The following is a 57,671-nucleotide window of genomic DNA, read 5'->3' as shown; positions in this document are numbered from 1 at the left end:
AAAAATATGCATTATTAATTTTTACATGCATGTTAGGCAACTGGTTTAATAAGTCTACTTTTGTCTTTAAACCTGAAAAGGAACGTTTAAAATACAACAATGAAAAAGGAACAAAATTTTTTAATTTTGAGGATTATATAACTTCATTGTTAGATAACTATCAAAATATTAAACAAGAATTTCCTTATATGTTTGAGATTATTGTTGTGTATTTAATTTTGATAGAAAAGGATAAACATATGATTTATGAAGAATGGTTTCCAGAAATTAATCCGGAAATATTTCAAGAACTTAGGGAGAAAATTTTAATTCCCAACAAAAATCTGGTCGATGATTGTCATCCAATAAAATATTTATTTAGAGAAGTTGGAATTAAACCTTTTTTCAAAGGTGATTTTTTTGATGAATAAATACTAAAACCACATTTCAAATGTACAGCACCCCCTAAGTTAGGCCAAAAATCTAACTTTTAGCCTGTAGACCTCGAGGACTTTGAACAAACACAAGAAAAATGGCATTGTCGTGGCTGTAATTTTAGGGAGTTATGTGCATCAAGGTGAAAAAGAAGCGAGTGCTAATATAGCCTCTCGCTTCTTTTTAAGTGATTTTCGTAAAGTGAGCTTTTGTGCTTTTTTTAATAAAGTAAAGAAAAATTAATTGCACAAGTAAAACGATTAGAAACATGATGCCCAAAATAATGAATGAAACCATTTTCACTTCAGGTGTTTGCACAACACCTGCACCATCAACATTTCTTGCCCCAATAAATACGGCGATGCCAGAAAAGATCAATAACCATACAATATTTACAGCCCACCAGAATATTTTCATACCCAATATGAACCCTCTTTCTTCTTGTAATTCCCCTCGGAGCTTAATTATAACAATTTACCTTAAATTTGGAAATGTCCGATAGAAGGTGCTACATCTCAGCCTACAGACGGATTGACTATTTTAAAAATAGAAGTTTTTAATAGGCTTCATTCCTTGTTTATAGTATATATGGTAAATTTGGTATGTGCATATTGTGTATTACCTTAGAAAGGAGGCAGCATATGGTTAACAATAAAAAGGCGTTTATCGGGTCAATCGTTATGTTGGGTATTTGTATGTGTCTGTTTTTTCCTTATCCTTACAATGTAGCAAGTATGGCACATACTACATTCATGTCAATTCCTATCGAAACACAAGATGGATACGTGTTACTTGGCATCTTTGGCTCGATTTTATTTATAATTGCTATGATTTTACTACTTAGGAGCATCAACAAATATCATTTTCGAACATTTGTTATTGTAGTATTACTTTATTCATTTTTACCTCATTTGCTTATCGTGGCGTATCAAGAAACCTTTGCTAGTGGCATTATGGCCATTTCATACAAAGGGGATGGAGAATGTCGGTTTGATATGGTGGAAAAAGACTTAATGAATGGGGAATGTACCATTGTCTTACATAATCGAAGCAATGAAGCTGTGTCCTTTGATTTACAATTTATCGATACGAATTTTTTTAAAGGCGATAAGCGGATGAATTCACTTATGAATATAGCGGGGCCATATCATGTGACCATCGAGGCCAATCGTGAAAAAGCTATTCATCTAAAGGAATTACTCCATTTAACAAATGTTCCTAATCATATAGAGGGAGGTGGCTCCTCCAAGGTGCATGTTCAATTAATAGACGGTGACAAGGAAAGAACTTTATAAATAGTCCATGCGTGGAAAATATGTTGCGTCTTATACATAGTTTCAACATTGTATTTGCTTTTGTGGTAAACTTGTATTAAATTATAGTAAGCTATGAATTGATCTTGAGAGAGGAGGCAAAAAGTCATGGAAACTATTTTCAGAAGAACGGCGATTGAGGTAAAGACATTTTTACAATTAGATGATTTAGGCTCAAAGGGACCAGTCTGTGGTTTTTTAAGAAAACAGCATAGTGAAAGTAGTAACCGGAAGCTTTTTGCTTTTGTCAGTCATGTGTGAAAAATGACTTTTTAACCATACAAAGTAATTGGTAGACGCCGGTTTTATGGCGTCTTTTTTGTTGTGATAAAACGGAGAGAGGGTGAGTGAATTGCTAAAAAAACTAAGACAATTAAGGAATGTTGCAGTGTTCCCAGCGCTTCTAATTTAGAAAAATAATTAGAAGCGAGGAATTTACTATGAAAAAACAACCAATTTTTACTTCATCATTTCTTTTTCTATTCATAAGTAATTTTTTTATTTTTATAGGATTTGAAATGTTATTGCCTATTTTACCAGCCTATTTATTAAGCATAAACGCCAATCCGATGCAAGTAGGCTTGGTGACGACGGTATTTACACTAGGTGCCATCACGATAAGACCTTTTGTAGGGTACTATTTAATGGATCATATGCGGAAAAAACTAGCGATTGTGGCAAGTATAGCCTTACTCATAATTACAATGCTGTATCCATTGCTTAACACGATTTGGATTTTCCTATTACTCCGACTTTTCCATGGAACAGCGTGGGGTGTATCCACGACAGCCAATAGTACAATGGCTGTAGATAGTATCCCTAAAGCTCGATTAGGAGAGGGAATGGGCTATTTCTCGGTATCCACAACCGTGGGAGCGATTGTTGCACCAAGTCTCGGTATCCTTATTTACAGTACCTTTTCTTTTCACACGCTGATTTGGTCGTCAGCCTTCCTAAGCCTATTTGCGATCATAATGCTTTCCTTTGTGCATGCAACAACACCTATTCAAAATGACAAGCAGCCATTTCGGTTTATGGAAGCGATATTTGAAAAAGAAGTAAGGTTTCAAGCAGTATTGACTGTTGTGACGACGCTTGGTTTTGGCGCTATTATTACATTCTTAGTTCTTTTTGGTGAACAAAAGGGATTAAAGCATATTTTTCTATTCTTTCTTATCAACGCAATTGTTTCCACTTTAATACGTCCTTTTACAGGGAAATGGTTTGATAAGCATGGACCATGGTCGATCATTATTGTGTCAGCGATTTTCGGTTTTCTATCTTTAATCGTGTTATCCTATACTACAAATAATTTCACATTGATTATCGCCGCGATTTTATTTGGTGGAGGCTATGGCACCGTTATGCCGTGCCTACAAACCTGGGCTGTTCAAAAAGTAAGTGAAGCCAAAAGTGGTGCAGCCAATGCCACTTTTCTTTCCAGTTTTGATGTTGGAGTAGGTATGAGCGCATTTATCTTAGGAATTTTAGCTGAATGGATAAGTATAGAAATGATTTTCCGACTTGTTAGCCTTAGCTTTCTTCTTGTCGCTCTGTTAGTCTATCGGGATTACATTCTTAATAAGAAAACAAACCATTAATATAGGAAGAAGGACCAGTCTCAAGTGTCTGGTCCTTTTTTCTTTGACTTATAACGCAAGGGTAAACTATTTTTCCCAAAGCTCAATCAGTCGACCTTCTGGATCTTTAATCCAAATAAACTTTCCAAATTCGTTACACTCTAGAGGTTTTGCGAGTGGGACATCAAGATGTTCAAGATGCTTTATCATCTCGTTTACATCATGAACTTGGAAATTTAACATCACTTGCTGTTCTGCTGGAAAATAATTGTCCTGTTCAGTGAAAAAAGAAAAGATCGTTTCATTGCCTTCTTGGGGTTTAATGATTGTCCCATTCCAATCGTTTATTTCTAGCATCAAGGTTTCGCTATACCACTTTTTTACAGAATCTAGATTCTTTGTTCGCCAAAATATACCTCCAAAGCCTTTTATCATCGTCTCGATCTCCTGTCTGTTTAACGTTTCCTCATCTTTTCCATTACTATAGCATGACAAGATGGCCATAAGAAAGAGACCATGCCATTTTGGATGGTCTCTACCTATTATTCGGTAATCGTTTCTGCAAATGTTTTACGGCCAGGGCTTACTTTATTAATATGAATATCGATTTTACTGATGGAATCTTTGCTTAAAGGAATTTTGCCATCCTTCTCTAATCTCTTCCAAGCCTTTACATTACTACGATAGAGATATTCGGATAGACGAAAGACATCCGCATCCATTTTTAGTCCTTCCTCAAAGGTAGTTAGGATTTCTTCCTTGACGGCTTTTTCTACTTTTTTTCTTACCTGATTGGGTGTTAGCCTCCCTTTAAAACCATTTAAAATCGTATCGAATTTTAAATTTACCTCAAACTTTACATCATTACCTTTCACAATTGGCTTGACTTTAACATCTAGCTTTTTAATATCGACGGTTAAGTAATCACTTTTTTCATTATTTTCTAATTCGACGGTGATTTCTCCTTGCTTTGTTTCATCATTCATCCACTCTATTCCACGTGCAGATTTGCCTTTAATATAGCCTTTAAAACTATCCTTTGAAAGAATACCAACGCCAGCAAAAAAGGTTTCTGTTTTGGGGCCATCCATTGTCTCCCAGTTTTCGTTGACGGTTACATAAGGAATTTTCATTTCGTGGTTGGGCTCATTTAAGCCAATGACGAGCTGTCTTAAATTAACAGGCTCTACAAATGACTCCTGCTTCGCTGTATTTTTAGGATTACTTAATTTGGTGGCAGTTGGTGATTTCTCTAACAATGGAGAAACTAATAAAACATCCTCGATAGGATCTTGGGTACAGTAAACCCAAATATGATATCTTGTCTCTCGAAAGCGTAGAAAAGTATCAATAACCGCAATCGCATGTTCAGCTTTCATGGCACTCTCTGAGAAGAGAAGAAAGGTCATATGTCCCCAAAATACTTCTTGGTCCATTGAACGATACAATTTGTAAATGGCTTCTTCTATTGTCTTACCCTTCGCTTGACCAATTTCGGTAGGCGCTGCTTAGGGATTAGCTGATTCTGTTTTCGCTACGTTAGCAAAGTTGATAATTTGTAAGTATGCTGTATATTCATTATCCTTGTAGTCAACCCCCACACCTTGTACGTAATACATGCGTTGCGGCTCTGTTACATCCCAACAGCCTGATAGCAGTAGTGTAGTCGTCAGCATTAAAATAACAATCGCAATTTGTTTTTGGCTCATATATCTCCCTACTTTTTGAAGTTCGTGTATATTAGTTTGTACAAGAACGCAAGGTATTATAAGTAGAGACCATTTGTATGTAGGAAAGTGCTGCTCTCGTCAAAATGACGTAGAGACAGCACTAATGATTTTAGTGGAAATATTTTTGGACGCGTTCAACGACCTCGTTTGCCGATAGTCCATTCGCATCAATCACAGGACCTTCCATAACTGGATCACTAATTCCCATGACATCGCGATCCTGACCTGTAATAATACAAGCATCACATTTTTTCGCATCCTCTTCATTGCGAAGCTGGATGACTTCAAAGCCTTGTGCTTTTAAAGCATCTTCGATATTCGTTAATGATTGTTCCACACCAATAATTCTAGACATTTCTTGTCCACCTCCTACAAATAATGTGCCATTTCAGGTTGCTCATTATTCATACTATTTTTTAGTGGGGAGAGATAATTTCTAGAGATCCGTGCGTAATAGGGGTTGTGTACTACATCTAAAAGAACCGCCAAAGCTTCGAGAAATCGTAAAATCAACATATTCTACGGTGATACCTCTCTTCGCTAGTTGCTCGCCAATCCATGTAAATTCTTTGTCTGTAATATAGACTTCTTCATTAATAGGTAAGCCGTTAGTAGCAAGTTTTGCGGCATCTTCTAGGGAAACGTGAATTTTATCCCAATCTTTTAGCTGTTTGGGAATACCATCAATGAGTGCTTCCTCGCAGACAATCATTAGACCCTCTCTAACGAGGCTAAGCGCACAGTCGAGATGAAGAATGGTTGGATGAAGCGGCACTTCGACCACCGTATAATCAAAGTTACTTGCTAAATTACGCAGCCACTGCACACCATTTTTATTGGAGGCTAGTCCTGAATTCCCGACAAAAATCGTTTTATTTAACACTAACACATCGCCGCCCTCTAAAAACGGGCCAGCTTCAGAATCTAAACCATCTGCCATATCAGGCTTTGGAATGGAGACATAGAAGCATTGATTTTCATTTGCTTCCTGTGCTAAAAGATTACGTACGGGCAAAACTTCGTTGCGTCTATGTGGGAATCGAAGGGAGCCCTCGATTAAAAAATGGCCGATAGTGAAAAAGGGATCGCGAACGAAGAAATTGCTATAGCCATCTTCTTTTCCTACTTCTTTTTCATAGTCTGTTAAACGTCTTGGTACTTGTACTTCTACCCCGTATTTTTCTAATACTTTTTTTAAATTTGCTCGTTCCAATTCCCATTGCTGCTGTCTTTCTGGAAAGACATCTTTAAAATTTTTACCGAGTGTATCTACGCTTGCATAAAGTGCTAGTGTTTCTTCTGTTAAAAATTCATCATCTGTTGGAGCCTCCTTAGCTGGAAAAGCAAATTCCGATTGCGCCATGACAACTCGTTTTAAAGGAGCAAACTCACTTTTTACAAAAATATTCGTCATCTTACTGCCTCCTGTTGTATGATTTAGAAAAAGTAGTGAAAATTTTTCCTGTGATGTTTCTTATCGTAAGATATATAGTTACTATATAGTCAAGGATGGGCTGTAAGGTGGTGAAATGATGGGCATTGCAGAAGTGTTGACCATTGTCTTTGTCGTATTAAAGCTAACAAATGTCATTACATGGTCGTGGTGGCTGGTATTATTACCAGCGATCCTTTCATTTAGTCTGTATGCCATTATTGGTCTGGTGAAGCTTGGGATGGTATTGATTGCTGTGGTAGCAGTGAAAAGGCGGGAAAAGAAAGCAGAATTATGAAATCATAGTAGCCAAATTCTAGTAATCAGAACAATCAGGTCCTTCTTTTGTTTCGCATAGTCATGTAGGATCGTATTGGAGATTAGAGCATGAAAAAGGTGAGKTTAGTCCAATTAGGTCCACCCTCACCATTTTATTATTTGCTTAATTCATAAGTTTTCACAGCTGGAGGAACAAAGCTTTCACATTTATCTAATAGTGCTGCTGCGTCCTCATCAACAATAAGTGCCTCACGATATTGTGCTTTTAAAAATTGTTCATTTTGCATATGGTCAAAGAATGATATTAATAAATCAAAATAGTTTTCCATATTGAAAATAGCACAAGGTTTTTGAAGCAGCCCGATTTGATTCCACGTAAATACTTCAAAAAATTCCTCTAATGTTCCAGGTCCACCAGGAAGGGCAATAAAGCCATCTGCTAATTCCATCATTTTACTTTTACGTTCATGCATTGTCTTTACAACAATCAGCTCTGTCAGCTGTTGATGCGCAATTTCACGTTCTTCTAATAATGTCGGAATCACCCCAATGACCTTGCCGCCTTCTTCTAGCACTGTATTCGCTACTGTTGCCATGATGCCTACAGAAGCACCACCATAAATAAGAGTAATTTGTCTTTTGGCTAATTCTTTTCCTAGTAAAATCGCTCCTTGACGATAAGCATCGGAAGCGCCTAGACTGGATCCGCAAAATACGGCAATACTTTTCATAGCTGATTTCCTCCATATCTGATCGAATTCCTTTATAGTATAATTTATTTTGAAGAGGAAGGAAATGGAGGAAACTGAATTGGAACTAAATGAATTTCAACGCTGGGTAAAGGATTACTATGAAGCACGTGGCTGGTCAGAGCTTAATATTTTTACACGTATTGGCTTCTTGGCAGAAGAAACAGGTGAGGTAGCCAGGGCGATTCGAGCAATCGAGATTGGTAGAGATCGACCAGATGAAAAAACACCATCCTTTGAAGAAAATAAGCAGGAGCTAATTGAAGAGCTAGGGGATGTCTTAGGAAATCTTATAGTGATTGCCAATCAGTACGATATTCCATTAGAAGAAATATTTGCAGCTCATCAAGACAAGCTGTTAAAGCGTTACCAGGAATAGGAGGATCGAGATGGAATATCAAGTAGAGGTTTTACGGGGACAGCATGAGGATTTTACAAATTTTTTAAGCGAAAAAATTCGTGCCTATAATAATGAGCAATCTCCTTATCATCGCGAAAGTAGAAAGAAGGGTGCGGTTCTTCCTTTACAGTTAATCGTCACAGATCAACAGCAGCAATGGATAGGTGGTATAACAGCTGAAGTCTACTGGGGATGGATCGAAATRCATAAATTTTGGTTCAGGGAAGAATATCGTGGAAAGGGAATTGGCACAAAGCTCTTAGCACAGGCAGAGTTAGTAGCCAAGGACATGGGGGCAACAAAAGCCCTACTGACAACCTACGAGTTTCAAGCGCGTACCTTTTATGAGGCACATGGCTATCAAGTAGTGGGAGAAATTAAAGATTATCCACCAGGCAGTAGCTACTATACGATGGTGAAAGTGCTTCATTAAGAATAGGCTGTCTAAGGAGATAGACAGCCTGTTTTAATTGACATCGCCCAAATAGATTGTTGTTTGTTGTCCTCGTATAAATTTCTGTAATGGTTGGGTAAGCGCTTTGGGGTAAAGTCTATATGTATGAAGCTTTTCAATCGGTATCCATTGTGTCCCAATTTGAAGACTATCAGGATTCGTTGGTTGATAAGTTTGCGCATTTAGCTGACAGAGAAAATAATATTCTACCTGATGTACATCAGCGTCAAAGGCGGCATGCTCATGATTTTGTCCGATGTATTCACGGATAAATAACAGCTCTCCAATGTGAACGGAGGAGCCAATTTCCTCCAGGCATTCCCTTTGCAACGTCTTGTGAAAGGTCTCTCCATGCTCCTGTCCACCACCTGGACAAAGGTAAAAGTAGCCCTCTATATCTTGATTTATTGTTAGCAATAGTTTCCCATCCACGATGATGATGGCTTTGACAGAATTTCTAATCATGGACTTCTCCTTTAAATTGTTATTTTTCGTGATCATGACTAAAACGCTTCATGAATGTCTACCTTAGTAAAAAGGGGAGATGAAGCGTGTATTCAATGTCCAATTTTAAATTACTTGTCGAAAAACAGACCGAAATTGATACCATTTATCAGAAATGTAATGATTTAATTCAATCAACTGTTACACCAAAGCTAGATGCAGAGGTCGAGCAGTTTTTAATGCTAGTTGAACAGCATTTGACACAGCAAGGCTTTACAATTACGAATACATCAACAGGGTTAATCGCCAATTATCAAGAGGCTGTCATTAATGTAGATAAACATTCAAAGCATTTGGAAGAATGCTTTTTTATCAATTTAAATAGTTATGCTGAGGATCAAGTCTCTATTGTACTCGATATCTCACCAACGATGCTACCGAAAATTTCAAACCAGCTCGATGGCTACACAGATATTATAGAGCAAATGACGGATAAGCTAAAGCAAGCAAAAAGTCTAGAGAAAGCCTGTACGAATCCCAAATTTCTTTATAAAACGCAAAGCAACAAAGTTTTTCATACCCCTCAGGAAGTGTTGGATTATTATTTTCAAGGATAGGAGAAGCAGCTAGAAAAAACTAGTAGGTGTATAAAAAGTGGAAAATTGATGTTGAGGACTGACCTCAACAGTATAGACAAATAAAAAAATACACCTTCGATTGAATATGGGGTTAAAAACTAAATTTCAATTAGGAGGTGATTTTTCTAAGAGTAATAGGTTTTAAATGAATTAATTGATCCCTATTGCGAAATATATATAAAAAGGATGATGATTCAATTACAAATCACCATCCTTTTTAGCGTATTAAATAAGTAAAACATACTTAATCTGTAAATAAATCATTCCTTAATCCGTTTCAAAGGGCTTTTCTTTATACTTGGAAACATCATAACGCCCAATTACTTGATAATTAGACGTTTCATCGTCAGCCTTGAATTTATTGAAATCAGCTACATCCAGAGCATCTGTCATCATCTTCAATAAATATTGTGGTTCCGGAGCTTCTTCTACTGCTGCAAGAACTAGTGCATTTCGTAAATATCCTGCATACTGTGAGAGCAATTGAGCATTGAAGTCTAGCCTATTTGCTTCAGCAAAAAGCTTCATGAAAATCGATACCGTTCGTGTATTTCCTTCTCGGAAAGGATGAACACGCCAAAGTTTTGTCATAAATGAAGAAAAGTCCTCAACAAGGAGAGGATTAGAATACTTCCATTGCTTAGATTTAGACCAACTGAAAATAGTTTTTAAATCAGATACAATGTGATCTTTATCACTATAAGCAACAGATAATCCACTTAAAACATGTTCGCTTTTATAAATATTGACTGTGCGGAATTCTCCTGCCCATAAATATAGCTCATGAAAAAGGAAGTGATGAATCTTTTGGAGACTTTTATATTTTTGGAAGTCAATCTCATGCGTGATAGAAGAAATATCTATAATCCCAGCGATTAACAGTTGTGCTTCAACGTCAATCAATTGTTGTTCATCTCGAATATTTAATTTGTTGATTAAGACATTTGTATTAGGATAAATATATGGGTCCATAAACTACTGTGAAGCCCTTGTATATTTTTCAACAATCGCTTGTTTCAATTGGCTGGATGATACTTGACCATTTTCATATTGGTTTAAGAGGTTCTGTGTAAATGCGCTCGGTTTTCCACCGTCAATGGCAGCCAAACCAACTGCGAATTGCACTTGCTTTTTACGTTCTAAGGATGAATTTTCTTTCATAAATAACACCCCTCACTTTAATGGTATATCTATTATATCAGTTTTATGCATCAGGAGATAGTTAGATCACTGCACGATGCCTACTGACATAGTTCAATCTTTGTCATTAAGTATTTACACTTTGAGTGAGAAAATTCAATAGGTGCCAGTGGGGAAAATTTAGAGCTAGGCTATCCTATAATCAAAGTGGGTGAAATTTTACGAAGAGTAAAATTTCACCCACTTTTTCTATTCGGAGGAGAGGTTTTGTTCTAGTCTTTCATCTATCTAAAAGCGATAGCGATTGGAAGCCCGCTTTCTTCCATTATCGAATAAACTTTCTCCCGCAAAGCCACATTATCAAGGATAGACCTAAGAAATAAAGTGGCATTGTCAGTAAAGAACCGTTATGCAGTAAGCTCATACCAGATGTGATGGCACTGACGAGTAAGTAATAGCCGAGACTAAAGATAGCGCCTGCTGTGCCAATCACATCCTGAAAATCTACTAACGCTAAACTTAAGCAATTAGGAAGTGCGATGCCCGAGCCTAGCAGTGTGATAAAAATAGTAATCAGCATACCAATGGCCATCATGCTCGCGTGCAATGGCAGGGTACAAACGATGGTCAAAAGCAAAGTGCCACCAAGCATTACCAAACAGCCAACATGGATGATTTTTTGTGGCGAATGGCTGATGACGAGTCGCTTTGAAATCATAGCCCCAATTATGGAAGCAAGGGCAACGATAATGCCAAGAAATCCGTACAGGCCAGGTGACAGCTGGAAATGCTCGATGAATATAAAGGGTGCTTCGGCATAGTAGCTAAATAGAACACCATTAATGCCTCCTATTAGTAGCCCATAGACAAGCACGATGGGTGAAGCAAAAATGCGTTTGACGACAGGCCAAATCGCTGTTCTTTGTCTTGTTGCAGGATTGGTTGTTTCTGGAAGTCTGCAATAAGCATAGATAAACAACAGGATACTCATGATGACAAGGACACAAAACACGGCTCGAAAGCCTAGTGCTTGATCCACCCAACCACCAATTAACGGCCCTATAGCTGGGGTAAAGGCAATGACGGCTGAAATTTGAGCAAACATAGCATGGCGTTGGCTTCCCGTCACACTTTCACGCAATATGGTTTGCGTAATAATGGAGCCAGTTGCAGCGCCGAATGCTTGTAGCAATCGACTTGCTAATAGAAAAGGGATTGTCTCTGCGTAAAAGCAGAGTAGGCTACCTATTCCATAAAAAATTAAACCACCTAGCATGGCAGGTCTACGGCCAATAAAATCAGAAATCCATCCCCAGCAGAAAACGCCGAACGCAAAGCCAATAAAATAGATGCTTAATGATAATTGGACAGAGCTATTGGCTACATCAAGTGCAGCGGCAATATCCGGGAGTGATGGTGTGTATATTGTTTCACTAATTTGTGGAAAAGCCACAAGAACAATCATTAATAATAAAGATGGTACTGCCTGTTTTTTCAACATATTGCCCTCCTACAAGCAAAATTCTACTTTGTTAGTTACAAGTAGATTGCGTAGCTAGGGAAACGGCGGGACCATTATAAGAATACGTTCATAGGATGTCATGTTGAAATCACCTTTATATGCTTGAAGTAGGAGTGCATAGTCTAGCAACTATTATAGGCTATTTTACAATAATTATATAGTAATAATTGCTAAAGCTAAGAGATATTGCTTGTATATGGAAGGGGAATTTTGTAAAATGGAACATATGTTCTTTTAAATTTGAATGACAGAGGGTGTATCTAATTGAATTTTGAGCTAACTTTATTTACTTCTAGTGATATTCAGGGATTAATCGAGCTATCAGCTTCCGTTGGATGGGATTACGATGCCTACGAAATTGAAACGATTATGGCAGCAGGTAGAATAGTTGGACATAAAAATATGGAAGGAAAAATTGTTTCCAGTGCAGCCATTATTCCCTACGACACAAATGTAGCTTCCATTGGCATGGTGATTGTACATGAGCAATGCAGAGGTTTTGGCTTAGGTAGAATCGTTACACAAGCCTGTATCGATAGTGTTTCAGCGGAAACAGCGATTATGCTCGTAGCTACAAAAGAAGGACAACCTTTATATCAAAAAATGGGCTTCACGACTGCTGAGCATGTACATAAATATTTGGCAGACAAATATGTTGAGACGACCAGCAAAGCCGATTTTTTAGGCACCATCAAAGAATTTCAAGAACAGGATTTTGAACAGCTGGCCAAACTTGACGCAGCAGCCTTTGGGGATAGTAGAAGAATCTTTTTGCGTAAAAGAATACAGCAGTCACAGCGCTGTGTTGTTGTCAAAAATCAAGACAACCAAATGATTGGCTATGGCTTAACGATCGCGGGGCCAATTTATCTACTTTTAGGACCAATCGTCGCGCCAAGTAAAGAAATAGCACATCATATTATCAATGAATTGGCTAAGGGCTATCAGGGAAAATTACGTATCGACTGTCCATCTGTTCAAAAGGAGCTTGGTCCAATTTTACAACAAAGTGGTTTTACGATGGCTGCCACGCCACCTGTCATGATCCGTAATGCCAAAAAAATACCTCCAAGAAATCAAACATTATATGCTCTAGCAGCACAAGCTTTCGGGTAATCAAACGTGCAAGCCTACTCTGGGGTTTGCACGTTTGTATTGTCAAAAAAGGATTTTGAAGGAAGAGTAGAGAATGATATGGATGGTAGAGGAGGGGAACAGCATGTTTCCAGAATTAGAAACAGCAAGACTTAGGTTAAGAGAACTCACAGAGGAGGATGTTCCTGCGATTTTTCGTTGCTTTTCCAATGAGGCTTTAACACGCTATTATGGGCAGGAGCCTTTTGCTGACACACAGCAGGCTGAGCAGTTAATTAAGCAATTTGCTAAAAATTTTGAGGAAAAGCGTGGGATTCGTTGGGGAATTGAACGAAAAGATTCGAGTGAAGTGATTGGTACAGTTGGCTTCCATTTATGGTCGGCGGCACATCAACGAGCAGAAATTGGCTATGAAATTCATCCTGATTACTGGCGGCAGGGTTATACAAAAGAAGCTGTGCAGAAAGTAATTGCATATGGTTTTGGGGATATGAACTTAAACCGGATTGGAGCCGTTGTTTTTTTAGAGAATGAGGCATCTTCCAAGCTTTTAATTCAGCTTGGATTCCAACAGGAAGGCATATTGAGGGACTATATGTATCAAAAGGGACAAGCACATGATACATTTATCTATTCTTTGTTAAAAAAAGATGAATAACATAGCTTTAGCGCTTTTATAGAATAATCATTTACTTGGAAATGGATAATAAATAATAATTTAGATGGAGTTTTGAGGCTGCTTTTTTCGGTTATAGTTCTTATATGAACAACAATTCATAAGTTCGTGTAAAAAAGTAACAGATGAGGGGCTGGGTGTTATGGAGCAATATAGCACAGCTTATTTTCAAAAGCTAGATTTACTGTCAAGCTTATACGCGGGACAGGCTGVTTTAAAGGATTCCCTTCCAACAGAGAAGGTCAAGCGGATGGAGCGCTATCAACAAATTGAAGCGGCGATTACAAAACTAAATAACGAAATTAGAATAATTGAACGGACCATATTAAAGTCCTCCCATCCTACTAGAAATAGTTAATGGTAGCTCAACCCATGCATATCCCAGCATGGGTTTTTCGTTTGATAAGGTAAGCTTATGTATTTTTATAATAATTATAGATTTTTCTTATGGGTGATCTACTAGTACACTAAAATAAAAGGGGAGGGTGAAGAGAATGGGGATTGATTTCCATAATCAGCAACATCGTACGTCTTATACAACTAGACAGGCAGATAGCTCATGGAAGGCAGCGTTAGCGAAACATATTCCTTTTCATAGTATGGGAAAGGCAGTAGATATCGGCTGTGGCGGAGGGATTTATGCCAAGGCACTTGTCGATATGGGGGTGGCATCTGTAACAGGTGTAGACTTTTCACTAGCCATGCTAGACGGAGCGAAAGAAAATTGTCGAGCATATCCGCAAATCACATTTGTGCAAGGAAATGCTTTCAATACAGGGCTTGCAGGGGATACTTTTGATATCGTGCTTGAACGAGCCTTAATTCATCATATGCAAGATGTCAAAGCATGCTTTCAAGAGGCATTTCGGCTTTTACAGCAAGGCGGTTATTTTATCGTACAGGATCGCACCCCAGAGGATTGCTTACTTCCAGGGGATGCTCATCATATAAGGGGCTATTTCTTTGAAAGTTTTCCTTCGCTTATTCAAAAGGAAGTAGAGCGCAGACACACTAGTCAGTTGGTGACAGAAAGCTTACAAGAAGTAGGCTTTCAAGAAATTAGTGGACTCAAACTATGGGAGACGAGACAGGTCTATGCTAATAAGGAGCAATTATTGGCTGATTTACAAGGTAGAGTGGGGCGTAGTCTATTGCATGAATTGAATGACAACCAATTATCGACCCTTCTTGAGGATATAAGGAATGCGATCACCACTGAAGGTTCCATCATTGAAAAGGATCGATGGACAATTTGGATCGCCAAGAAAAAATAATAACCACCTTCTGGAGAGGATCAAACCTCTCCATTTTTATTCGATTGCAGCATCAAAATCTTACTCCGCTTTCTCAGAGCTATCCGTCAATTCACAGGATCTATCCGCCACTTTTAACTTTCTATCCATCACTTTAGGATTGCTATCCACTACTTTGCACATTTTATCCGCTTTCCCAGAGAAAACTCTTATGGCATCACTATAAGGGATTATTTAGCAAGTGCTAGCAAAAATTCATCGCGGTCTGCTTCTTCCTGCATTTTACTATCGACAAGCATTGCACCTGATTGAACACTTGTGATGTCGTTGTCTACCAGAAACTGTACATTGACCTTGGCTACTTCATTGTTCACCGTGCAATCACCCTCAAACTCTACAACATCCTGTCCCTTTTGTGTTTCAAAATAGACCCAATATGGATTTTCACAGGCAGAGGCAAAGGCACTCTCCAAAGTTTTTGCGCTATTTTCATAGGAATAGTTTTTTACGTATGTAATATATTCATTGTCTGTAATATCCTTTTGTGGACCATAGAAGTACCAAAATACCGCTAAGATACCGATTGGCACAATCCACAGTATATTTCTTTTACTTAATTTCCCCATGTGTTATATCCCCCTTTATGTGAATATTTTAACATCTTCTTTTGCATTTTTGCTAGCTTACGATAATATTTTCTATTGAAGGCTGCGATTCTGTTCACAGCGTGAGCTTTGAATTCAGGTGGCAGTTATGATAACGTTAGTTGATAGATTTGTTTCGATGTCGCCAAATGGCTTGGTGAAGGAGGTTTTTACATGCATAAAAGAAGACGTGGTGTGCTGCTAGTTCTTGTGCTGATGTTAATGGGTCTAGCCTTTTTTATCGGCATGAAAGTGAGGCCAGTCACACTACCGACTAGAAATCCTGAGACAACGCCCGTTCAAGAGGATGCGTCCGAACAGGAAGGTGGTTCAGACAATATAGAGGTCCTCATTCAGGATATTGCTCAATTCGCGCGAGAAGGAAAAGTACCTGATGTGCCATTTGCAGCAGGAGATACAGAACAACAAGCGGTTCGTGAGCAATGGGGAGAACCGCAGCAGGTCACGGAATCCGCCAATGGACAATATGAGGATTATGAGGATGTGACGATTGGTTATCGAGGTTCACTGGCCTTCGATATCCGTTCATCGAAAGAGAATATCAAAAGCATTCGTTTAGCAGATATTAAAAATAAGTTGGGTGAACCTGATGAAGTTCGTTACTATCAGGATCCTTCAACCGATCAAATTATTCTTGTCTACCAAGTAAATGCCAGCTATCAATTAAAGTGGATTTTACCGAAACCGATTGACAGTGATGCCAATCCTACTGTTCATCATATTTCGGTCTATACGGAACTGAAGCCACAAGCGCCAGATACGGTGGAACAAATGACATTGGACGAGAAAATCGGTCAAATGATGTTTGCAGGTGTTTCAGGTACGACGCTTCAGCAGGAGACAATAAGCCTTATTCAAAAGGCTAAAGTAGGTGGTTTAATTCTTTATGGCAATAATCTTGAAACACCCCAGCAAACGGTCACATTGATGAATGACTTAATGGCTGCCAATTCGAATAATCAGCTACCACTTTTCCTTGGCACTGACCAAGAGGGTGGCAAAGTAGTCAGATTACCAGGCGCTTTAAAAAATTTCCCAACAAACCGAAAAATTGGGGACATTAACCAATCCAAGTTTTCATTTGAAGTAGGCCAATTATTAGGGGAGCAATTAAAGGCATTTGGCTTCAATCTGGACTTTGCGCCTGTATTAGATGTCAATAGCAATCCGAATAATCCAATTATCGGGGATCGTTCGTTTTCCAATGATCCAGCTATCGTCAGCAAATTGGGTATTCAAACAATGAAGGGTCTGGAGTCGGAGCAGGTTATTCCTGTCGTGAAGCATTTCCCTGGGCATGGTGACACATCTGTGGATTCCCACTTAGAATTGCCAAAGGTGACAAAAAGCTTGAACGATTTGAATCAGCTAGAGCTTGTCCCATTTAAAGAGGCCATTAACAATGGTGCAGATGTCGTCATGGTCGCACATATTTTATTGCCAAAGATCGATCCCCAGTATCCTTCCTCCATGTCGAAGGAAATTATCACGGGTACGCTAAGAAAGCAACTGGGCTTTGACGGTGTTGTGATGACTGATGATATGACGATGAAGGCCATCACGAATCATTATGCGATCGGGCAAGCAGCTGTCGATTCAATCAAGGCTGGTAGTGATATTATTTTAATCGCTCATGAATATGCCAATATTACAGCAGCTATAGAAGCGGTGAAGGTAGCCGTCAGCAATGGGGAAATAACAGAGGAACGCATCAATGAAAGTGTCCAAAGAATCCTAAAACTAAAAGAAAAATATCAGCTTGTCAATCAGCCCGTGCCAGCAGTTGATATCAACAAGCTTAATACGGACATCGAAAAAGTTTTGAATACGTATATGAAATAAACGCAAAAAGGGACATACAGCTACCAGTGTATGTTCCTTTTTGTGAATGATGGATAGGGTGAGAACGTGGATAAGGAATTCAAATTAGCTAGTCAATTATTACTGTTACTAGATTCTGAACAAAGATGGTTTACTTTAGGGGAGGTTGAAAAAAGCTTACATATTTCAGATAAGACCATACGGAAGCTCGTAGAAGAGATCAATCGGCAATTACCAGCAACAATGACGATTGACGTATCTAGAGGAAAGGGAATTTTTCTACAACGAGATGGGCGAAGTACAACCGTTAGTGAAGTGCTTTCGAGCATGTTCAGGCAAACCATCTTCTATCGCTTCATGCACTTATTGTTTATCAATGGGCAACCTTATTCGATGGAGGAGCTAGCAGAGGCGATGTTTATGAGCACCTCCTCGTTGAAGAAGTTGATTACGCAACTAAATAATCATGATTTGAAGCCGTATAAGCTACGCATTACATACTCGACGCCCGCCGTAAAGGGAAATGAATTGAATATCCGCTACTTTTATTGGAAATTATATGGTGATGCCTATGAGTATACAGGATGGCCATTTACCAATAGTGACTTTGATTTTATCAATCAATGCATCACGCAAATAGAGCATGAGCAAAGCATTGTTTATTTTATTAACTCCAAGAGGAAATTATCCTTTTTAGTGGCGATTGTCTTGGAAAGAGTACGAAAGGGGAACTATGTCAAAATTACGGAGGATGATTACGCCTGGGAAAGAGGAATGTTCTATTTGCCAGTAAAAGACTTTGCACAGGCACTGGAAGAAAAATTTTCGATTGAATTACCAAAGCGTGAATTGTTTTTTATGCAATCTCTATTTAGTCTAAGCCAATATCATTATTATGAAGGATCAGACATGACGCCAATGAAGGAAATCGAATTATATAAAAATAAAGAAATTGATCAAATGGCGCAGCAGTTGTTCACCTTATTGGCAAAGGTTTACCCTAATCTACATATGAATGAGCGGTTTAGCTTGGAGGTATATGAGTTTTTAGACAAGCTTTTAATCGATAATGCCATCCCTGAATGGCTGATGATTTCAAAAAGTAATTTAACAAACTATGTTCAAATTGAATGTCAGCAAATTTACCAAGATATGCAGGTCTGTATGCAAACATGGAAAAAAGCGTACCCTTCTATCCTGTATAATGACTTTCATTTAACCAAGCTTACCTTGCTTGTTCGTTCAGGGCTACGTTATAAAAGTAAACGAGCCTTCTTGGTTATTGGAGAGGAATTTTCAATCCGCCATTATATCGCCAATTTAATCAAGAATGAAATTGGGGACCAGCTGATTATTAATACCTCTATTATGAAGGGATTAACGGATGAGATGGTACAGCAGCATCACATTGATTTTGTCATAAGTAATTTTCCCGTTGCCTTAACGACAGTGCCGGTTGTTATTATATCTACGATTCCTACCAAAAGGGACTTAGATAATATTCGTCAAGAATTACTTCGGTAATTTGGTCAATTATTTCCCGTACACAACGTAACAATCTGGTCTAGTTTGTCAGGATTATTAAACCTTATACTCATAGTAGTTTCTGAACAGATTTCTTGTAAAAGAAGTAGTTTTGGAAATGGCTGTGGGTATTTTTATTGGTAAATGAAAACAGTTACCTAATTGGATTGGAGATAAATGACAAGTTTTTGGAGGAATGAAAATGAGTAGACATTTAGGAGCAAAAAAGGGAGAAATAGCTGAGCGTGTCTTGCTGCCTGGAGACCCTTTACGTGCAAGATTTGTAGCAGAGCATTTTTTAGAGAATGTCTATTGCTATAACGAAGTAAGAGGAATGTATGGGTATACAGGAACGTTCAAAGGTGTACCGATTTCCGTGCAGGGGACGGGCATGGGGAATCCATCGATGAGTATTTACGGTACTGAATTGGTCAACGATTATGGCGTGAAAAAATTGATTCGTATTGGCACATGTGGCGCGATGCAACAGGACATTCAAATCCGCGATATCATTCTAGCCCAAGCAGTGTCTTCAGACAGCAATTTGACGGAGAAAATTTTCTACGGCAATAATTACGCACCAATTGCGGATTTTTCCTTATTAATGAAAGCGTTTCAACTAGCGCAAGGGAAAAAAGGCAATGTGTTTGTTGKCAATATTTATAATTCAGATGAATTTTATCGTGAAACATTAGACAGGCTTCATAAGTTTATGGAATTGGGTGTTTTAGGGTGAGAAATGGAAAGCACCGCCCTCTATACGTTAGCCGCAAAATATGGGGTAAAGGCATTGTCTATTTTGACGGTAGGTAGTCAACTATTAACAAATGAAAGCTTAACGCACGAGGAAAGTGAAAAATCCTTTTTTGATATGGTGGACATTGCTCTTCATACAATCATCGATGCGTAAGGGATTGCATGGGATGGGAAGAAAAAGCATTTGAAAACATTGTTCGTTACGGAGGGGACAACATGCATTATATTATTTCGATAGTAGGTCTACTACTCGTGCTATTTTTAGCATGGCTTGCAAGTAATAATAAGAAAAAGATTAAATACCGCCCAATCATTGTGATGATTGTTATCCAGCTTGTTTTAGGGTTTCTATTACTGAAAACAGGTATTGGGGAATTTTTAATTAAAGGATTTGCTGATAGCTTTGCAAAACTACTTGAATATGCCAATGAGGGCACAAATTTTGTATTTGGTGGGATGGCGAATGAGGGTGCACATACATTTTTCCTCTATGTTTTAATGCCAATCGTATTTATGTCAGCCATCATCGGCATATTGCAACATTATAAAATTCTACCGTTTATGATTAAATATATAGGTTTCGTATTAAGTAAAATCAATGGCATGGGAAAACTAGAATCCTATAATGCGGTTGCAGCGGCAATCGTAGGGCAAAATGAAGTATTCATTTCAGTGAAAAATCAAATCGGCTTTTTACCAAAGCATCGGCTTTATACCTTATGTGCTTCTGCGATGTCAACGGTATCGATGTCCATTGTGGGCTCTTATATGACGATGCTAGAGCCAAAGTATGTAGTGGCAGCTCTCATATTAAACTTGTTTGGTGGTTTTATCGTGGCCTCAATCATTAACCCGTATGAAGTACAAGCGGAGGAAGATATAATCGAAGTGCAAGAAGGTGAAAAGCAAACGTTTTTTGAAATGCTAGGCGAATACATTATGGACGGTTTTAAGGTAGCCATCATCGTCGGGGTTATGTTAGTAGGCTTTGTAGGGTTAATTGCCCTCATTAATGGTGTGTTTGATGGCATTTTCGGTATCACATTCCAAGGTTTCCTAGGCTATGTCTTTGCCCCAATTGCGTTTGTCATGGGTGTACCTTGGCATGAAGCTGTGAATGCAGGGAGTATCATGGCGACAAAGCTTGTGGCAAATGAATTCGTTGCCATGCTGGACTTCGTTAAAATCCAAGATAGCTTCAGTGAGCGTACAGCAGCGATTGTCTCTGTATTCCTCATATCCTTTGCTAACTTTGGCTCAATTGGTACCATTGTAGGTGCCGTAAAAGGGTTAAATGAAAAGCAAGGCAATGTAGTGGCACGCTTTGGATTAAAATTGCTATACGGTGCCTCACTTGTAAGTGTTCTATCAGCCATCATTATTGGGATTGTGTTTTAAAGAAAAGAAATGAGAGGTGCATATTTTAGGCGTATCAATCCCTAAAATATGCTTTTTTTTGATCTTTTGTCAGGTGAGAAACATTGTAACTTTCTTCCATGATTTTCGTTTGATCTATTAAGAGGTTGAATTGTACCAGCAGTAAAAATTTATAAGGGGAAGGATAAGAATGAAAACTTTCTATCATTGTTTAATCATGTGGATACCTTTTATAGTGCTGTTTGCCTTAGCTGGATTTGGCTTAGAAGTTTTAGAAGGAAGAAAAATCAGGACATCAGAATATATGACGGGATTTCATGATTTAGGCGTTGGTTATATGTTCTTAATGGGCTCTTTTGCTTTTATTCTCTATCCGATTTCGTTTTTACCGTTAACATTTATTGTGAGTCGTTTTATGAAAAATTGGCTGTTCAAAGTGGTTACCTTCACTTTATTTGGTGGGGCAATAGGGGCTTTTTCTTTCGTAATCATTTATGATTCGCGATTTATAGAAGAATATAATTTAAGTATTATCAATTCGATGCTTATTTTTGGTATTGCGAGTTTACTCTATGCTTTAGTAGAAAATGCGGTGAAGAAAAAAATAAAATTTGTTTAACGAATGAATGTGTCTTTTTTTATCTAGCGGCATATGGAAAATTATTCCTACTCATTTCAGTCTAATTACCGATAGCATATTAACGGATTATCCTTTATGGTTAATAGGTCGTAAAAGACACTATCAGGAATATCCTGCAAATATTGAAATGATAGGTGGAAAACAATGAATTATCGAGTTTTATTATATTACCATTACACGAAGATTGAAGACCCAGAGACGTTTTCAGCAACGCACTTAGAAATGTGTAAAGAAATCGGTTTAAAAGGTCGTATTTTAGTAGCCAATGAGGGCATTAACGGGACTGTTTCGGGGACGATTGAGCAAACAGAGCAATATATGGCAAACATGCAAGCAGACCCATTATTCGAAGGCATTGTCTTTAAAATTGATGCGGCAGAAGGACATGCATTCAAAAAAATGCACGTTCGCCCACGTCCTGAGTTAGTCAACTTAGGCTTAGAAGAAGACGTCAACCCACATGAATTAACAGGTCGCTACCTGTCACCAGAACAATTCCTTGCTGAAATGCAAGATGAAAATACAGTAGTATTAGATGTGCGTAACACGTATGAATACGATGTCGGCCATTTTCGTGGCGCGATTCGACCAGAGGTGAAAAATTTCCGTGATACACCAGAATGGGTCCGTGCAAACCGTGAGCTATTCGAAGGGAAAAATGTTTTAACATATTGCACGGGTGGTATTCGTTGTGAGAAGTTTTCGGGTTGGATGAAACGTGAAGGCTTTGGCAATGTCGGTCAATTACATGGTGGTGTAGCAACATATGGAAAAGATCCTGTGGCGAAAGGTCAATTATGGGATGGTCAAATGTACGTTTTCGATGAGCGTTTAACGGTGCCAATCAATCAAGTAGAGCATGTGATTGTCGGTCGTGATCACTATGACGGTGAACCTTGTGAACGCTACATTAACTGTGCAAATCCTGAATGTAACAAGCAAATCATCGCATCTGAAGAAAATGAAGCAAAGCATTTAGGTGGCTGTACAATCGAATGTACAAAGCATGCGCGCAATCGCTACATCGTGCGTCACAATTTAACAGAAGAGCAAGTAGCTCAAGCAATTGAGGCGTTAATTTAAACAAACAAAGCGTTATTAAATATCTTTCATAACCTACTTTATAGAGGTTCTTAAAACACTCAATGTAAGTGTTCAAACTATCCATTTCAACAGTGGACTAGTCTGCTCGCTTATATAGGGTGTTTTTTCTTTTGTAAGGAAAATGTAAATGACTCCATCATTGGTAGGAAGGGCGGAAGAAATCTGATGCTGTTTAAAGTAAATGTTCAGAGGGTATTCAACAAAATGTAACAGTGTAAGCACACAAAGTGTTTGTCACTAATTAATCAAAATAGGAGATGATAGCTGATGGGAAACCCACATCTAACCGATCCACGTAAAAAATTTCATACCGAAAAATTCCCAAATCAGGAACAGAACACGCCAGCGCTACAGCATGGAATGATCCCCAAACCTGACTGCGGAGAAGAATCATATAAAGGATACAATCGTTTAGAAGGGCGCAATGCCTTAATTACAGGAGGCGATTCTGGGATTGGCCGTGCTGCCGCTATTGCCTATGCACGTGAAGGAGCCAATGTAGCCATCCAATTCTTCCCTGGTGAAGAGGAAGATGCCAACGTCGTTAAAGAATTAATTGAAAAAGCAGGAAGAAAAGCATTACTGCTACCGTATGACTTGCGAGAAGACGGCACAGCGACAGAGATTGTTACAAAAACCGTAGAAGCCTTTGGCGGATTGGACATTCTTGTATTAAATGCTGCGCAACAGATCGCACAGCCATCCCTAAGTGACTTAACAATTAAACAAGTGCAAGACACTTTCAAAGTAAACATCATCAGCATGTTCGAGACCGTAAAAGCTGCTGAAGAACATTTGGAGCCAGGAAGTGCAATTATCACCACCACATCGGTTCAATCTTTCGATCCATCCTCATCTTTAATGGATTATGCCGCGACAAAAGGTGCAATAAGCAACTTTATGGTATCCCTATCCTCGTACTTTGCTTCTAAAGGTGTTCGTGTCAATGGTGTTGCACCTGGCCCGATTTGGACGCCGCTTCAGCTAGATAACGGGAAATTAGAAGGAGAGATTCCTGAGTTTGGCCAAAATACGCCCCTCGGCCGTGCAGGACAGCCAGTAGAGCTTGCACCCGTTTATGTTCTTTTGGCCTCGGATGAAGGAAGTTATATCACGGGTCAGATTTATGGAGTGACAGGTGGTAAGCCGATAGACTTGTAAACTTACTAAAACCACTCTCGACATTAGTGATGTTCCACTGATTATGGTAGAAAAACAGGTTAAGATGGATAATGAAAACGAATTAAATGATATGCCCCCTATAGTTAGTAGTTTGTCTCTAACTTGAGGGGGCATCTGCTTTTCAATCACCAATTGGAATCATCGTTTATAAGTAGGAGCGCTTAGCAGGCCATGAACCTTGTAGTTTACGAAGTTGAACAATTTGTCCTGTATGGTAAGCGTCGTGCAAAAGGATATTTAGATATTGTTGCCAAACTGGAAGAGCGGGACTAGGTTGATCTAATGCCTCTTCTTGCAAGGATGCTAATGAAGATTGTAGGGCATCATGTACGTGAAGGGTTCGATTCACTGTTTCTTGCCAAGCATCTTCATCATGAGCACCGCCTTGGACAAACGTTTCATCATTATTTTGTGGAGCAACAAATGTCTCCTCTTTATGTAAGCGAGAAAGTAAGCGCTCTTTAAAGATTAATAAATGGTTTACATTTTCCCAAATCGTATTAGCAGCATTTCCTTCTGGTTGCCAACTAGCTTGCGCAGCAGTGAGATTCTTTAATGCTTCTGATAACGGTGGGTACCATTCCTCTTCGTAAAAAACCTGATTGACTCCATTTTGCAAGAGCTCTTTTTTACTCATTTGAATAACCTCCTTTTTGTAACGCTCAAAACATTCCTTACTATTAATTTATCAAATTTTCCGAAAATAGTACATAGTAATAGAATTTTGTTGTTCTTTACTCGACATTGCCATATCATCTAACTAAAAATCAAATTGTAAAGTTTGCTTGACATACGAAGTGATGTAAAGTAAACTTTACTTAACATTAAATGTATAGTTTGCTTTACATTTATAAAGGAGGCATTATGAAAAACAGAATTCGAGAATTACGAAAATTGAACAAGATTACGCAGGAAGAATTGTCGAAACAAGTTGGCGTTTCACGGCAATCGATCATTGCTATTGAATCAGGCAAATTCAATCCATCCTTAGAGCTTGCCTACAACATTTCCAAAGCGTTCAATAGCACAATTGAAGAAGTGTTTATATTTGAAGAGGGGAGAATGAATAATGGAGATTAATATCTGGGGTATGATTGGATTGTATGGGGGAGTGATTGGTGGACTTCTTGGATGGTGGTTCGGGCGACAGAAAGCTAGAAAAAAAAGAGGTTTAGACGAGCTGTACTATCATATTTGGCAAAAGGCGAGATCCTATTCATGGTATGTGACATTAGGAGCGCTGTATGTTTTCTTTACGTTACTCAATTTTGGAATTGAATTAAGCACTGCTATGGTTTTAGGTATCCTTTTATTAACACACGTAGCGAGTTGGGGAATCATTGGGATTATTTTGACCATCAATATGTCCAGCGCAGCCCCGTTACAGCCCTCGCGTGTGTAGGTGGGCCTATTCGTCTTCATTACGTCCATTATTGTATTCACGATCATCTCGATCCTGACGACAAACTGGCTATTTTTATTATTTAGTATTCCACCTGATTTAATTGCACTTTTTACTGCACTTACTCCGAAGCGAAAAGATTCCGAGGTAACCTACTAAACTTCATACTAATATCGTACCGTTTTTTCCCCTATAGATATGGTGGTCTATGGGGGTGTTTTTTTATATATGACATTAAAAGCATCTAAATGGAAAAATGGTTTTGACTAACATTGTTAAAATAAGTAAAATGATAGTTGTTACAGAATTTGGGAGGTGTTTACTTTCATACAAACTATGTTCTATATAATATTGTTCCTTTCGGATTTTTAGTGTTGTTGGTCTATATTTTTATAGATGTATTTCTTGATTACTTTAGAAAAGAAATCAAGCCTAATCAAAGACGCGTTACTTTATATAGCTTTTTCTTCTATTTACTATGTTTACTTCAAATTAAAGTAGGGGGAATAACACTTTTACCTCTAAATCCAGCAGACAAAAGTAGGAGTTTTATTACAGCTAATGATTGGTTTGGAATTTTTGATAGTATCCACTTCAATATGTATTTGTGGAGCTATTCAGCTATAGTTTATAATTTTTTATTATTACTTCCTTTAGGGATATTTTTATGCGTTCTTTTCCATTTTAAAAATAGAAATAAAGCCATTTTTCTAGTGATATTGTGTTGTTTAGGTATAGAGCTTTTACGTCTACTATTAGGGTCGTTTAGTTTAGTTCCTAGGAACATTGGATCTGTAGATGGTATCTACTTGTTATGTAATATACTTGGTGGAATAATTGGTATATTAATAGTGAAAATATTTACGCATATACAAATGAAGCGAAAAGATAAAGTTTATAATGGTAGTTTTAATTGAATAATAGTTTTCGGCAATTGGGCGCGTTTATTTATCAACGTGTCTTTTTCTTTTAAATGGCAATATTGTTGAATAATACAGTTATTTGAAACCTTTCCTACAATTTACCGTTAAGTATTGTTAAACGGCAATACAAATAGAAAGAGGGATTCGTTATGATTGGTTGGCTTAATATTGGCAGTCTCTTACTAGGAATAATCGCTTGGATACTTCCGGTTATTTATCTAATGGGAAATAAAAAACATGAACATTCTAATTGGGGCATCCTTGCCGTTCTCAGCATCAGTGCCTGCGCTATTTCAATTAGTTTTCAGATGTTTTATAATTATCATTTAGTAAAAATTGAGGATTGGACGGCACTCATGGACACGACACGTGCAGTCGTGATAGCCACAGCAGTTCTTCTCATTTTTACATTGCTATTAAATGGCCTTACTTTTATTGTATATCAAAAGAACAAAAAGTAAGATATTCGTTGCCTGTTCGTATGATTGAAATATATTTTTGGTTTTCAGAGAGTGTAATGAAGAGAATGGTAATTTTTGGGCCTTTTTACAATCGGGCGCTTTATTTAGCGAAAATCTACTCTTTCTCGTGAGATGGCTAGAACAAAGGCTATGAAAAAAATAGTATCAATTATTTTTACGAACAGAAAGCTACCGGTTGATGAGAGGTGCATGTAAAACGAGTGAGAATTCATCTTGGAGCTCTGTACCGAAAAGATCATACACCCGTAATCATGTGCGAGAGTATCGTCAAATGACCGTACTTCTTAAGGTAAGTAATGTGAATTGCTTATAAATTAAAGGTGGTAACACGAGTTGAATCGTCCTTTTGGTTAATCCAAAAGGGCGTTTTTTTGTATATTTTGAAAACCCCTTGCTATGCGAGGGGTTCCAAAGAGCTTCTAGCTATGGACAAGAAAAAAACCCCAGCCGTACAATGAAATCAGGTCTGGTCAACCGACTTCGTACGAAAGGGGCTCCAAATGGATAATAAAAGTTTAGCACACACGACATGGAATTGTAAGTATCACATCGTCTTTGCGCCAAAATATAGAAGGCAGATTATTTATGGACAAATCAAAGCAGATATAGGTAGAATTCTTCGCCAGTTATGTGAAAGAAAAGGAGTAGAAATCATTGAAGCCACAGCCTGTCCTGATCACATTCATATGTTGGTGAGTATTCCACCAAAAATGAACTGCTCCCCAAATGTTAGACACATCTAACATTTGGAGGAGCAGTTTTTATATGGCTAAATTTACATCGGAAGAAAAACTACAAGCAGCCTTACGTTACATAAAAGGCAATGAAAGTTCACATGAAATTGCTAAATCTATCGGAACAGATCACAAAGCAATTCTTAATTGGGCGAAACAATATGAGTATAATGGCGTAGAAGCGTTTATAAAGCGATATACAAATTATTCGGCACAGTTTAAACTAGACGTACTAAACTTTATGATTGAAAATGGTACGTCCTTACTTGAAACAGCAGCTATCTTTAAGATAGCTACGCCTTCTACACTTCGTAGTTGGAAAAAGCAATTTAAAACAAAAGGATTCGATGCCCTTCAATCAAGGAAAAAGGGGCATCCATCCATGAAAAAAGAAACGAACAAACAACCAAAACAAGCACCAGTAGAAGGGACACCTGAAGCACTTCAAGCAGAAATCAATCGTCTACGTATGGAAAATGAGTACTTAAAAAAGTTGAACGCCTTAGTTCAAGCCAAGGAAAAATCACCAAAGAAGACAAAGTAAAGGTCATCTATGAATTAAGGCATAAATACTCGGTGAAGGCGCTTGCGAAATTCGCAGGCATTCCACGTAGCACGTACTATGATTTAGTGAAGAAGATGGATCGTCCAGATCCAGATGCCGAGTTAAAGGCCGAAATTCGAGCAATTTATAACGAACACGAAGGTCGTTATGGTTATCGTCGTATTCGTGATGAGCTAGCAAATCGTGGGAAAAAAGTGAATCATAAAAAGGTTCAACGTATCATGAAAGAATTAGGTTTAAAGTGCTTAGTGCGTATGAAGAAATACAAATCTTATAAAGGGACAATCGGTAAGATTGCGCCTAATAGATTGGATCGTAACTTCATAGCAGAAGCACCGAATGAAAAATGGGTTACAGATATTACGGAGTTTAAGCTGTTTGGTGAAAAGCTCTATTTATCACCTATTTTAGACTTATTTAACGGCGAAATTATTACGTACACAATTGGTCATAGACCAACATATTCGCTTGTATCAGAAATGTTGGAGAAGGCACTAGAGAGGTTGCCAGAGGAACATCAATTATTGATGCATTCAGATCAAGGTTGGCATTACCAAATGAAACAATATCGCCACGCCCTTGAATCAAGAGGCATTGTGCAAAGTATGTCACGTAAGGGAAACTGTTATGACAACTCTGTCATGGAGAATTTCTTCGGCATCATGAAGTCAGAATTCCTCTACTTAAAGGAATTTGATAGTGTCGAGCATTTTAAAAAGGAACTTGAAAAGTATATAACGTATTACAACACGAGACGTTTAAAGGCAAAATTAAAACTGAGTCCGGTAGAATACCGAACTCAGTTTACCCAAGCTGCCTAAACGAAATAACCGTGTCTAACTTATAGGGGTCACTTCAAAATAAGTGTTTCATCGTTTGTGGGTTATTTGAAAGGGAAGAGTAGTTTAATGATATTCGATCGGCATGCGAACCTGAAATACAAATATGGAAATAGGAAGTTTTGGTGTCGCGGATATTATGTAGATACAGTAGGACGAAACAGAAAAATCATACAGGAATATATAAAAAATCAATTGCAAGAGGATATACTTGAGGATCAAATGACCATGAAAGAATTCATTGATCCATTTACAGGAGAAGAAATACAAGCAAAAAAGCGAAAATAATAAAACCACTTTAGTGGTAGCGTGAAAACGGAGTGCGGTTGGCGGACCTTTCAGTGTGTCTTTAGACATGGGCCAGTACCCCAGCGTTTCACGCGTAGAGCAAACCACCAGTTAGACTGGTGGTTCTGATTTATTCCTTTTTTGAACAAGTATTTGAAAATCTAAACGTATGAGGAGTAAGCATTATGAAAGATAATCATCAAGATTCACAACTAAAGCGGGAATTAAGTACGCGTCACATGCAATTAATTGCACTTGGCGGATCCATTGGGTCGGTTTATTTTATGACTCTAGTTCAACCACTCAAATGGCAGAGCAGGCAAAGTGAGGAATAGGCTCTAAAGTAGCGGTTAAAACATGAAAAGTAGCGGATACAACGTGAAAAGTGATGGATAGAGCAGCCAAAGTGAGGGATAGGTTCTAAAGTAGTGGTTAAAACATGAAAAGTAGCGGATACAACGTGAAAAGTGATGGATAGAGCAGGCAAAGTGAGGGATAGGTTCTAAAAAGGCGGTTAAAACATGAAAAGTAGCGGATACAACGTGAAAAGTGATGGATAGAGCAGCCAAAGTGAGGGATAGGTTCTAAAAAGGCGGTTAAAACATGAAAAGTAGCGGATACAACGTGAAAAGTGATGGATAGAGTAGGCAAAGTGAGGGATAGGGCCATCTATTTTGCTCCTTTCCATTTAAGGGTCATATTGTTGAGTAAAGCAATACATCTTACATTTGCGTGTCTATCTTAACATTGGGTCCAATTGTTGAATAACATTCTTTTAAGTAAAGTTTTCAAACAAAGCTTCTGGCACTTTAAGTTTCAGCATTTTAATACATGATATACTAAAACGCACTTGAATTAACACAAGGTATATTGTTATCTTTGTAGAATCTAATTATTATAATAAATTGCGCTGAAATTCAATTATATAAAGGGAGTGTAAAGGTGGACCTACTACTTTGGGTAACTATTGGTTTCATAATAATTGGATTTGTTGTGCTCGCTTCTATGAAAAAAGGTATGGAAAGTAAGGTCGCTTTTATAAAGTTGAATATGGAAGAAGAGGGAAATTCATCAAAAGCAAGATCTGTAGTTTGGTGGATATGGAGTACCACTGCTTGGGGGATAGTMAGKCTGTTTCTTGTTGTTTGGTGTGTCCATCATTACTTTGGGTAACTTTTTGGCTTCAAATGGGTAAAAACAGATACTGCACATTTCTAAATGAAATATTGTAGCAAAATATATTAAAAGCAAAKGGTGGGTATTTTGAAGATAATCGAGACGGAACGATTATACCTTATAGCGTTAAAAATGGACGATCATCATGAATTATCAAAAGTGCTTTCCGACCCCGAATCTATGCAATATTACCCTCATCCCTTTAATCAAGAAGAGGTTAAAAATTGGATCAGATGGAATGAGAAAAATTATAAGCAATATAATCACGGACTATGGGCAGTTGTTTTAAAAGAAGGAGATCTATTTATCGGTGATTGTGGAATAACCATGCAGAACATTGACGGTGTATGGTTACCTGAAATCGGTTTTCACATTATTAAAGCGTATTGGAATAAGGGGTATGCGACAGAAGCGGCATCTGCTTGTAAGGAATATGCATGGAATGTTCTGGGCTATTCTGAAATATTTTCATACACGACCTTAAAAAATATCCCATCCCAAAAAGTTGCGGAAAAAATCGGGATGGAAAATTATAAGATTTTTGAAAAGAATGGTGAACAACAAATCGTTCAAGTTGCCTACAAAAGTTTATGAATAGTTAGTAACTCATTTTTTATTCMAGAAAAGGGMGCGTTAATATAGGAACGTGTCTTTTTCTTTTAAAGAATTGAATTGCATTCATTTTTCAAAGGGGGATTGAATGAAGAAATATATAAAAGGGTTAGTGCCTTGCATTTATTTGATGTTGTCGTTCTTTGTACTATCTGGCTGCAATGCTCAAAAAAGTGGTAATACTTATTATTTATTATTGATGGGTGAAAGTGAAAGCTGGAATCTAACTGGGTATGAAATTGTTATAACACCAGAAGACTTTAAAGCAGGATTTGGGACCTTAAAAATGAAAAACGTCAATACGTATATGACAGATTTCTTCCACTTTGAAACGCATGTGGTTATCGAGAGTGATGATTCAGTAGTTCATACTGATTCAGTTACTGGTGAGACGAATATAGCAGAATATACAACTGGTGCTATTGCAGGGCCATACATCAATAAAAATGGTGACTTTATTACACTGAAAGATATACATGAGATTTATGTGGTCGTTGAATGGTGGGATACTAGTAAGAACGAAAGTATAAAAGAAAGAGTAGATTTATTTAACAAATCGAAAAAAGAACAGTCCTTCTTGAACGAACTATAGGTAAAGTTGAATAACGATCTTCTGGGACGCTTTTCTGAAATAATAGAAAAGCGTCTTTCTTCATGAAAAGGGCCATTATCAGTAAGCCCATCTAATACATAGGTACTGTTGCATCATCTAGAAGTGCATTGCATACTACTGCAATCTTGATAAAAAGGCTATTCTAAAATATTTCCAGGAGATTGAACAATTTTTTAGAAAACGAGCGTCTAAGTAGTAGGATTGAAACGAGGTGAGTTGTTGTTGGAACAAATCGTAGAACAATATGGTGAATATTTGTATCATCTTAGCTATTTATATATGAAGGATTTTCAGCTTGCAGAGGAGATTACACAGGACGTACTCATGAAGTACTTATTACATAAAGACGATTTTAGAAAAGATGCTTCATTGAAAACGTATTTAACCCGTATCGCTATTAATTGCTGTCACGATGAACTACGTAAACAAAAGAGAAAATCATTTATTTCAAAGCTTTTACCACTAGGTAGAACTGAACCCTCCGTAGAGCAAACATATATAGCAACTGAAGATTTTGCAACTTTAAAGCAAATTGTCTTTGCATTACCACTTCATTATAGGGAAGTCATTGTACTGTTTTATTATGAAGAATTTGATGTTTCTGAAATTGCTAGTTTATTAAACGTCTCACAAAACACCGTTCGTACAAGAATTCGTCGAGCGAGAGAATTGTTGAAAACAAATCCGGAACTGGAGGCAATATTTTATGAAGGAATTTAAAGACAAGCTAAAAGAAGAATTGCGACAAGATGCCCCATTTACAAACGACATCAAGCAACGTATATTGCAAAAGAAACCCATAAAAAGAAAGTTCAACTGGCAGGTTGTCACCGTATCTATTGCAGCTTGTTTCATTATTGGGTTAATGCTATTCGTTGAGTTTTCTCAAAAGAATAACCTACAAACCGCAAGTCAGCAAAATGAGCTACTACCGATTGTCGATGATGTTTCTTCGTTAGACATCATTCAACCGAAATATGCCCATCTACTTGGAAAACAATGGATGCTGCATTTTTTACCAATGATTATCGATAAGGAAGCCCCCATTACGTATGGAGATTATATTGCTTTTTATGGAACGGATGGGCTTGTCGTTTCAACTGTATTAGGATTAGGGAATGATCATGTAACAATGAAGCAAGGGCAAATTTTAGTAGAGGATACCCCATTAAAAGTACATGGATTAAATGAGCAAATAAAAAAAGAGGAAATTAATGACCCATTTAAGAATCCTTACTTTTTTCATAATTATGGAACAAGACCAGCGCCATTCAATGACAAATCGATTTCTACGAAAGAAAAAGAAATGGTTGTTTATGACAGTGACGAAGGCCATACGATTATGAAAATTAGTGAGGGGCAATTAGTCGGTAAGGTCGTAGGCTTCCAAAATTTTGAGCTAACATTTGAATTGGCTGAACAGGAGCAGCAAGTTTTTGATGCCTTTAAAGCGGATTATAATATTGAAAAGTTAAAAAATATGACACCCCAAGCGATTACTAAAATGTTTTTATTGAGTGATATTGAAAAAGATTATGAAACATATGAAGCATTGTTTACAACAAATAAGAACGAAGAAACAGAAAGTGTTCGAAGATATTATGAGAAAACGAAAATCGTACGTCAGGAGTTGTTTACAAAGGAAATAAATCGCCTTATTATTGCAAACCTCTTTGCTGGGCTAGAACATGCGGAGTTTGAGCAACAAACAGATACAACAGGAGTTGTAAAATTTATTTCACTTGAAGGACCAATTGAGCTAGGTATGGAGAAAAATGCCCAAGGGATTTGGCAGCCATCCTTTAGTAGGGGAATTTATTAGGTTTTTAGAAAGGACATCAATTCTAGTTTTCATCAGTATCTTTATCTAATAATCGGACGCGTTTATTTCGAAACGCGTCTTCTTTTATGGGTCATGTAGATTGAATAAAGAGCAGGATAGTTTAACGATATAGGTGGATTTTTATGGTAAAATATTTAGTGGAATGTATTTTTGGGGAGTGAGTTTTAAGAAAAGGAGTGTTCAAAGTTGAAAAAAGTGTTCTCAGGAATTTATCTTGGGTTAATTCTAATCATGACTTCGTCACCGGCATATGCAGCCGATTTTCAAATAAAAGTTGACGGTGTTACAATTGCATCTGATGTAAATCCAGAAGTTAAAAGTAATCGGACAATGGTTCCTTTACGTGTAATTAGTGAAAAATTAGGGGTAAATGTTGTATGGACGGATGCCCAAATCACCCTTACTAAAAACGATATACAGGTAACACTAAAACTTAATCGTAATCAAGTGGTGAAAAACGGTAAAACAGAAACGCTTGATGTAAAGCCATATATGAAGAATAATCGTACTTTTGTTCCGATGCGTTTTCTTGCCGAAACATTTGGCAGCAATATCGCTTACAAAAACGGTACAGTAACGGTTGAGACACAGCCTCTCTTTATTGATGGTATAAAAGTAAAAGCATTGCAATACGAATATCATATGACATTAGGCGGAGTCGTACAGCAAATCAATGGGAATGGTTATAACGAAGCTATTTATAATACTTTTATAAAAAATAATGGAAGTAAAATCGAAGCACCTACTTATAATCCTTGGGATTCTCATCCCATTCCAGTAGGAGACTATGATAAAACTGCGCAATTTGATTTTTTAGACCAAGACTCGAACAGTATCAAACGGTTTGATATTTATTTTTCCACGGGGGACTTGGGCGGGGTTTTGGTGCATGATACTACTGCAAATCATTGGTATGTCTACAGTGATACCGCAAGACTGGGAATACTTCAATTAATTGATACAGCCTGGTTGAACGGCTTTGTGACGGTTATGAGTAATACAGTTCCTTAAGGTGGATGATAGTGTTTTACTATTGTTTTAACGGACTTACTTTAATAAGGAGTAGAGCCTTTTTCTACTTAAACAACATTGCAACTTTGTTTGTACCATTACGCAGGTTTATATTTTCATGTTGTCAGAAGAAATGAGGTAATTTATTTGGATGAATGGAAGAAAGTTGTACTTAGTTTACTCGAAATCATTGTAATTCTATCGATTGGTTTACTTTTTACAACTTATATTTTAAGACCTATATACGAGAATTTTGGAATTCAATTTACAGGTGACGTATGGGTAAACTGGTTTGGATTATCGTATATTTTATTCGTCTTATACTCTTTGATTGTCGGTATTTTTATTTTTCAGGAAAGTAATATCTTTAAACAGCGACGTACATCCGTACTCTTTTGGCTCATTTTTATTGGTTCAAATTATGTAGTTTTTATTCCTTTTATAAAAGGTGAAAATCCATTCTAAGACTTCTATATAGTTCATTATTTCAACAATCCCAAAATCTATTACCGACACAAAGTAGGATAAAAATCAAAAACTGCATCCATTTAGATGCAGTTTTATTTTTTTCTAATCAGGGTTTCACCAAGTGGGATTCCAACCACAACAACCAAAACAGTTAAAATTAACAGTGCTCTAAAAATAAAATATGCAGCTTCATCAAACATCGTATCCCTCCTTCTTTTTTACAATACCTACCTCATATTCCGAAAGAATTATTGTTGTGTTTTTATAGTTTACGTCATTACAAGGTACGTATGCAGTTTTTAAAAAATTTGTGGTCTTCAGACATTTCTTTAGTAAGGAATACGTCATGCTTCCTCTAAAGGGTCACTTTAATCCTTTAGAAAATGGAAGAATACAACCTTGTAATGATGCTATACAAGATCTTCAATCGTTATTTGCTAAAGAATGAGCTAAAGGTTAATAATCCTTTACCCGAGATAATAAATAGTAAACGATACATAAGTAAATTTAATGGGGGTTATGATGAGGGTAGTGAAGAAAATAGCCAAGATGGCAGGAATCCTTCTAGTTATACTGACTTTGTTTATGGGGATTGGATACGCTATTCTTGTGATTAATCCGTTAGGAAATAAACCAGGCAAGCCAGTTGCGGATATTGAAGACAAGGTGGAGATTTGGGGAGAAGAAGTGGCAGGTAATCATTCGGGAAGTAAGCTTGACGATATGAATATTAAGGGCAATCCTAACAGACTTTTGGCGACATTCAAATTTTCCACTGGCATTGTGGGAGAAGACTATAAAGACAATGAAGCGGCCATTGATACCTTTACCTATGTCCATGAAATTGAAGGGGGCTATGAAAAATCAACCTATGAAGATGAGCCCTATCTGATTCCTTATACGGTAGCGAACAGTGACAGTGCCGTCATTATTATGCCAGGTGGTGGTTATGGCTTTAAGGAAATGGATGGAGGAACAGCGGAAGGAAAGGAAGTAGCTGCATCATTAAATAAAGCAGGTATTAATGCATTCCTTCTCCACTATCGTTCCAATCCCTATGAGTGGCCTATTCCACAGCTAGATGTTCAGCGTGCTGTCCGATTTCTACGTTATCATGCCAATGATTATGGTCTCCATCCAGATCTAATTGGTTTAATAGGTTTTAGTGCTGGAGGCTATCAAACGGGTAGCTTTATTAACCTTATTCAGGGAGAAAATCTGTTTCCTGCTAGTTATCAGCCTGATGCCATTGATGCTGTTGATGATCAAGTAGCATCTGCTGCTATGATTTACCCTGCATTGACGTATCGCTATAATGTGCCCATGCTCTTTGCTTCTTTTAATGATGAAGATGTCAGAAATCCAGAAAAACGTGAAGAGCTCTTGCAGCAGACAGATTTATCTACGCATTTCAGAACAGCTCATATACCTCAGTTTATAGCTTATGGGACAAAGGATTTAGCAATCGGGGTAAAAGGTCCACAGGAGTATATCCAATCTGCACGAAACGCAGACGCGGATGTGACTGTGATAGTAGCAGAGGACCAGAATCATGGCTTTAAGCAGGAATACTATATGCGAGCGTATCTTGAATGGGTAAAGAAAATTTTTGCTTCTTTATAATTCGCTTAAAAGGTCAAAGATTTTAGTAAGTGCTATTTTATATGGTTTAAAGTAAAATAGTAGTAAGGTATTTCACCATCAACTCAACTAATCTGATTAGTTGAGTTTTATGTTTTTATAGAAAAGCTACTAAAATATTGTAAAGAAGATGTGATGATTAATGGGGAAAATTGCTATATTAGCAGAGAAACCATCTCAAGCAAGAGCATATGCAGACGCCTTTAAAGTGAAGCAAAAAGAGAAAACCTTTATTGAACTGGAACCTTGTGCTACTTTTCCTCATGGTGCAGTTATTACCTGGGCGGTTGGTCATCTTGTTGAATTAAAGGAGCCGAAAGAATATCAGAAGGAATGGGAGAAGTGGTCGCTTGCTTCATTACCGATCATTCCGCAAAAATTTGAAGATAAAGTGGTCTCTAAAATGTATCCACAATTCAATGCAGTCAAAAAAATCTTTAGTGATCCCCAAGTAACAATGATTTATAACTGCTGTGATAGTGAACGTGAGGGTTCAAATATCTTCTACTCCCTTTTGAAAATGACAAAAGTAAATAAGCCAGTTAAACGATTATGGATCAATTCATTAGAAGTGGAGGAAATCCGAAAAGGTTTTAATCATATGCAAGGTAATGAGCGTGATTTGCTTATGTACCAAGAAGCCAAAACGCGTCAAATTAGCGATTGGCTAGTGGGTATGAACTGTAGTCGCCTCTATACGCTACTGTTGCAGAAAAAGGGCTTCAAGGGCAGTATCTCCATCGGACGAGTACAATCGCCAACCGTCTATTTAATTTATAAAAGACAGCAGGAAATTGAACAGTTCAAGCCTGAAAAATTTTATGAAATCGAAGGGGTATTTAAAGCTCAACATGGTGTATATAAAGGGAAGGCGAAGCTAAAGACAAAAGAGCGGGCTGAGGCAGTGCAGTTATTGCAACAGCATGGGATTGAACCGAATGATACAGGTCTCATTACAAGTGTCACGAACAAAACGAAGCGAATGGCACCGCCTAAACTACATGCGCTATCAACTTTACAAGCGGCTGCCAATAAACGTTGGAAATACAGTCCATCACATGTGTTGAAACTTACGCAATCACTTTATGAGAAAAAGCTCGTTTCTTACCCACGTACCGATTCACAGCTCATTACACATAATGAGTTTGCTTATTTAAATGAATCATTAGGAAACTATCAGCAGCTCGTGGGAAAAGCATTTCAGCCAATCAATAGAGGGAAGAACAAGCGCTATGTCGACAGTGCCAATGTTGGGGAGCACTATGCGATAATTCCAACGAAAAAAATACCGACCGCCAAAGCGTTGCAATCCATGAATGCTGATGAACGAAATATTTATTTTGAAATCCTCAATACGACACTCGCTATGTTTCATCAGGATTATGAATACGATGAAAAAACGATTATCACGAATGTCAAAAATGTAGAGTTTAAAACAGTAGGGAAAACAGAGCTTGTCAAAGGCTGGAAAGAATTATTTTCAAATGAGACAGAGGTGCAGGCGCGTGAGGAGTCTTTACCTGTTGTCTTCCAAGATGAGCTGGTACAAAGTAAGATTGCTATACTAGAAGGCACGACAACACCTCCGAAGCCCTATACAGAAGGTCAACTCATTACGATGATGAAAACCTGTGGTAAATCGGTTGAGGATGAAGAGGAAATCGAGGTGCTGAAATCGATTGAAGGGATTGGGACGGAAGCAACTCGAAGTGGCATTATCGAGACGATTAAGAAGCATGGATTTATTGAAGTACGAAAAAATATCGTGAGCATTACACCGAAAGGACAGCTTTTATGTCAGGCAATTGAAGGAACATTACTGTCAAGTCCTTCCATGACGGCCAAATGGGAAATTTACTTACATAAAATTGGCCATGGGGAAGGCTCTGCCAAGCATTTTATTGAGAGCATAGGCAAGTTTATTCATCAACTAATAGCAGAGGTGCCTAAACAGTTAGAGTCACTGACAATTGAAGCAGAGCAGTTTAAACCAGCTGTGGAAAAAGATATTGCCATGTGCCCAGCATGCAAGGAAGGGAAAATAGGCTTGCGTAAAAGCTTTTACGGATGTTCGAATTATAAAAATGGTTGTAAGCAAACGTTCCCACAAAGGCTATTAGGAAAAAAACTAACGGAAAAAAACATCCATGATTTATGTAAGAGTGGGAAAACTACTATGATGAAAGGCTTTAAATCAAAGAATGGCAAACAATTTAATGCAGCCCTACGTTTGGTAGAAGGAAAAATTGAATTTGAATTTAAAGAAAAGTAAATGCTGTTAGTTTCAAAGGACTTCCAACATGAAAGTAGGATAGTGTGTTTGTATAGGACATGCTATCCATTATTAAGTAAATCAGTCACATAAAAGGAGCGATGTAATGACGACTATAAAAGAAATTGGCAGCTTATGTCTGACGGATAGTGATGGATACATAATTAATCATGCAGATTGGAATAAAATCAACCCTATTTTTCTTGCTGTCATCAACGATGTGGTTCATACCTATCGCACCCTTCTCCAAGATGACTTACATAGCATTTATATAAGGGGATCGATTCCAAAGGGTATAGGTATTGAAGGAGTAGCTGACTTAGACACAATAGCGGTTACGAAGCATAAGCCTAAAAAACAGCAGGTAAAGCGGATAAAAGAAGTAGAGCAAGCTTTAACTCAAAACCATGATTGTGTAGATGGGATTGAGCTAAGTGTATTCGGCAAAGAAGATATTTTAAATACGACATCTTTTTCAATCATTAGTTTCATCCTCCAAACCCATAGTATATGTGTCTTTGGAGAGGATTTAATACCTCGATTACCAAGATATAAAGCGAACGAGGCTTTAGCGAATGACCACCTTATTCATTTGCAGGGGCAAATAAAAAATGCCTGTGATGATCTTCAAGATAATTCGGATAGAGAGGATATTAAAGATTGTTGTAAGTGGATTATGAAAATTATAGTAAGAGCAGGGCTTGCACTTGTCATAACGAAGGAAAACACCTATACAAGGGATTTATACCCCGCCTACAAACGGTTCTCAGAATATTTCCCTGACAAGGAAAGCGACATGAGAAGGGCACTTGAATATGCAATAACACCCATATTCGACACGMACGTTTTGTTATTGTTTTTAAATGAATTTGGAACGTGGATGGTCAGTGAAGCGGAGAAATGGTTACAATTCTATAACCCTACCAGAGAATTAAACATGAAAATCGTATAACTTTCGAGACAAATAGAGAAAGGTAATCACATTTGCGTTGTGATTACCTTTTGTTTTTGTTGTTAATTGAAATTTGGTGTTCTGCTTTATCTTTCAAAAGGGTTGTCAATATAAGGGCCTTTAATGGTAATACGCATTAACTGGGTCGCCATAAATTTGGGGGTATAGGGCATATCATTTTCTAACCACCAGACGATTACTTCAAGAAAGGCGGCTGCATAAAAACGGACGGCCATTTCGCGCGGCACGGTCAGCTTTTGGTCGTCAGGCWCCATCATTTGAATGCCGCTCGAGACAAAATTGATAATAATGTCTTTAAGGCCATCGGAGAAATAAGGGATATTTTTTTCTGTGAGATAGACCTTGTATAATTTACTATTCAGCGCTATTTGTTCAAATAAATGCATAAATGTCTCATGTGGCTGGTCATAATTTGGTAATAAATCAAAATCCTTCTTCTCTTCGAAGGGTGGATGGATACTACTTACAAGCTCATGCAAGGCTTCTTCTGAGCTTTGATAGAGAAGGTCTAATTTATCACGGTAATGTAAATAAAAAGTGGCACGGTTTAATGTAGCCCGTTGTGTAATATCTTGTACCGTAATCTTTTCATAGCCTTGTTCATCAATTAATGCCACTAGTGCATCTCTTAATAATTGGCGCGTTCTGATGACGCGAGGGTCCATTTTTTTCGACATTTTGAAGCTCCTTGTATTAAATTTTCAATTTAAACAACAGTCCGATTGCAAGTGTTGTGAAAGCATCATTATGGGCTTTGGTGTTGTTTGCCCTTTTTCAATTGCGCGTTATAATTATATTAACGACACCGTGTCGATAATACAACTAGTTGTTAACGTGTTCACGAATTGTTCATTTATATAGAAGAAAGGGAGTTTTATGATGGGTCGTTTAAATGGGAAAGTAGCAATTATTACAGGAGCAGCAATGGGAATGGGCGCTTCTGAGGCAAAACTATTTGCACAAGAAGGCGCAAAGGTCATTGCAACAGATGTACAAATCGAGCCCTTGAATAATTTAGTAAAAGAAATTAAAGAAAATGGTGGGGACATTATTGGTCTTCAACATAATGTTACTTCTGAGGATGAGTGGAAAGCAGTGATTGCCGAGGCTGTAAAGGCATATGGCAAAGTAGATATCCTCGTCAACAATGCGGGCGTTTCATCACCTAAAACAATTGCCAACATGGAAATGGCTGAATGGAATAAAATTATGGATATTAACCTGAATGGTTGTATCATTGGCATGAAATATATGATTCCTGAAATGCAAAAAGCTGGCGGTGGTTCAATTATCAATATTTCTTCGATCGGTGGAATCGTGGGAATGGCTGGTACAAGCCCCTATACAGCAGCAAAAGGAGCGCTTCGTGTGCTTTCTAAATCGGCTGCGATTGAATATGGTAAAGATAAAATTCGTGTGAATTCTGTTCATCCAGGCATTATTGTAACACCAATGACAGCGCCTACGATGGAAGAGGGCGGTGCATTGCCATACTATCAAGCTTACACGCAATTACCATACTTCGGTGAACCTGAAGATGTAGCTTATGGCGTAGTGTTCTTAGCGTCAGACGAATCCCGCTTTATGACAGGCGCAGAGCTCGTAATCGATGGCGGCTGGACAGCCATTTAATCCAATAGCAAAAAAAAACTAGGCATCACTCGACGTGAGCCTAGTTTTTTTATATCCACAGTCACTCCATAAAGGCCTCAGGAACGAGCGAAAAACCTCATAAATAAAAGAAAAAGCCTTGCTGAAGGAATCCCTGATACATACAAAAATAGCACAGACATAGTGGATATTTGTGCATATCATAAATGGAGTAAGCGTTTTCTTCATTTATATAGAAGAAAGTCAAAACCGAAAATTTCACGATTATGTGAACGTCACGAAAAAAAATTCACAAAAACCTTAACTATTTCATGTGAAATCCGTATAATAAATCAAACAGTACGAAAATTGTCCATATTTCTCGAAAAATTGCGTGAATTTTTTAAATTGTATTGACGTAGGAAACGATAATTTGTACACTGTGTACAGTCAATTGTTTTGTGGAGGAATACAATTAATTTGAAAAAGTTAGGATTTGATAGATATGATCGTGTGTAAATTTGGTGGAACATCTGTAGCAAGTGCAGAACAAATACAAAAAGTAGCAAACATTGTAAAATCTAATCCGGCGCGTAAGGTTGTTGCCGTTTCAGCACCAGGGAAACGTTCTGGTGACGATATAAAAGTAACTGACCTATTAATACAATTAGCAAATGCAGCGTTACTACAAGAGAATACAGAGGAAAAATTGCAAACTGTTGTGGATCGTTTTAGAGCGATTGCTGATGGTTTGGGGCTAGATAATGCCATTTGTGACGTAATCGCAGAAGATTTACGTGAACGTGTACAAGGTGACAAAACAAATGTGGAATTATTCATCGATAGTATTAAAGCAGCAGGTGAAGATAATAACGCCAAGCTTATTGCAGCTTACTTTAATGCCATTGGTATGCCCGCACGCTATGTCAGTCCTAAAGAAGGTTTAGTGGTCAATGATTTACCAGAAAGAACCTTTGCATTACCTGAAGCGTATGCTAATTTAGCCCCTTTAAAAGACACAAAAGAAATTATTGTGTTCCCAGGGTTCTTCGGTTACACTAAAGCGGGCGTATTGCGAACATTTGACCGCGGTGGCTCTGATATTACAGGCTCTATTTTAGCAGCAGCCGTTGAAGCGGAGCTGTATGAAAACTTTACGGATGTGGATTGTGTGTTCTCCGCGAATCCGAAAGTCGTCAACGATCCAGTGGAAATTAAAGAAATTACGTATCGCGAAATGCGCGAATTATCATATGCAGGCTTTTCAGTGTTCCATGATGAAGCGTTAATGCCTGTCTACAAGATTGGGGTGCCCGTTAACATAAAAAATACAAATAATCCATCAGCCCCAGGTACACGTATTGTACCAAGCCGTCCTGCAACAGGTCGTCCAGTTACAGGTATTTCGGCAGACAGTGGCTTTTCAACTTTATATGTCTCTAAATATTTGATGAATCGTGAGGTAGGCTTTGGACGTAAGCTACTCCAAATTTTAGAAGATGAAAATATTTCTTATGAACACACACCAWCTGGTTTAGACGATATTTCTGTCATCATGCGTTCGAATCAACTAACACCAGAAAATGAAGCACGCATTCTTAGTCGTGTGAAAGAAGAGCTACATGCAGAGTATGTAGAAATGCGTCACGGTTTTTCCATGATCGTGATTGTGGGCGAAGGGATGCGTCATAACACAGGATTAGCTGCCCGTGCTGCCACAGCGATTTCAAAAACTGGCGCAAATATTGAAATGATCAATCAAGGTTCTTCTGAAGTGAGCCTCGTGTTTGGTGTCCTTCAGGAATATGAAAACCGCATTTTACAAGCGTTATATGAAGAGTTTTTTGCCCATGCAAAAGCATAATGACACAATCGTCACTAATCCAAGTGTTTCTTGCTTGGATTAGTGTTTTCTTTTTGCTGAGAATACGGTAAAATCGAGGGCGTACATAGTTGGGAGGGTTATTCGTGAAGAATTTAACAATCGGTATGCTTTTTTCAATCATCGGGATACTTTTTGTCTGTTTAACGATTATGGATATTTTACCGTCATCGACAAAAACAATGAAAATTGTTTACATAGGCATTGGGTGGGTCTTTATTATCGTCGGCTCTGTCATCCGCTTTAAGAATCTCAAACAAAAGCAGCAATAACACTTTGAAAATGGAATTGTGACAATAGCCAAAGTTATGATACAATTTCAAAGAAAATAAATAATTTGAGTATTATGAAGTTGTTATTCTGTACAAATGTTCAGAAGGTTCAAATTTTAATAAAGAATCGACCGTACAAATTCTTCTTTGTAAGAATTTGTTTTTTTATGTTCCGTCATAACTTTATCGCGAGGAGGCGATTGATTGCCTATACTTACTAAGGATTGCATTCATATTTTTGACGATTATGTTGCCCTTCAAACAGCTTCAGCCATGAAGGTTGTATCCTCAGCCATGCATAACCCAGGCTTTGGTCATTATACGCATCTGATGAATCGAACGGTGCCTATTACCTATGATGAACGACAGCCACATCAGGAATTGCTGCAGTTTTTGCAGGCACAGCATTTCCCGCATGACAATACAGTGGCTATGATGACGGCTGTCCAAGCCAAGTTTGCGACTATTCGTGACTTTACATATGAGGGAATCCACCTTGTCATTATGATTACCGCAGGGCTTGGCAATGCGGTGGATATTACCCGTGCTTTTCAACGAGAGGAGCAGTACCATGCAGGCACCATTAATACTTGGGTGCTGATCAATGGCAAGCTGTCTGATGAGGCACTTTTTCAGGCAATGATTTCAACTACGGAAGCCAAGGTCAAGGCTTTAGTAGATGAAGGTGTTACAGATCCTACGACAGGCACGCTAGCTACAGGTACATCTACTGATAGCTTGCTTATTGCCTCGACAGAAGAAGGGGACTTCCATCAATATGCAGGTCCCATCACTATGCTTGGTAAGGTCATTGGCTATGGTGTTTATGAAACGATGTGTGAGGCGGTTAGGAAATACAAAAAAGATAAAGAGGAGAGGTCTAAATGATTGCTATCGTGATTGCCTGCATCATAGGGCTTATTTTTGATTTAGTAGTAGGGGACCCTCCGAAGCTTCCTCATCCTGTACGCTGGATTGGACACTTGATTCAATCGCAAACAGCTTTATGGAATAAGGGCAAATGGCGCAAGCTACGTGGGACAGTGATGGCACTTGCTGTTGTTGGCACGACCATGTTTGTGGTGACGCTAATTCTATTACTAAGCTATCAGGTGAGTATCATTTTTGGCATCCTTGTAGAGGGTCTGCTGATTGGTATCGGACTGGCACAGCGGAGCTTGAAGGAGGCGGCGATGGCTGTCTATGAGCCGCTTGTCAAAGGGGATTTTTCCGAAGCACGTGTTAAGCTGTCTTGGATTGTCGGACGTGATACCGATAAACTAGGTGAGGATGAAATTGTGCGTGGTGTGGTAGAAACGGTTTCTGAGAATACAAGTGATGGTGTGACAGCTCCACTCTTTTATGCCTTTCTATTTGGGGCAATTGGTTTATGGGGCTATAAGGCTGTCAATACCTTAGATTCGATGGTGGGCTATAAAAATGAAAAATATAAAGACTTTGGTATGTTTTCAGCCAAGCTTGATGATGTCCTGAATTTTATTCCAAGTCGCCTTACAGGCTTACTGATCGTGCTTGGTACGAAAAATGAAACAGATCGTTCGCTTGGCATGCGCTTAAAGCGTTGGGTACAGGACGCTAAGAAGCATCCTAGTCCAAATAGTGGCTATTTAGAGGCAGCGACTGCAGTGCAGCTTGGTGTACAGCTAGGAGGAAAAAATACGTATCAGGGCGTTGTTTCTCATCGAGCAATTATGGGGGAAAAATTAGTGCCATTAACGAAAGAGCATATTGCAACGTCCATTATTCATATGCGTATTGCCACAGTGCTGTTTGCGCTTGTTATGTTAGCAGTGGAGGTGTTAATTTATGCGGTTACCTAATCACGGAGCAAATCCGCAAAATGTTTATCAGCAATTAGGCTTAACGATGCCTGAGGTGGTGTATGATTTCAGCGAAAATGTCAATGCGGCAGGACCACCAGCCTTTGTGGAGGCACGTTGGCGTACTTTTTATCCACTAATTCAGCGCTATCCAGATCCAGATGGGGAGCCTTTTTTAACGAAGGTCGCTGCTTTTCATCAAGTAGCAAAGAATACGATTTTACTAGGCAATGGGGCTTCAGAGCTTTTTAGTGTACTAGCAAGACGCTATGCCAATAAGCGTGTCATCATTGTGCATCCAACTTTTTCAGAGTATGAGCGAACATTGCGTGCTGCAGGTGCTACAATTGTTCCTATTGTCGTGACAGATTTTATCAATTACACATTGCCATTAGAGCAGCTACAGCAGGAAATGTTGACGGCAGATGCTGTTTATCTTTGTACACCTAATAATCCAACTGGCGTATTGCCAAATAAGGAAGATTTACTCGCCTTAATCGCACACGGAGCAATCGTTAACTGTGAGCTTGTTATCGATGAGGCATTTATGGATTGGGTAGATGAGGCGCATTCGCTGATTCAGTTTAGTGCCCAAAACCCACATGTTATTGTCGTTCGTTCGATGACTAAAATGTATGCGATTCCAGGTTTACGACTTGGGTATTTGGTTGCGCATGCTACAATTGTGAGCGCCTTAAAAGAAATGCTACCGCATTGGAATTTAAATGCCTTTGCGCTTGTAATTGGGGCAAGCTGTTTAGACGAACAGCACTATTGTCAGCAGGCAATTACCTATGCCGCTGCGCAAAGGGAATGGCTGCATCGTTACTTACAGGACAATGGCTGCCAAGTAACGAATAGTGTAACGAATTATGTGTGCTTCTCCTTACCGAAAACACAGCAAGCAGACGCCTTTTTCACCTATTGTCTTGCACAGGGTGTTGTGCTGCGTCACACAAAAAACTTTCAAGGTTTGCAGGGTGAGTGGTTCCGTATTGGCATAAAAGACATTGCAGCCATGACATCTTTACATAATTGTCTACAAACGTGGTTTAACCTAAATAAGGGGAGAGAAAAGTGACAACTTTTTATCTAGTAAGACATGGGGAAACACAATGGAATCAGGAGCATCGACTACAGGGGTGGCTGGATTCTCCATTAACGGAAAACGGTAGAGCAGCGGCTGAAAAACTTCACAAGCAACTGCAACAGATTCCTTTTACCGCTGCTTATTGTAGTTCAAGTGGTCGTGCAAGAGAGACGATGGCTATTTTGATGGCCAATCGCAAGCTGCCTATTGCCTATGAAGATGATTTACGGGAGATCTATTTAGGGAAATGGCAGGGGCAGACAATCGACGATATACTGGCGACACATAAGCTTGATTATGAGCTATATACGAACTACCCTGCGCAGTTTGTGGCGAGTCATACAGAAAGCTTTGGAGCTGTAACAGAAAGAGCGATGTTTACATTAAAAAAAATAGCAGCCCAACATCACAATGAAACGATCCTCATTGTCTCCCACGCTGTAACGATTAAATGCATTATCAATGCTATTTTACAGCGCAGTATTAGTGAGCTATGGGCGGCCCCATACATTCATGGGACAAGTGTGACAGTGATTGAACGGCAAGGTCAACAATGGCTTGTGAAGGATATTGGTAATTTACATCATTTACAATAGGAGGTGTCCTACATGGCGCTTATTTTTATTACAGGTGGTGTACGTAGTGGTAAATCCCATTTTGCCGAGCAAGCAGCGCTTCAGCATTATGAGGCACAGGCATGTACAGCGAAACGCTTGCTCTATTTGGCTTCGGGTATTGCCTTAGATCATGAAATGGAAAAAAGAATCTTACGGCATCAGGCAGATCGCCAGGCACAGCCTGTACAATGGCTGACGGTGGAGGCTCCCTATGCAATTTCTGAAGTATTTGAGACACTTCAGGATGGAGATGTGGTGCTGTGGGATTGCGTGACAACTTGGCTGACCAATGCTTTTTACGAAGGCTATGACAAGGGGACACCCTGTTTACAACAGCCTGGTTGTTTAGCTAAGAAGCTACAGGCCGTCAAGCAGGCGATCCAATCGCTACTGAAGAAGGATTTGACTTTTTTTGTGGTATCCAATGAACTGTTTGATGAACCTCCTTATGCTAGTGATGAAGTAGAATTATACCGACGAACGCTCGGACAGTTCCATCAATGGTTGGTTTCTATGGCACAGGAGGCCTATGAAATGAACTATGGCATTGTAAAGAGATGGAAATAATCAAGAAGGAAGGCAAGAGGATGAAAAATTTTTGGCATAGCCTCCTACTGGCATTTCAATTTTTTACGGTATTGCCAGTACATAAAGAGCTTCCGCTAACAAGGTCCACCATCACAGGCATGTTTGCTTGCTTACCGTGGATAGGTGCTTTAATGGGAACAACGGTGGCAGCTGTGCTTTATAGTCTTATGCAGTGGACAGCCAGCAGTGAAGTGATGCTAGCTTTCACTGTGATAGGGCTATTTGCTTTATGGACAGGTGGTTTGCACTTAGACGGCTTTATTGATATGGGCGATGCCTATTTTTCCTATCGAGATCGAGAAAAACGATTGGAGATTTTAGATGACCCCCGTGTGGGAGCGTTCGGAGTATTGGCTGTGGTGTTTTTATTAATGGGAAAATTTGTTATTCTACATGAGCTTTTAGTGCAGCAGAAGTTCGACTTGTGGATGGTACTATTCGTTCCATTTCTAACAAGGGTGGGCATGAGCTTTTATTTTATGTCACTCCATTGCTCAAAGGAAAAAGGTCTTGCTTATTTTTTTAAGTCTCATATGAATGCTAATCGATTAAAAGTGATCATGCTGTTATCGCTCGTATTGGCGATGACGGTTGTTTTTATCAGCACGCAGTTCTTACTTCTTCCTGTTGTCCTAGTCGTCGTTTTAGCCATTGCACTTTTTATTTTTCGACAATTTACGTTGCGCAATTTTGGTGGAGTATCTGGCGATTTACTGGGTGCCTCCATTGAAGGGATGGAGGTTGTGCTATGGGTGACATTGTTACTGTGTGCTTAATACGGCATGCGCCTACTAAAGAGAATCTTGAAAAGCGTTACCTTGGGTGGACGGACGCACCATTAGCAGATACAGCCAAGCTTGCTGTTGTAGATGCATTGGTTAAAAAGGTATATGGCAGTGATCTACAGCGCTGTCGACAAACGGCTGCTCATTATTTTCCCAATGCTAGCTACCAGGCAGAGGCATCCCTTCGAGAGACGAACTTTGGTGCATTCGAAGGGAAAACTTATGAGGAGCTAAAAATGGATGCTCACTATCGAGCATGGATAGATGATCCAATCCGTACACCCCCTCCACAAGGTGAGGCATTCGATGATTTTATGAAACGTGTTGTAGATGGATTTCATTATTTACCGAAAAATGAGGATAGCTATTATTTAGTGGTTCATGGTGGGGTTATTCGTGCCTTACTTGTTGCCTTTGCGCCAACAGAACAGCCCTTTTGGTCCTATCAAGTGCCACATGATAAACAATTTGTTTTAACATTTACAAGAATGGCTTGGGAGGAGGGAGCAAGATGCATGTCTTTATCGGAGGTGCCTATAACGGCAAAACCGACTATGTGAGGCGCTTGTATGAACCGCAACAGATGGTTATGATTGCTGGCGAACTACCTGAGGTAGCGCCCGCCTGTGATGTCCTTGTCCTAAAGAACTTAGAAAAATGGCTTGTGACACAAAACTTGGAGGAAGATGAACAAATCGTACAAAAGGTGCTAGCCACATTACAAGAGCTTGAACACCATTGTACACTCGCACTTATTGTGACGGATATGGGGCGTGGGGTTGTGCCAATGGAAAAACAAGCCCGACAGCTACGTGATACCTGTGGTCGACTATATCAAGCTTTGTTCAAGGAAGCGGAGCAAGTTGTACGGATTTGGTATGGAATAGCTGAGCCATTGAAGTAAAGTAGACATTCAACAGAAAAGAGGGAATGAAATGGAACGACAAAAATTAAGAAAATTGATTTTGACGGCGATGGTAGCGGCCATCTGTGCAGTAGGAGCAATGATTAAGGTACCAGCGTTTATTTCAACGGCTGCACTGGATTCGGCTCCTGCCTTTTTAGGTGTTGTCTTTCTATCCCCCATCTTAGCAGGGGTTGCTGGATTAATCGGCCATTTTATTACAGCATTAACATCTGGATTCCCCCTAGGACCTTTACATATTATTATTGCGGTAGAAATGTTGATTGTCGTATGGGTCTTTGGGGTGATGCATAAAAAAGGCATGCACTTTTGGAAATGGCCAGTTGCCTTAGTATTAAATGGTATTGTTGCGCCACTACCATTTTATTTTATTATTAGTCCAGCATTTTTCTGGGGTGCTTTAGGTAGTATTCTAATGGCAACGGTGATCAATTTAATCATTGTTGCGGTAGTAATGCCCGTCCTATCAAAGGTTTTTGTGCGTAAGGAAGGTCGTGCACAGTGAGAAATGCGATGAAAGTAGGGGCATTCATTGCGACCATGGATAATGCCGCAGCCATTGGACAAAAACCGCAAGATGTTGTGTCAGCACCAGACCAATTGACAGCCTACATGACAGCCCGTGTAACGTTTTTAGAACAGCTTGCTGCACAGGCACTACCTATTCAAGTTCTACTTGCGAATTTTTCTGGAGATGCCGCATGGTCTCGCTATGAAAAAGGTATACAGCAAGTGTTTACAGAGGCAGGTCTTACATGCCCAGCCATTACGGGGAGTACGGAATCCAATATGCCCACATTGCAGTCAGGCTTAGCTGTTACAATGCTTGGAGAAATTCAGCAGCAGCGTCGAGCATTTGACCACGATCAGCTTAGCTGGTACACCTATGGCCTGCCGCTTGTGGGTGAAGAGGTGTTGGCACAGCCTGAAGATGTGGCGCAGTTGCTGCCTGTTTTCAAGGCATGGCAGTCAGAAATTGTTCAGCAAGTATGGCCAGTCGGATCAAGGGGGCTGCAAGGAGAATTTGCCCGTCTGTTTGGGGAGCGACATGTGGAATGCGCTCTTGATGGAGCAAAATCAGCAGGCCCCTGTACAGTCATTTTGCTAGGCATTGCTCCAGACAATGAGTCACAGGCACAAAAAATTTTCCTGCGAAATTTTGAGAAACTACGCATTTCTGAAAAGTGATGGGGCTTGTTTTGAGCAAATGATCGCAGCTTGGGACAGGGCTAGATAATCCAGAGCAAGTGTTATTTTACTTCGATATGATTCTTGCTCTGGGTATTTCCTTACTTATTGACAGGATGACGCTGAATCTAAAGTAGCTGGCTGTTGCTTGTAAAGGAATAGGCCCGCTCTGTAGTGTGAGGAAGTCGCTCTTCAGCAGGGCAACCCGCTCCAAAGTAAATGAAACCCGCTCATAAGAAGTGGAACTTCGCTTTAAAAATTCACCACCCTCCAAAATCTGCTTAGAAATTAGATTTTTTCTCCTTATGAAGACACTACACCACAATCAAACCACTCCAATAATATTACGAGACCCGAAAAATTATTTATCAAATGGGAATGATTTTCAGTTATAATAAGGAACGAATGGGATTTAAATAGAACGGAGTCGAATGTATGCAGGCAGTTAAACAATTAGGGCAGTATTTGGGGCCTTATAAATTTTTCACGCTGATTGCACCGTTATTGATGGTGCTAGAGGTGACGATGGATTTAATTCAGCCGACCATCATGCAACATATGATTGATACGGGGATTGCCAATGGGGATAATCGTTACGTATTGAATATGTTTGTGTGGATGCTTGGCAGTGCAGTGCTCGGACTTATTGGTGGGGTTGGTTGCTCGTATTATAGCTCGAAGGCGGCGATTCATTTTGCCTCGGATATTCGACAGGCTCTTTATGAGAAGATGATGACTTACTCAGCCAAGGAGCGAGATGCTTTTACAACGGGGAAGCTGATTACGATTTTAACGAGTGATGTGGAAAGTATTCAGCGTGCCTTTATGATGACGCTGCGTATTTTTGTGCGTGGGCCCTTGCTCTTTATCGGCGCAGTGATTATTGTGTTTGTCACAGCACGTGAGCTTTTTTCCATATTGCTCATTATCGTACCATTGTTGGTTATAGCGATGTATTTTTTTACGAAGTATTCGGGTGTATTGTATCGTCGTGTTCAGGAGGCCATTGATGCCGTCAATACGAAGCTACAGGAAAATTTGGCGGGTATTCGTGTAGTTAAAGCCTTTCGCCGTGAAACACAGCAGGTAGCACAGTTTGGAGAATTAAATGAGGCGTTGACGAAACGTTTTATTACAGCTGAGCAAATTGTCGGCGTGCTTGTACCCTTTACGATGTTTGTTGTCAATCTAGGGATTGTAGCCGCGCTTTGGCTTGGAGCCATTAAGGTAGACGCGGGTACACTGCAAGTGGGCGTTATTCTTGCATTCATCAATTATTTAACGATTATTTTAAATGGACTGATGTCCTCTAGTATGGTGCTGATGCAAATAGCGCGAGCCTTGCCTTCAGGAGAACGCATTGTGGACGTGTTAAACAAAGAGATTGCTGTTAAGGAAGCGGAACATGCGCTGACCGATCCAATAAAAGGGGCCATTGACTTTGATCAGGTGAGCTATCGTTACTATGAAACAGCTGAGGATGTCCTCAAAAAGATTTCATTTTCGGTGAAACCAGGGCAAACGGTCGGTATTATTGGGAAAACAGGTAGTGGTAAATCGACGCTGGTGAAGCTATTACCTCGCTTATTTGATCCCTCTGGTGGCGAAATCCGCATAGACGGAAAACCACTAAAATCCTACTCACTCGCAACCCTACGTGAGCATATCGGATTTACCTCACAGAAAGCATTATTGTTCTCAGGACCGATTGAAAAAAATATTCGTCTCGGTAAGGATGATGCTACAGCTGAGGACATACAGCAGGCATTAGAGGCGGCCTGCGCCAGTGAATTTGTAGAGCGACTTGATAAGGGCTTAGCACATGAATTATCACAGGGTGCTACGAATCTTTCGGGTGGGCAGAAGCAGCGCCTTGCATTAAGTCGTGCGTTTATTCGAAAGCCTGCTATTTTGGTGTTGGATGATACAACGTCAGCGTTAGATAGTGCATCAGAACAACAAGTGCAGCGAGCTATTGCCACCTATTATCAAGACACAACGACCTTCATCGTAGCGTCGAAAATTGCCTCCATTCAGCAGGCAGATGTTATTTTGGTACTAGAGGATGGCGACATTGTTGGGCAAGGAACCCATCAGCAGCTTCTACAATCAAATGCGCATTATCAAGCAATTTATGCGTCACAGCAAAAGGCTGGTGAACAAGGATGAGTCAAGGTCAACCAAAGCAAATGAATTTTGGACGTGGACCGCGTATGGGGGGACCAGCTGAAAAGGCGAAAAATCAAAGGGAGACATTGTCACGTGTGTGGCATTATGTCAAGCAACAAAAAATAGGGCTGTTTTTCTCTWTCTTTTTTGTCATTGCCTCGACCTTTTTAAGCCTTGCGKGGCCCTATATGATTGGGCATATTATTGATGATTATATTATGAAAAAGGATATCGAGGGAACGATTCGTTTAGGCATCCTGTTGGCCGTTATTTTTTCAGTAGCCTCTATTCTGACATGGCTGCAAACCTATGTCATGATTCATGTGGCGATGAAAACCATTCGGACATTGCGTCTGGAACTATTTCAAAAACTTCAGACACTGACATTACGCTTCTTTGATCAGCGGGCACTGGGGGATTTAATGAGCCGTGTGACCAACGATATTGATAATTTAAATACAGCACTTGCGCAAAGTGTTACGCAAATCGTGTCGTCCATTTTAACTGTAATCGGTGTCAGTATCGCCATGTTTACATTAAGCTGGCAATTAGCAATCGTGACATTGATTATTATTCCGCTGATCGTTTTCACAACCAAGCAAATCATTAAACGCAGCAGTAAAAATTATGCAGCACGACAACGAGATCTCGGGAAGCTCAACGGCTATATTGAGGAAATGATTACAGGTTCGGAGGTACTTACGCTTTTTGGTAGGGAGCAGCAAACGATTGATACGTTCCATCAGCAAAATGAAAATCTACGAAACTCTGCCCAACGAGCAGAAATTACCTCTGGCTTACTAGGTCCGATTAATAACTTTATGAATAATTTAGGCCTTGCCATCGTCATCGGAACAGGTGCCTTTTTAGCAGTAAAGAGTATTGTTACAGTGGGGATTATTGCCGCCTTTGTGACCTATACACGGCAATTTTTCCGTCCGCTTAATCAGCTATCTAATCTATTAAACACCTTCCAGTCTGCTATTGCTGGGGCAGAGCGTGTTTTTGAGATACTAGATGAACCCTCAGAGGTAGCCGACAAGCCTAATGCTATCAAGACGGCATCGCTCAAGGGGGATGTTGTTTTCAAGCAAGTATCATTTAGTTATGAGCCAAATAAGCCTGTGTTAAAAAACATTGACTTCCATGCCAAGGCAGGAGAGACATTTGCTCTTGTTGGCCCAACAGGCTCAGGCAAAACAACGATTATCAATTTATTAACACGTTTTTATGACGTCGATCAAGGTGAGATTTTAATTGATGGGCATAATATTGAGCACTATCAGATGGCGACGATTCGCCAAAGAGTCGGTGTGGTTTTACAGGACACCTATTTGTTCTCGGGAACGATTCGTGAAAATATTCGCTTTGGTAAGCTAGATGCGACAGATGAAGAGGTTGTGGAAGCGGCAAAAATTGCGAATGCCCATCATTTTATCAAATATTTACCTGCCCAATACGAAACACCCGTGCAGGCAGGAGGAGCCAATTTAAGTCAGGGGCAGCGTCAGCTTATTGCGATCGCCCGTGCAATTTTAGAGAATGCAGATATTTTAATTTTGGATGAAGCRACATCTAGCGTGGATACCCAAACAGAGGTCGATATTCAAAAAGGCTTACAGCATTTAATGCAGGGACGCACAAGCTTTGTCATTGCCCATCGTCTGAAAACAATCGAAAATGCCGATCAAATCCTCGTGATTCAGCAGGGAGAAATTGTCGAGCAGGGCAATCACCAAGAGCTGATGCAGCAGCAGGGGATCTATCGTCATCTTCAACAAAAACTATTGTTAGAGCAGGTAGAATAGGGAATAATAAAGGTACATCTTCCAGAGGGCGAGGGATTGACATGTATGAATTAAAGACCAAAGAAACCGATGTAAGTGTCATTGAATTTATTGAAAGTGTAGACCATCCAAAAAAGCGAGAAGACGCCTATCGATTATTGGACATTTTTACAGAGGTCACAGGCTATGAAGCCAAAATGTGGGGACCGAGTATTATAGGCTTTGGTAAATATCATTACAAATATCAAACAGGCCATGAAGGGGATGCCCCACTAGCTGCCTATTCCCCTCGCAAAGCGAAAATTAGCTTATATTTTGCTCCAGGGGATGAACGAGAGCAACTATTACAACAATTTGGTAAACACACAACAGGAAAAGCCTGCGTTTATATTAATAAGCTAGCTGATGTGAATGAAGACATCTTAAAAGCCCTTATACAACAAACGATCGATTTTTTACGAAAAACCTATCCAGATGCTTAATCAAGAGAGCTGCCTATTAGTTAGGTAGCTTTTTTGTATGAAATTTATCTATTTTCTCCWAAAKTTTAGTAGATATTTATTTTTACCGTGTATCCTTGCAAGTATCAACGAAAAGAGGAGATACGTATGAAAAAGAAAGCAAAGAAAATGATTGTCTATATGGGGGCATTGATTGTGCTTGGAATGGTGATAATTTGTATTTATCACTATAGCTTAATACAGAAGGAGTCAGCTATTTTACAACCTAACGGCACATTAAACAATGTAGATGGTCACAATCTCCATGTTTATCAGGAGGGGGCTGGCGAGGATACATATATTTTTATTGCTGGCTCAGGTATCGCATCACCCGTATATGAGCTAAAAGGGCTGTATCGTAAGTTTTCACAGCATCATCACATTGCAGTAGTGGATCGAGCTGGCTATGGCTATAGCGACGTAGCCCATGATGATAGAGGAATCGATACGATTTTAGCGCAAACACGACAGGCACTTCTGCAAAGTGGGCTTGAACCACCCTATGTCCTTGTGCCACATTCCATTTCAGGGCTAGAGGCCATTTACTTGGCGCAAAAATACCCAGAGGAAGTAAAGGGCATCATCGCTCTAGACATTGGCCTACCTAGTCAATATGTAAAGCATAAAATGGGGACGGTCGATCGTTGGATGGTGAGAGGCATGCACCTCGCTACTAAACTCGGCTTACATCGACTTTTGCCAACACAGGTCTATAATCCGCAAGTACTTCAAATGTCGTTTTTAACAGCACAGGAAAAGGAAATCTATCAGGCGTTGTCCTTTAAGCAATTTTTTAATGAAGATATGCAAAATGAGCTGTTGCAGGTCTACGAAAATAGTTTACAATCAGAACAGCTCAAAAAGCCGCAAGACACGCCTATCTTACTGATTGATGCGATTGCGGAAGAAAATAAACATTCGAAATATACGAAGCAAAATCGGCAGGATTATGCTGACTTTGCAAAGCAATTCACTAATGCACAGGTGAAAGAGGTCAGTGGGACACATAGTATTTATCTCTATCAGCCAGATGAAATCTATCAACTGGCAATGGAATTTATGAAAACAACGGGTGATGAGAAAGGTCGATAAGTATGAAAGGATTTAGAATCTTAATTATAGAAGACGATCACATGATTGGTGATCTACTGCAAAAAATAGTACAGCGTGAGGGCTATGAGGCAATCTGGAAAACAGATGGCAAGGATATGATGGCGCTGATTCAGCAGGTGGATTTAGTCATAATGGATATTATGCTGCCAGGAGAGGATGGCTATCAATTAAGCAAAAATATTAAACGTTTAGGCTTAAATATTCCAATCATTTTTCTATCGGCACGTAATGATATTGAAAGTAAGCTAGAGGGGTTGATGGTCGGCGAGGATTACCTGACAAAGCCATTTGATCCGCGAGAACTGTTGCTAAGAATGCAAAAAATGCTAGCACAACAGTATGGTACACTTACGCAAATTCAGCATTTATTGATTGATGGGGAGCGTCGTCAAGTATTTTATCATAGTATCCATGATGAAATTGCCCTAACAGCGATTGAGCGAAAAATTTTCTTTTATTTATTTGACAATCGAGACAGAGTATTAACAAAGGAACATTTTTTTGATTATCTTTGGCCGCTCGATGAACGCAATCATAATATTTTGAATGTCCATATTAAAAAAATTCGAACAAAGCTACAAGACCCAGCAGGCACTATTGTGCAAAATATTTATGGAGAAGGGTATCGTTTAAATACCTATAATAAAAAATGACCTTAAAAACAAAATACCGTACTTTGTTATTTGTAGCCATTGGGAGTGTGCCTGTTGTACTATTAGGCATTAGTGTGGCCATGTCAATTTTGTATGACAAGGCCTTTAAAATGAAAAATGACGGCATTCCGTTTCATGAGTCCTATGCCTATCCTATGATGCTGATTGCGTTTGTGCTAGCGTTAGGAATGCTCGCATGGCTATTTTCCACATCGATTCATTCGTTACTATCCAAAATTACACTACTTAATAAAACAATACGAGAACTAGCAAGTAATGAGCGAATACCTGACACGTTAACGATAAAAAGTGAGGATGAAATTGGACAGCTTAGCCAATCTGTCAATCTTTTAATTGAGCGTACAACTTACCGAGAATTAGAGCTTGCCCAGCAGCAGGAGCTTCAAAAAGAGCTGCTACAAAAGTTGCGACATGACATTCATACGCCGTTAACGGCTATCCGTTTGCAGCTGTTTTATCTAGAGGATCAGCTACAGGGGCAGCCCAAATTGGTGGAATCCTTACATGCACAAATTCAATATATCACGAATTTAACTAATGCATTTCAGTTACAGTCCTTTGATACGAGTGAACAGTCCTATGTCATGCAGGAGGAGGTTCAACTTGTCCCATTGTTACAA

General features: G+C 39.0%; 67 protein-coding genes and 3 pseudogenes (2 of these 70 cut by a window edge). 56 read left to right on the top strand and 14 right to left on the bottom strand.

What is annotated here, in order from left to right; translation table 11 throughout:
* Positions 1-410: the 3' portion of a hypothetical protein gene (locus tag ACHZEU_RS04380; protein ID WP_066037513.1), read on the top strand. Its footprint begins 163 nt before the window's first position; 410 of the gene's 573 nt are visible here — the last part of the coding sequence; the start codon falls outside the window, past its left edge; it ends in the stop codon at positions 408-410.
* A gap of 187 nt (positions 411-597) precedes the next feature.
* Here ACHZEU_RS04380 and ACHZEU_RS04375 read toward each other — a convergent pair whose 3' ends face one another.
* Positions 598-831 (bottom strand): DUF3923 family protein, encoded by a 234-nt coding sequence (locus tag ACHZEU_RS04375; protein WP_319840454.1) that lies wholly within the window; start codon positions 829-831, stop codon positions 598-600.
* Between the two features lie 224 nt (positions 832-1,055).
* On the opposite strand from ACHZEU_RS04375, the gene ACHZEU_RS04370 reads away from it, so the two are divergent.
* From ACHZEU_RS04370 to ACHZEU_RS04360, 3 genes are all read left to right on the top strand, one after another.
* Entirely contained in the window at positions 1,056-1,709 is a 654-nt protein-coding gene (locus ACHZEU_RS04370; RefSeq protein WP_404804076.1) for a hypothetical protein, read from the top strand.
* A 126-nt stretch (positions 1,710-1,835) separates the two neighbouring features.
* Positions 1,836-1,988 carry a hypothetical protein gene (locus tag ACHZEU_RS04365; RefSeq protein WP_167444836.1) on the top strand — a complete coding sequence of 51 codons (153 nt, stop codon included), beginning with the start codon at positions 1,836-1,838 and terminating at the stop codon, positions 1,986-1,988.
* 179 nt (positions 1,989-2,167) lie between these two features.
* Positions 2,168-3,328, top strand: a complete 1,161-nt coding sequence (locus tag ACHZEU_RS04360) for an MFS transporter (protein WP_404804075.1) — start codon at positions 2,168-2,170, stop codon at positions 3,326-3,328.
* Positions 3,329-3,394: 66 nt separating this feature from the next.
* Here the strand turns inward: ACHZEU_RS04360 and ACHZEU_RS04355 are convergent, their stop codons facing one another.
* The 5 genes from ACHZEU_RS04355 to ACHZEU_RS04335 form a co-directional block, all read right to left on the bottom strand.
* On the bottom strand, positions 3,395-3,742 hold the full coding sequence (locus ACHZEU_RS04355; RefSeq protein ID WP_048390551.1) for a VOC family protein: 348 nt from the start codon (positions 3,740-3,742) through the stop codon (positions 3,395-3,397).
* 107 nt (positions 3,743-3,849) lie between these two features.
* On the bottom strand, positions 3,850-4,755 hold the full coding sequence (locus ACHZEU_RS04350; protein ID WP_404804074.1) for a Ger(x)C family spore germination protein: 906 nt from the start codon (positions 4,753-4,755) through the stop codon (positions 3,850-3,852).
* Positions 4,756-4,815: 60 nt separating this feature from the next.
* Positions 4,816-5,016, bottom strand: coding sequence for a hypothetical protein (locus tag ACHZEU_RS04345; RefSeq protein WP_404804073.1), 201 nt, complete (start codon positions 5,014-5,016; stop codon positions 4,816-4,818).
* A gap of 130 nt (positions 5,017-5,146) precedes the next feature.
* Entirely contained in the window at positions 5,147-5,392 is a 246-nt protein-coding gene (locus ACHZEU_RS04340; RefSeq protein WP_004228871.1) for a YkuS family protein, read from the bottom strand.
* 81 nt (positions 5,393-5,473) lie between these two features.
* Positions 5,474-6,451, bottom strand: a complete 978-nt coding sequence (locus tag ACHZEU_RS04335; RefSeq protein WP_131519899.1) for a dimethylarginine dimethylaminohydrolase family protein — start codon at positions 6,449-6,451, stop codon at positions 5,474-5,476.
* Positions 6,452-6,569: 118 nt separating this feature from the next.
* Here ACHZEU_RS04335 and ACHZEU_RS04330 point away from each other — a divergent pair, with 118 nt between their 5' ends.
* Complete coding sequence (locus tag ACHZEU_RS04330) at positions 6,570-6,767, top strand: transmembrane Fragile-X-F protein (protein WP_054548795.1); 198 nt, start codon at positions 6,570-6,572, stop codon at positions 6,765-6,767.
* A 136-nt stretch (positions 6,768-6,903) separates the two neighbouring features.
* Here the strand turns inward: ACHZEU_RS04330 and ACHZEU_RS04325 are convergent, their stop codons facing one another.
* Positions 6,904-7,479 (bottom strand): TIGR00730 family Rossman fold protein, encoded by a 576-nt coding sequence (locus ACHZEU_RS04325; protein ID WP_066037501.1) that lies wholly within the window; start codon positions 7,477-7,479, stop codon positions 6,904-6,906.
* Positions 7,480-7,558: 79 nt separating this feature from the next.
* Here ACHZEU_RS04325 and ACHZEU_RS04320 point away from each other — a divergent pair, with 79 nt between their 5' ends.
* Positions 7,559-7,876: a MazG nucleotide pyrophosphohydrolase domain-containing protein gene (locus ACHZEU_RS04320; protein ID WP_374806173.1), complete on the top strand. Its 318-nt coding sequence runs from the start codon at positions 7,559-7,561 to the stop codon at positions 7,874-7,876.
* Positions 7,877-7,886: 10 nt separating this feature from the next.
* Positions 7,887-8,330: a GNAT family N-acetyltransferase gene (locus ACHZEU_RS04315; RefSeq protein WP_404804072.1), complete on the top strand. Its 444-nt coding sequence runs from the start codon at positions 7,887-7,889 to the stop codon at positions 8,328-8,330.
* A gap of 33 nt (positions 8,331-8,363) precedes the next feature.
* Here ACHZEU_RS04315 and ACHZEU_RS04310 read toward each other — a convergent pair whose 3' ends face one another.
* The gene (locus ACHZEU_RS04310) at positions 8,364-8,816 is read right to left on the bottom strand and encodes an NUDIX domain-containing protein (protein WP_333879841.1); all 453 of its coding nucleotides are present in this window, start codon (positions 8,814-8,816) and stop codon (positions 8,364-8,366) included.
* A gap of 95 nt (positions 8,817-8,911) precedes the next feature.
* Between ACHZEU_RS04310 and ACHZEU_RS04305 the strand changes: the two genes are divergently transcribed.
* Positions 8,912-9,412 (top strand): hypothetical protein, encoded by a 501-nt coding sequence (locus tag ACHZEU_RS04305; protein WP_227744841.1) that lies wholly within the window; start codon positions 8,912-8,914, stop codon positions 9,410-9,412.
* A gap of 288 nt (positions 9,413-9,700) precedes the next feature.
* On the opposite strand, the gene ACHZEU_RS04300 is transcribed toward ACHZEU_RS04305, so the two are convergent.
* The 3 genes from ACHZEU_RS04300 to ACHZEU_RS04290 form a co-directional block, all read right to left on the bottom strand.
* A complete protein-coding gene (locus ACHZEU_RS04300) occupies positions 9,701-10,405 on the bottom strand; it encodes a Fic family protein (RefSeq protein WP_048390571.1) in 705 nt (234 codons plus the stop codon).
* A gap of 3 nt (positions 10,406-10,408) precedes the next feature.
* Entirely contained in the window at positions 10,409-10,594 is a 186-nt protein-coding gene (locus ACHZEU_RS04295; RefSeq protein ID WP_131519903.1) for an antitoxin VbhA family protein, read from the bottom strand.
* Between the two features lie 304 nt (positions 10,595-10,898).
* Positions 10,899-12,071 carry a multidrug effflux MFS transporter gene (locus tag ACHZEU_RS04290; protein ID WP_279496322.1) on the bottom strand — a complete coding sequence of 391 codons (1,173 nt, stop codon included), beginning with the start codon at positions 12,069-12,071 and terminating at the stop codon, positions 10,899-10,901.
* 288 nt (positions 12,072-12,359) lie between these two features.
* Here ACHZEU_RS04290 and ACHZEU_RS04285 point away from each other — a divergent pair, with 288 nt between their 5' ends.
* The 4 genes from ACHZEU_RS04285 (at position 12,360) to ACHZEU_RS04270 (ending at position 15,140) form a co-directional block, all read left to right on the top strand.
* The gene (locus tag ACHZEU_RS04285; RefSeq protein ID WP_279494679.1) at positions 12,360-13,211 is read left to right on the top strand and encodes a GNAT family N-acetyltransferase; all 852 of its coding nucleotides are present in this window, start codon (positions 12,360-12,362) and stop codon (positions 13,209-13,211) included.
* Positions 13,212-13,314: 103 nt separating this feature from the next.
* On the top strand, positions 13,315-13,848 hold the full coding sequence (locus ACHZEU_RS04280; RefSeq protein ID WP_279494680.1) for a GNAT family protein: 534 nt from the start codon (positions 13,315-13,317) through the stop codon (positions 13,846-13,848).
* Between the two features lie 160 nt (positions 13,849-14,008).
* The gene (locus ACHZEU_RS04275) at positions 14,009-14,224 is read left to right on the top strand and encodes a hypothetical protein (RefSeq protein ID WP_404804071.1); all 216 of its coding nucleotides are present in this window, start codon (positions 14,009-14,011) and stop codon (positions 14,222-14,224) included.
* Between the two features lie 136 nt (positions 14,225-14,360).
* Positions 14,361-15,140, top strand: a complete 780-nt coding sequence (locus ACHZEU_RS04270) for a class I SAM-dependent methyltransferase (RefSeq protein WP_279494681.1) — start codon at positions 14,361-14,363, stop codon at positions 15,138-15,140.
* 209 nt (positions 15,141-15,349) lie between these two features.
* Here ACHZEU_RS04270 and ACHZEU_RS04265 read toward each other — a convergent pair whose 3' ends face one another.
* Positions 15,350-15,745 (bottom strand): hypothetical protein, encoded by a 396-nt coding sequence (locus ACHZEU_RS04265; RefSeq protein WP_048390581.1) that lies wholly within the window; start codon positions 15,743-15,745, stop codon positions 15,350-15,352.
* Positions 15,746-15,937: 192 nt separating this feature from the next.
* Between ACHZEU_RS04265 and nagZ the strand changes: the two genes are divergently transcribed.
* From nagZ to ACHZEU_RS04230, 7 genes and pseudogenes are all read left to right on the top strand, one after another.
* Complete coding sequence (nagZ, locus tag ACHZEU_RS04260) at positions 15,938-17,626, top strand: beta-N-acetylhexosaminidase (protein ID WP_279494682.1); 1,689 nt, start codon at positions 15,938-15,940, stop codon at positions 17,624-17,626.
* 66 nt (positions 17,627-17,692) lie between these two features.
* Entirely contained in the window at positions 17,693-19,129 is a 1,437-nt protein-coding gene (locus ACHZEU_RS04255; RefSeq protein ID WP_305193770.1) for a helix-turn-helix domain-containing protein, read from the top strand.
* Positions 19,130-19,331: 202 nt separating this feature from the next.
* Positions 19,332-20,039: pseudogene (gene deoD, locus ACHZEU_RS04250) on the top strand (purine-nucleoside phosphorylase).
* A gap of 62 nt (positions 20,040-20,101) precedes the next feature.
* Positions 20,102-21,283 carry a NupC/NupG family nucleoside CNT transporter gene (locus ACHZEU_RS04245; RefSeq protein ID WP_048390691.1) on the top strand — a complete coding sequence of 394 codons (1,182 nt, stop codon included), beginning with the start codon at positions 20,102-20,104 and terminating at the stop codon, positions 21,281-21,283.
* 169 nt (positions 21,284-21,452) lie between these two features.
* Entirely contained in the window at positions 21,453-21,881 is a 429-nt protein-coding gene (locus ACHZEU_RS04240) for a hypothetical protein (RefSeq protein WP_305193769.1), read from the top strand.
* Between the two features lie 165 nt (positions 21,882-22,046).
* Entirely contained in the window at positions 22,047-22,985 is a 939-nt protein-coding gene (locus ACHZEU_RS04235; RefSeq protein WP_054548782.1) for a rhodanese-related sulfurtransferase, read from the top strand.
* 288 nt (positions 22,986-23,273) lie between these two features.
* The gene (locus tag ACHZEU_RS04230) at positions 23,274-24,167 is read left to right on the top strand and encodes an SDR family oxidoreductase (RefSeq protein WP_054548781.1); all 894 of its coding nucleotides are present in this window, start codon (positions 23,274-23,276) and stop codon (positions 24,165-24,167) included.
* A gap of 166 nt (positions 24,168-24,333) precedes the next feature.
* Here the strand turns inward: ACHZEU_RS04230 and ACHZEU_RS04225 are convergent, their stop codons facing one another.
* Entirely contained in the window at positions 24,334-24,825 is a 492-nt protein-coding gene (locus tag ACHZEU_RS04225; protein ID WP_288580617.1) for a DinB family protein, read from the bottom strand.
* Between the two features lie 227 nt (positions 24,826-25,052).
* Between ACHZEU_RS04225 and ACHZEU_RS04220 the strand changes: the two genes are divergently transcribed.
* The 18 genes and pseudogenes from ACHZEU_RS04220 (at position 25,053) to ACHZEU_RS04135 (ending at position 40,009) form a co-directional block, all read left to right on the top strand.
* Positions 25,053-25,268: a helix-turn-helix transcriptional regulator gene (locus tag ACHZEU_RS04220; protein ID WP_279494689.1), complete on the top strand. Its 216-nt coding sequence runs from the start codon at positions 25,053-25,055 to the stop codon at positions 25,266-25,268.
* A complete protein-coding gene (locus ACHZEU_RS04215) occupies positions 25,258-25,590 on the top strand; it encodes a hypothetical protein (protein ID WP_404804070.1) in 333 nt (110 codons plus the stop codon). Before ACHZEU_RS04220 ends, ACHZEU_RS04215 begins: the two co-directional genes overlap by 11 nt.
* Positions 25,591-25,961: 371 nt before the next feature.
* The gene (locus ACHZEU_RS04210) at positions 25,962-26,507 is read left to right on the top strand and encodes a VanZ family protein (protein ID WP_404804568.1); all 546 of its coding nucleotides are present in this window, start codon (positions 25,962-25,964) and stop codon (positions 26,505-26,507) included.
* Positions 26,508-26,662: 155 nt separating this feature from the next.
* Positions 26,663-26,974 (top strand): hypothetical protein, encoded by a 312-nt coding sequence (locus ACHZEU_RS04205; RefSeq protein WP_054548778.1) that lies wholly within the window; start codon positions 26,663-26,665, stop codon positions 26,972-26,974.
* Between the two features lie 521 nt (positions 26,975-27,495).
* Positions 27,496-27,717 (top strand): annotated as a pseudogene (gene tnpA / locus ACHZEU_RS04200) (IS200/IS605 family transposase); the annotation flags it as partial.
* Between the two features lie 43 nt (positions 27,718-27,760).
* A protein-coding gene (locus tag ACHZEU_RS04195) for an IS3 family transposase (protein WP_139111235.1) occupies positions 27,761-29,115 on the top strand; the annotation gives its coding sequence in 2 pieces (ribosomal slippage) (positions 27,761-28,214 and positions 28,214-29,115; 1,356 coding nt in all).
* A gap of 36 nt (positions 29,116-29,151) precedes the next feature.
* Positions 29,152-29,421 (top strand): annotated as a pseudogene (gene tnpA / locus ACHZEU_RS04190) (IS200/IS605 family transposase); the annotation flags it as partial.
* A gap of 185 nt (positions 29,422-29,606) precedes the next feature.
* Positions 29,607-29,756 (top strand): hypothetical protein, encoded by a 150-nt coding sequence (locus tag ACHZEU_RS04185; protein WP_196333027.1) that lies wholly within the window; start codon positions 29,607-29,609, stop codon positions 29,754-29,756.
* Between the two features lie 607 nt (positions 29,757-30,363).
* A complete protein-coding gene (locus tag ACHZEU_RS04180; protein WP_404804069.1) occupies positions 30,364-30,594 on the top strand; it encodes a hypothetical protein in 231 nt (76 codons plus the stop codon).
* A 90-nt stretch (positions 30,595-30,684) separates the two neighbouring features.
* A complete protein-coding gene (locus ACHZEU_RS04175; protein WP_404804068.1) occupies positions 30,685-31,191 on the top strand; it encodes a GNAT family N-acetyltransferase in 507 nt (168 codons plus the stop codon).
* Positions 31,192-31,297: 106 nt separating this feature from the next.
* Positions 31,298-31,801, top strand: coding sequence for a hypothetical protein (locus ACHZEU_RS04170; protein ID WP_131519913.1), 504 nt, complete (start codon positions 31,298-31,300; stop codon positions 31,799-31,801).
* A gap of 243 nt (positions 31,802-32,044) precedes the next feature.
* A complete protein-coding gene (locus tag ACHZEU_RS04165; protein WP_016994968.1) occupies positions 32,045-32,542 on the top strand; it encodes an RNA polymerase sigma factor in 498 nt (165 codons plus the stop codon).
* Positions 32,529-33,644, top strand: a complete 1,116-nt coding sequence (locus ACHZEU_RS04160; protein WP_404804067.1) for a hypothetical protein — start codon at positions 32,529-32,531, stop codon at positions 33,642-33,644. Before ACHZEU_RS04165 ends, ACHZEU_RS04160 begins: the two co-directional genes overlap by 14 nt.
* 207 nt (positions 33,645-33,851) lie before the next feature.
* On the top strand, positions 33,852-34,676 hold the full coding sequence (locus ACHZEU_RS04155) for a copper amine oxidase N-terminal domain-containing protein (protein ID WP_404804066.1): 825 nt from the start codon (positions 33,852-33,854) through the stop codon (positions 34,674-34,676).
* 147 nt (positions 34,677-34,823) lie between these two features.
* Positions 34,824-35,141, top strand: coding sequence for a hypothetical protein (locus ACHZEU_RS04150; RefSeq protein ID WP_054548773.1), 318 nt, complete (start codon positions 34,824-34,826; stop codon positions 35,139-35,141).
* Between the two features lie 552 nt (positions 35,142-35,693).
* Positions 35,694-36,767, top strand: coding sequence for an alpha/beta hydrolase (locus ACHZEU_RS04145; protein ID WP_404804065.1), 1,074 nt, complete (start codon positions 35,694-35,696; stop codon positions 36,765-36,767).
* A gap of 160 nt (positions 36,768-36,927) precedes the next feature.
* Complete coding sequence (gene topB / locus ACHZEU_RS04140) at positions 36,928-39,057, top strand: DNA topoisomerase III (protein ID WP_404804064.1); 2,130 nt, start codon at positions 36,928-36,930, stop codon at positions 39,055-39,057.
* A gap of 106 nt (positions 39,058-39,163) precedes the next feature.
* A complete protein-coding gene (locus ACHZEU_RS04135) occupies positions 39,164-40,009 on the top strand; it encodes a nucleotidyltransferase (protein ID WP_404804063.1) in 846 nt (281 codons plus the stop codon).
* Between the two features lie 86 nt (positions 40,010-40,095).
* On the opposite strand, the gene ACHZEU_RS04130 is transcribed toward ACHZEU_RS04135, so the two are convergent.
* Positions 40,096-40,707, bottom strand: a complete 612-nt coding sequence (locus tag ACHZEU_RS04130) for a TetR/AcrR family transcriptional regulator C-terminal domain-containing protein (protein WP_404804062.1) — start codon at positions 40,705-40,707, stop codon at positions 40,096-40,098.
* Positions 40,708-40,909: 202 nt separating this feature from the next.
* On the opposite strand from ACHZEU_RS04130, the gene ACHZEU_RS04125 reads away from it, so the two are divergent.
* From ACHZEU_RS04125 to ACHZEU_RS04035, 19 genes are all read left to right on the top strand, one after another.
* Complete coding sequence (locus tag ACHZEU_RS04125; RefSeq protein ID WP_054548769.1) at positions 40,910-41,662, top strand: glucose 1-dehydrogenase; 753 nt, start codon at positions 40,910-40,912, stop codon at positions 41,660-41,662.
* Between the two features lie 463 nt (positions 41,663-42,125).
* Positions 42,126-43,484, top strand: a complete 1,359-nt coding sequence (locus tag ACHZEU_RS04120) for an aspartate kinase (RefSeq protein WP_404804061.1) — start codon at positions 42,126-42,128, stop codon at positions 43,482-43,484.
* 104 nt (positions 43,485-43,588) lie between these two features.
* The gene (locus tag ACHZEU_RS04115; protein ID WP_048390624.1) at positions 43,589-43,774 is read left to right on the top strand and encodes a hypothetical protein; all 186 of its coding nucleotides are present in this window, start codon (positions 43,589-43,591) and stop codon (positions 43,772-43,774) included.
* Between the two features lie 204 nt (positions 43,775-43,978).
* Positions 43,979-44,662, top strand: a complete 684-nt coding sequence (locus ACHZEU_RS04110) for an adenosylcobinamide amidohydrolase (protein ID WP_048390626.1) — start codon at positions 43,979-43,981, stop codon at positions 44,660-44,662.
* On the top strand, positions 44,659-45,615 hold the full coding sequence (cbiB, locus tag ACHZEU_RS04105; protein ID WP_404804059.1) for an adenosylcobinamide-phosphate synthase CbiB: 957 nt from the start codon (positions 44,659-44,661) through the stop codon (positions 45,613-45,615). Before ACHZEU_RS04110 ends, cbiB begins: the two co-directional genes overlap by 4 nt.
* Positions 45,602-46,696: a histidinol-phosphate transaminase gene (locus tag ACHZEU_RS04100; protein ID WP_054548767.1), complete on the top strand. Its 1,095-nt coding sequence runs from the start codon at positions 45,602-45,604 to the stop codon at positions 46,694-46,696. Before cbiB ends, ACHZEU_RS04100 begins: the two co-directional genes overlap by 14 nt.
* Positions 46,693-47,301 carry a histidine phosphatase family protein gene (locus ACHZEU_RS04095; protein WP_048390631.1) on the top strand — a complete coding sequence of 203 codons (609 nt, stop codon included), beginning with the start codon at positions 46,693-46,695 and terminating at the stop codon, positions 47,299-47,301. The genes ACHZEU_RS04100 and ACHZEU_RS04095 overlap by 4 nt, the downstream gene beginning before the upstream one ends.
* Positions 47,302-47,313: 12 nt before the next feature.
* Positions 47,314-47,889: a bifunctional adenosylcobinamide kinase/adenosylcobinamide-phosphate guanylyltransferase gene (locus ACHZEU_RS04090; RefSeq protein ID WP_048390634.1), complete on the top strand. Its 576-nt coding sequence runs from the start codon at positions 47,314-47,316 to the stop codon at positions 47,887-47,889.
* Between the two features lie 20 nt (positions 47,890-47,909).
* A complete protein-coding gene (gene cobS / locus ACHZEU_RS04085; RefSeq protein WP_048390697.1) occupies positions 47,910-48,686 on the top strand; it encodes an adenosylcobinamide-GDP ribazoletransferase in 777 nt (258 codons plus the stop codon).
* A complete protein-coding gene (locus ACHZEU_RS04080; protein WP_404804058.1) occupies positions 48,659-49,255 on the top strand; it encodes a histidine phosphatase family protein in 597 nt (198 codons plus the stop codon). The genes cobS and ACHZEU_RS04080 overlap by 28 nt, the downstream gene beginning before the upstream one ends.
* Complete coding sequence (locus tag ACHZEU_RS04075; protein ID WP_048390638.1) at positions 49,207-49,599, top strand: bifunctional adenosylcobinamide kinase/adenosylcobinamide-phosphate guanylyltransferase; 393 nt, start codon at positions 49,207-49,209, stop codon at positions 49,597-49,599. The genes ACHZEU_RS04080 and ACHZEU_RS04075 overlap by 49 nt, the downstream gene beginning before the upstream one ends.
* 31 nt (positions 49,600-49,630) lie before the next feature.
* Positions 49,631-50,125 (top strand): ECF transporter S component, encoded by a 495-nt coding sequence (locus ACHZEU_RS04070; protein ID WP_048390640.1) that lies wholly within the window; start codon positions 49,631-49,633, stop codon positions 50,123-50,125.
* Positions 50,122-50,808 carry a hypothetical protein gene (locus tag ACHZEU_RS04065; protein ID WP_066038515.1) on the top strand — a complete coding sequence of 229 codons (687 nt, stop codon included), beginning with the start codon at positions 50,122-50,124 and terminating at the stop codon, positions 50,806-50,808. The genes ACHZEU_RS04070 and ACHZEU_RS04065 overlap by 4 nt, the downstream gene beginning before the upstream one ends.
* A gap of 435 nt (positions 50,809-51,243) precedes the next feature.
* Complete coding sequence (locus tag ACHZEU_RS04060) at positions 51,244-52,977, top strand: ABC transporter ATP-binding protein (protein ID WP_048390642.1); 1,734 nt, start codon at positions 51,244-51,246, stop codon at positions 52,975-52,977.
* Positions 52,974-54,785, top strand: coding sequence for an ABC transporter ATP-binding protein (locus ACHZEU_RS04055; protein WP_404804057.1), 1,812 nt, complete (start codon positions 52,974-52,976; stop codon positions 54,783-54,785). The genes ACHZEU_RS04060 and ACHZEU_RS04055 overlap by 4 nt, the downstream gene beginning before the upstream one ends.
* A gap of 41 nt (positions 54,786-54,826) precedes the next feature.
* On the top strand, positions 54,827-55,246 hold the full coding sequence (locus tag ACHZEU_RS04050; RefSeq protein WP_004228761.1) for a DUF1801 domain-containing protein: 420 nt from the start codon (positions 54,827-54,829) through the stop codon (positions 55,244-55,246).
* 126 nt (positions 55,247-55,372) lie between these two features.
* Positions 55,373-56,356 carry an alpha/beta hydrolase gene (locus ACHZEU_RS04045; protein WP_404804056.1) on the top strand — a complete coding sequence of 328 codons (984 nt, stop codon included), beginning with the start codon at positions 55,373-55,375 and terminating at the stop codon, positions 56,354-56,356.
* Between the two features lie 2 nt (positions 56,357-56,358).
* On the top strand, positions 56,359-57,030 hold the full coding sequence (locus ACHZEU_RS04040) for a response regulator transcription factor (RefSeq protein WP_048390648.1): 672 nt from the start codon (positions 56,359-56,361) through the stop codon (positions 57,028-57,030).
* Positions 57,027-57,671 carry the 5' portion of a HAMP domain-containing sensor histidine kinase gene (locus ACHZEU_RS04035; protein WP_048390650.1) on the top strand. The gene runs 345 nt beyond the window's last position, so 645 of the gene's 990 nt are visible here — the first part of the coding sequence; its start codon is at positions 57,027-57,029; its stop codon lies beyond the right edge, outside the window. Before ACHZEU_RS04040 ends, ACHZEU_RS04035 begins: the two co-directional genes overlap by 4 nt.

It is taken from the genome of Lysinibacillus sp. S1, from assembly GCF_044986265.1.
Lineage (GTDB): Bacteria > Bacillota > Bacilli > Bacillales_A > Planococcaceae > Lysinibacillus > Lysinibacillus capsici.
Note: the sequence above shows the minus strand (reverse complement) of the source record. Positions and strands in the feature narration are given on the sequence as shown.

Bases quoted from the DNA above. Each gene is read 5' to 3' on its own strand.
- ACHZEU_RS04375 (WP_319840454.1), bottom strand. From the start codon at position 831: ATGAAAATATTCTGGTGGGCTGTAAATATTGTATGGTTATTGATCTTT.
- ACHZEU_RS04370 (WP_404804076.1), top strand. From the start codon at position 1,056: ATGGTTAACAATAAAAAGGCGTTTATCGGGTCAATCGTTATGTTGGGT.
- ACHZEU_RS04365 (WP_167444836.1), top strand. From the start codon at position 1,836: ATGGAAACTATTTTCAGAAGAACGGCGATTGAGGTAAAGACATTTTTA.
- ACHZEU_RS04360 (WP_404804075.1), top strand. From the start codon at position 2,168: ATGAAAAAACAACCAATTTTTACTTCATCATTTCTTTTTCTATTCATA.
- ACHZEU_RS04355 (WP_048390551.1), bottom strand. From the start codon at position 3,742: ATGATAAAAGGCTTTGGAGGTATATTTTGGCGAACAAAGAATCTAGAT.
- ACHZEU_RS04345 (WP_404804073.1), bottom strand. From the start codon at position 5,016: ATGAGCCAAAAACAAATTGCGATTGTTATTTTAATGCTGACGACTACA.
- ACHZEU_RS04340 (WP_004228871.1), bottom strand. From the start codon at position 5,392: ATGTCTAGAATTATTGGTGTGGAACAATCATTAACGAATATCGAAGAT.
- ACHZEU_RS04335 (WP_131519899.1), bottom strand. From the start codon at position 6,451: ATGACGAATATTTTTGTAAAAAGTGAGTTTGCTCCTTTAAAACGAGTT.
- ACHZEU_RS04330 (WP_054548795.1), top strand. From the start codon at position 6,570: ATGGGCATTGCAGAAGTGTTGACCATTGTCTTTGTCGTATTAAAGCTA.
- ACHZEU_RS04325 (WP_066037501.1), bottom strand. From the start codon at position 7,479: ATGAAAAGTATTGCCGTATTTTGCGGATCCAGTCTAGGCGCTTCCGAT.
- ACHZEU_RS04310 (WP_333879841.1), bottom strand. From the start codon at position 8,816: ATGATTAGAAATTCTGTCAAAGCCATCATCATCGTGGATGGGAAACTA.
- ACHZEU_RS04305 (WP_227744841.1), top strand. From the start codon at position 8,912: ATGTCCAATTTTAAATTACTTGTCGAAAAACAGACCGAAATTGATACC.
- ACHZEU_RS04300 (WP_048390571.1), bottom strand. From the start codon at position 10,405: ATGGACCCATATATTTATCCTAATACAAATGTCTTAATCAACAAATTA.
- ACHZEU_RS04295 (WP_131519903.1), bottom strand. From the start codon at position 10,594: ATGAAAGAAAATTCATCCTTAGAACGTAAAAAGCAAGTGCAATTCGCA.
- ACHZEU_RS04280 (WP_279494680.1), top strand. From the start codon at position 13,315: ATGTTTCCAGAATTAGAAACAGCAAGACTTAGGTTAAGAGAACTCACA.
- ACHZEU_RS04270 (WP_279494681.1), top strand. From the start codon at position 14,361: ATGGGGATTGATTTCCATAATCAGCAACATCGTACGTCTTATACAACT.
- ACHZEU_RS04265 (WP_048390581.1), bottom strand. From the start codon at position 15,745: ATGGGGAAATTAAGTAAAAGAAATATACTGTGGATTGTGCCAATCGGT.
- nagZ (WP_279494682.1), top strand. From the start codon at position 15,938: ATGCATAAAAGAAGACGTGGTGTGCTGCTAGTTCTTGTGCTGATGTTA.
- ACHZEU_RS04245 (WP_048390691.1), top strand. From the start codon at position 20,102: ATGCATTATATTATTTCGATAGTAGGTCTACTACTCGTGCTATTTTTA.
- ACHZEU_RS04240 (WP_305193769.1), top strand. From the start codon at position 21,453: ATGAAAACTTTCTATCATTGTTTAATCATGTGGATACCTTTTATAGTG.
- ACHZEU_RS04235 (WP_054548782.1), top strand. From the start codon at position 22,047: ATGAATTATCGAGTTTTATTATATTACCATTACACGAAGATTGAAGAC.
- ACHZEU_RS04230 (WP_054548781.1), top strand. From the start codon at position 23,274: ATGGGAAACCCACATCTAACCGATCCACGTAAAAAATTTCATACCGAA.
- ACHZEU_RS04225 (WP_288580617.1), bottom strand. From the start codon at position 24,825: ATGAGTAAAAAAGAGCTCTTGCAAAATGGAGTCAATCAGGTTTTTTAC.
- ACHZEU_RS04220 (WP_279494689.1), top strand. From the start codon at position 25,053: ATGAAAAACAGAATTCGAGAATTACGAAAATTGAACAAGATTACGCAG.
- ACHZEU_RS04215 (WP_404804070.1), top strand. From the start codon at position 25,258: ATGGAGATTAATATCTGGGGTATGATTGGATTGTATGGGGGAGTGATT.
- ACHZEU_RS04205 (WP_054548778.1), top strand. From the start codon at position 26,663: ATGATTGGTTGGCTTAATATTGGCAGTCTCTTACTAGGAATAATCGCT.
- ACHZEU_RS04185 (WP_196333027.1), top strand. From the start codon at position 29,607: ATGAAAGATAATCATCAAGATTCACAACTAAAGCGGGAATTAAGTACG.
- ACHZEU_RS04170 (WP_131519913.1), top strand. From the start codon at position 31,298: ATGAAGAAATATATAAAAGGGTTAGTGCCTTGCATTTATTTGATGTTG.
- ACHZEU_RS04160 (WP_404804067.1), top strand. From the start codon at position 32,529: ATGAAGGAATTTAAAGACAAGCTAAAAGAAGAATTGCGACAAGATGCC.
- ACHZEU_RS04145 (WP_404804065.1), top strand. From the start codon at position 35,694: ATGGCAGGAATCCTTCTAGTTATACTGACTTTGTTTATGGGGATTGGA.
- topB (WP_404804064.1), top strand. From the start codon at position 36,928: ATGGGGAAAATTGCTATATTAGCAGAGAAACCATCTCAAGCAAGAGCA.
- ACHZEU_RS04125 (WP_054548769.1), top strand. From the start codon at position 40,910: ATGGGTCGTTTAAATGGGAAAGTAGCAATTATTACAGGAGCAGCAATG.
- cbiB (WP_404804059.1), top strand. From the start codon at position 44,659: ATGATTGCTATCGTGATTGCCTGCATCATAGGGCTTATTTTTGATTTA.
- ACHZEU_RS04100 (WP_054548767.1), top strand. From the start codon at position 45,602: ATGCGGTTACCTAATCACGGAGCAAATCCGCAAAATGTTTATCAGCAA.
- ACHZEU_RS04090 (WP_048390634.1), top strand. From the start codon at position 47,314: ATGGCGCTTATTTTTATTACAGGTGGTGTACGTAGTGGTAAATCCCAT.
- cobS (WP_048390697.1), top strand. From the start codon at position 47,910: ATGAAAAATTTTTGGCATAGCCTCCTACTGGCATTTCAATTTTTTACG.
- ACHZEU_RS04080 (WP_404804058.1), top strand. From the start codon at position 48,659: ATGGGTGACATTGTTACTGTGTGCTTAATACGGCATGCGCCTACTAAA.
- ACHZEU_RS04075 (WP_048390638.1), top strand. From the start codon at position 49,207: ATGCATGTCTTTATCGGAGGTGCCTATAACGGCAAAACCGACTATGTG.
- ACHZEU_RS04070 (WP_048390640.1), top strand. From the start codon at position 49,631: ATGGAACGACAAAAATTAAGAAAATTGATTTTGACGGCGATGGTAGCG.
- ACHZEU_RS04060 (WP_048390642.1), top strand. From the start codon at position 51,244: ATGCAGGCAGTTAAACAATTAGGGCAGTATTTGGGGCCTTATAAATTT.
- ACHZEU_RS04050 (WP_004228761.1), top strand. From the start codon at position 54,827: ATGTATGAATTAAAGACCAAAGAAACCGATGTAAGTGTCATTGAATTT.
- ACHZEU_RS04045 (WP_404804056.1), top strand. From the start codon at position 55,373: ATGAAAAAGAAAGCAAAGAAAATGATTGTCTATATGGGGGCATTGATT.
- ACHZEU_RS04040 (WP_048390648.1), top strand. From the start codon at position 56,359: ATGAAAGGATTTAGAATCTTAATTATAGAAGACGATCACATGATTGGT.